The organism is Rhizobium sp. No.120 (assembly GCF_054558365.1).
Window position 1 is genome coordinate 328,550 of sequence record NZ_BAAJNQ010000003.1, and the last position, 56,353, is coordinate 384,902.

Sequence of the window (56,353 nt, forward strand, 5' to 3'; positions counted from 1 at the left end):
GATTAATTTTCTGACCCATTATGCGGCCTCCCCTTGAGCTTCCACTTCACGAACGACGATCGTCAGGTGCGCAAACGGACGCTCGATGCGAGATGCGCGGCCACGACCACGAGCGTGGAAACGCTTCATGACGATCGACTTGCCGACGTAAGCTTCCGCAACGACCAGCGAGTCAACGTCGAGATCGTGGTTGTTTTCTGCATTGGCGATCGCAGATTCGAGCGTCTTCTTCACAGCGCCAGCGATACGCTTGCGCGAGAATTCCAGCTCTGCGAGCGCGCGGTCAACCTTCTTGCCGCGGATCGAAGCCGCGACCAGGTTGAGCTTCTGCGGGCTGACGCGGAGCGTGCGCGCAACTGCCTGCGCCTCGTTGTCCTTCAGCCGGCGTTCGGTTTTTGCCTTGCCCATTGTTACTTCCTCTTCGCCTTCTTGTCCGCACCGTGACCATAATAGGTACGGGTCGGGGCGAACTCGCCGAACTTGTGTCCGACCATGTCTTCATTGACGCTGACCGGAATGTGCTTGCTGCCGTTGTAGACGCCGAAGGTGAGACCAACGAACTGCGGCATGATGGTGGAGCGACGGCTCCACATCTTGATTACTTCGTTACGTCCGCCTTCACGCACCTTCTCAGCCTTCTTGAGAAGATAGCCGTCAACAAACGGACCTTTCCATACTGAACGAGCCACTTGAGACTTCCTCTCTTACTTCTTGCGCTGATGGCGCGAGCGCATAATCATCTTGTCGGTCGACTTGTTCGACCGCGTACGCTTGCCCTTGGTCGGCTTGCCCCATGGGGTCACCGGATGGCGACCACCGGAGGTGCGGCCTTCACCACCGCCGTGCGGATGGTCGACCGGGTTCATGACAACGCCGCGGTTATGCGGCTTCTTGCCACGCCAACGCGAACGACCGGCCTTACCGTCGTTGATGTTGCCGTGATCCGGGTTCGAAACCGCACCGATCGTTGCAAGGCAGGTGCCGTGCACGAGGCGCTGTTCGCCCGAATTCAGGCGAAGGATCGCCATGCCCTGGTCGCGGCCGACGAGCTGAGCGTAGGAACCGGCGGAGCGAGCGATCTGACCGCCCTTGCCCGGCTTCATTTCCACATTGTGGATGATGGAGCCGACCGGAATGAACTGAAGCGGCATGGTATTGCCCGGCTTCACGTCCACTGCCTTTTCCGAAGCGATGACTTTGTCGCCCGAAGCAAGGCGCTGCGGAGCAATGATGTAGGCCAGTTCGCCGTCCGTGTACTTCACCAGAGCGATGTAAGCGGTACGGTTCGGATCGTATTCGATACGCTCGACGGTTGCCTCGACGTCGAACTTGCGACGCTTGAAGTCGACCAGACGATAGCTGCGCTTGTGACCACCGCCCTGGAAACGGACGGTGATGCGGCCGGTGTTGTTACGACCACCCTTGGAGGTTAGGCCTTCGGTCAACGACTTGACCGGCTTGCCCTTGTAGAGCGAGGAGCGATCGACAATGACCAGCTGACGCTGGCTCGGGGTCGTCGGATTGAATGTTTTCAATGCCATTTTCTTATTCCTCAGAGACCGGTGGAGACGTCGATCGACTGGCCTTCGGCGAGCGTCACAACAGCCTTCTTCACGTCCTTCTGCTTGCCGACGAGACCTTTGAATCGCTTGGTCTTGCCGAGGCGCAGCAGAGTGTTAACGGCCGTCACCTTGACGCCGAAGAGCGCTTCGACGGCAGCCTTGATTTCCGGCTTCGTCGCGGTCTTCGCAACGTTGAAAACAACCTGGTTATTGTCCGAAAGCAGCGTGGACTTTTCGGTGATCGCCGGAGAAACGATCACATCATAATGGCGAAGATCCGTCACTTGAAACGCTCCTCTAGAGCTTCAACTGCAGCCTTGGACAGCACGAGCTTGCCGCGGCGCAGGATGTCGTAAACGTTGATGCCCTGAACCGGCAGAACATCGATGTTCGGGATGTTCTGGGCTGCGAGCTTGAAGTTGCTGTCGAGTTCAGCACCGCCGATGAACAGAGCGTTCGTCAGGCCGAGCGTCTCGAAAGCGCCAGCGAGTGCCTTGGTCTTGGCTTCGGTAGCGACGAGATTGTCGATGACGATCACGTCTTCAGCCTTGAACTTGGCCGAGAGAGCATGACGCAGGCCGAGGGCGCGAACCTTCTTCGGCAGATCATGCTCGTGGCTGCGAGCGACCGGGCCGTGAGCCTTACCACCGCCGCGGAACTGCGGAGCGCGAGCCGAATGGTGACGAGCGCGACCCGTACCCTTCTGCTTGTACATCTTGGCGCCAGTGCGCGCTACGTCTGCGCGGCCCTTGGCCTGATGCGTGCCCTGCTGCTTCTTGGCAAGCTGCCAGCGAACGACGCGAGCGAGAATGTCTTCACGCGGCTCGAGGCCGAAAATCGCATCAGAAAGGGAAACCTTCCCGGCGTCTTTGCCCTCAAGGGTCTTGACGTTGAATTCCATTGGTTTGGCTCCCTTACTTCGCTGCCGACTTGACGGCGTCGCGCACGATGATCCAGGCGCCCTTGGAGCCGGGAACCGCACCCTTGACCAGGATCAGACCGCGATCTTCGTCGGTCGATACCACTTCAAGGTTCTGCGTCGTGACGCGAGTCTGGCCCATGTGACCAGCCATCTTCTTGTTCTTGAACACCTTGCCCGGGTCCTGGCGCGAACCGGTCGAACCGTGCGAGCGGTGCGAAACCGACACACCGTGCGTGGCGCGCAGACCGCCGAAGCCGTGGCGCTTGATGGCGCCGGCAAAGCCCTTACCGATCGTCGTGCCGGTCACGTCGACGAGCTGACCCGCCGTGAAGTGACCTGCGTTGAGCTCAGTGCCAACTTCAAGCAGATTGTCCTCCGTGACACGGAATTCTGCGAGCTTGGCCTTTGGCTCCACGCTTGCAACGGCGAAATGGCCGCGAAGAGCCTTCGTCGTGTTCTTAACTTTAGCCTGGCCGGCACCCAGCTGAACTGCAGTGTAGCCATTCTTTTCAACTGTGCGCTGGGCTACGACCTGGCAGCCTTCCATACGCAATACGGTAACCGGGACATGCTCGCCGGCGTCGTTGTAGACGCGGGTCATTCCCACCTTTTGTGCAATCACACCTGAACGCATCGGTTCAATCCTTCTCACTCAGCTCGAGGACCGGAGGCCTTAGAGCTTGATCTCAACATCGACACCGGCGGCGAGATCGAGCTTCATCAGCGCGTCTACCGTCTGCGGGGTCGGGTCAACGATGTCGAGGAGGCGCTTATGCGTGCGCATCTCGAACTGCTCGCGGCTCTTCTTGTCGATGTGCGGGGACCGGTTTACCGTAAACTTCTCGATACGAGTCGGAAGCGGAACGGGGCCCCGGACGCTTGCACCGGTGCGCTTCGCCGTCGACACGATCTCGCGCGTGGAAGCATCGAGAATCCGGTGATCGAACGCCTTCAGGCGAATGCGGATATTTTGGCCGTTCATTCGACGTTATCCTTGTGTTTGTTATCTCGCGTGCCTTTCGAAAAGGCACGGTTTGTTCTGTTTCCTAAGGCGGACCACCGGTTTCAAAGATCGAGAGGGACGCCGACTGCGGCATCCCTATCCACTCTTTAGGCCTTTCAGCCCACCTTATTGTTAATTTCATTGGCCGCTTCGTCATCCGAAGCAGCGCGCAAATCGCGCTCGCGCGCCATTTGCAACATTTCTATGTCATAAGCAAGCGGCTAGTGCCGCTTGCATCATAATAATGTCATCGAATCGGCCATTCGGATGGAGTGGCCGTCTTCGAATTACTCGACGATGCTTGCGACGATGCCAGCGCCGACGGTACGGCCGCCTTCGCGGATCGCGAAGCGAAGCTTTTCTTCCATCGCGATCGGAACGATCAGCTCGACGTCAACCGTGACGTTGTCGCCTGGCATAACCATTTCCGTGCCTTCCGGAAGCGTCACGATGCCCGTCACGTCCGTCGTACGGAAGTAGAACTGCGGACGGTAGTTCGTGAAGAACGGCGTATGACGGCCGCCTTCTTCCTTCGTCAGGATGTAGGCTTCGGCCTTGAACTTCTTGTGCGGCTTCACAGAACCCGGCTTGCACAGGATCTGACCACGCTCGACACCGTCACGGTTCACACCGCGGATCAGCGCACCGATGTTGTCGCCAGCCTGGCCCTGGTCGAGCAGCTTGCGGAACATTTCAACGCCGGTAACCGTCGTCTTCGACGTCGGACGGATGCCGACGATTTCGACTTCTTCACCAACCTTGATGATACCGCGCTCGACGCGGCCCGTCACAACCGTACCACGGCCAGAGATCGAGAACACGTCTTCGATCGGCATCAGGAACGGCTGGTCGATCGGACGCTCAGGCGTCGGGATGTAGGCGTCAACCTGAGCCATCAGCTCGCGGATCGCGTCTTCGCCGATCTTCTTGTCCGAATCTTCAAGAGCAGCAAGCGCCGAACCCTTGACAACCGGGATGTCGTCGCCCGGGAAGTCGTAGGACGACAGAAGTTCGCGAACTTCAAGCTCGACGAGCTCGAGAAGCTCAGCGTCGTCAACCTGGTCGACCTTGTTCAGGAACACCACGATCGCCGGAACGCCAACCTGGCGGGCGAGCAGGATGTGCTCGCGCGTCTGCGGCATCGGGCCGTCAGCAGCCGAGCAAACCAGGATCGCGCCGTCCATCTGGGCGGCACCCGTGATCATGTTCTTCACATAGTCGGCGTGGCCGGGGCAGTCAACGTGCGCATAGTGACGGTTCGGCGTCTCGTATTCAACGTGGGCCGTCGAGATCGTGATGCCACGCGCCTTCTCTTCCGGAGCCGCGTCGATTTGGTCATACGCCTTGAACTCGCCGAAGTACTTCGTGATCGCTGCCGTCAACGACGTCTTGCCGTGGTCAACGTGACCGATCGTCCCGATGTTAACGTGCGGCTTATTGCGCTCAAACTTACTCTTTGCCATTTTCGGCTCTCCGTTTTCGTGTCCCCTGAGGGATCAATTCTTGTTATCGGTCAATTGGTATTCCGGTCACTTCTGACCGGAATACTTTGCCTGGATTTCCTGTGCGACGTTCGACGGAACCGGCGCGTAATGATCGAAGGTCATCGTGTACTGTGCACGGCCCTGAGACATCGAGCGCAGGTTATCGACGTACTTGAACATGTTCGCCAGCGGGACGTTCGCGCTGATGACGACGGCGATACCGCGGCTCTCCTGGCCCTGGATCTGGCCACGGCGAGAGTTCAGGTCACCGATAACGTCGCCGACGTAGTCTTCCGGCGTTACGACTTCGACCTTCATCATCGGCTCGAGGAGCTGAGCGCCGGCTTCGCGAGCTGCTTCACGGAAGCAAGCGCGAGCAGCAATTTCGAAGGCCAGAACCGACGAGTCGACGTCGTGGAAGGCACCGTCGATGAGCGTCGCCTTGACGCCGAGCATCGGGAAGCCTGCCAGCGGGCCCGAAGACAGAACACTTTCGATACCCTTCTGAACGCCCGGAATGTATTCCTTCGGAACAGCACCGCCGACGATCTTGGATTCGAACTTGAAGTCTTCGCCTTCCGGGTTCGGCTCGAATACGAGCTTGACGCGTGCGAACTGACCGGTACCACCGGTCTGCTTCTTGTGCGTGTAGTCCTTTTCCGTCAGGCGCGTGATGGTTTCGCGGTAGGCAACCTGCGGAGCGCCCACGTTTGCTTCAACCTTGAACTCACGACGCATGCGGTCGACGATGATGTCGAGGTGCAGTTCGCCCATGCCGGCGATGATCGTCTGACCGGATTCCTGGTCGGTCTTGACGCGGAACGACGGGTCTTCTGCAGCCAGGCGGTTGAGCGCGAGGCCCATCTTTTCCTGGTCGCCCTTGGACTTCGGCTCGATCGCGATCTGGATGACCGGCTCCGGGAACTCCATGCGCTCGAGGATAACTGGCTTCAGCGGATCGCAGAGCGTGTCACCCGTCGTGGTTTCCTTGAGGCCGGCGAGAGCGACGATGTCGCCAGCATAGGCTTCTTCGATGTCTTCACGCGAGTTGGAGTGCATCTGCAGCATACGGCCGACGCGCTCGCGCTTATCCTTGACCGTATTCATGACCGAAACGCCCTTCTCCAGCTTGCCGGAGTAGATACGAGCGAAGGTGAGCGAGCCAACGAACGGGTCGTTCATGATCTTGAACGCGAGCATGGAAAGCGGCTCGTTGTCGTCGGCGTGACGCTCGATCTCGGCTTCCGTCTTGGCATCGATGCCCTTGATCGCCGGAATGTCGAGCGGCGACGGCAGGTAATCGACAACGGCGTCGAGGAGCGGCTGAACACCCTTGTTCTTGAATGCGGTGCCGCAGAACATCGGATGGAACTTAACGTCGATCGTGCCACGACGGACGAGCGCGCGGATCTGATCGTTATCGGGCAGATTGCCTTCGAGGTAGGCTTCCATCGCGGCTTCGTCGATCTCGACAACGGTCTCGATCAGCTTCTCGCGATATTCTTCAGCCTTGGCCTTCATGTCTTCCGGGATCTCGACGACGTCCCACTGGGCGCCGAGCGATTCATCACGCCACACGAGGGCATTCATCTCAACGAGATCGATAACACCCTTGAAGTCGCTTTCAGCGCCGATCGGCAGCTGCATGACAACTGCGGTCGCGCCGAGGCGGGTCTTGATCATCTCGACCGAGCGATAGAAGTCAGCGCCGGTCTTGTCCATCTTGTTGCAGAAGATCATGCGCGGAACATGATACTTCTCAGCCTGGCGCCAGACGGTTTCCGTCTGCGGCTCAACGCCGGCGTTAGCATCGAGCAGCGCGATGGCACCGTCGAGAACGCGCAGCGAACGCTCGACTTCGATGGTGAAGTCAACGTGGCCGGGAGTGTCGATGATGTTGAAGCGGCGGGTCTTGCCGTCACGGCCCTTCCAGAAGGTCGTGGTAGCAGCAGAGGTGATCGTGATGCCACGCTCCTGCTCCTGCTCCATCCAGTCCATCGTGGCAGCGCCATCGTGGACTTCGCCGATCTTGTGCGACTTACCGGTGTAGTAAAGAATACGCTCGGTCGTCGTGGTCTTGCCGGCGTCGATATGCGCCATGATACCGAAATTACGGTAGTCTTCGATTTTATATGCGCGAGCCATTGTGGACTGCCTTTCCGAAACCGTTCGGGATTACCAGCGATAATGCGAGAACGCACGGTTGGCGTCAGCCATCTTGTGCGTGTCTTCGCGCTTCTTGACGGCAGCGCCGCGGTTGTTGGAGGCATCGAGAAGTTCGCCGCACAGACGGTCGATCATCGTGGTCTCGTTACGCTTGCGAGCAGCGGTAATCAGCCAGCGGATAGCCAGAGCCTGGCGACGCTCAGGACGCACATCGACCGGAACCTGGTACGTAGCACCACCAACGCGGCGCGAGCGGACTTCAACGTGCGGAGCAATGTTATCCAAAGCCTGATGGAACACGCCGAGCGGCTCCTGCTTTGCCTTGCCCTGCACGGCGTCAAACGCGCCATATACGATGTTTTCTGCTACGGACTTCTTGCCGTCCAGCATGATGGCATTCATGAACTTGGTAACGACCAGATCGCCGAACTTCGGGTCCGGATTGATCTCGCGCTTTTCTGCTCTATGACGTCGGGACATGTAACTTCTCGTCTCTCAACTGTTGCGACGCTCAACCACGCGGAGAACCTCGCGCAGCGCCGGATTATCTAAAAATCCGAATTACTTCGGACGCTTTGCACCGTACTTCGAACGGCGCTGCTTGCGGTTCTTGACACCCTGGGTATCGAGAACGCCGCGAATGATGTGGTAGCGAACACCCGGAAGGTCCTTAACGCGGCCGCCACGGATCATGACGACAGAGTGTTCCTGAAGGTTGTGACCTTCACCGGGGATGTAACCAATGACTTCGAAGCCGTTGGTCAGGCGGATCTTTGCGACCTTACGCAGAGCCGAGTTCGGCTTCTTCGGCGTCGTGGTGTAGACGCGGGTGCAAACGCCGCGCTTCTGCGGGTTCTCCTGAAGAGCGGGAACCTTGTTACGCTTTACCTGCGCCTGGCGAGGCTTGCGGATCAGCTGGTTTACGGTAGGCATTCAACCATCCCTTGTAAATCTATCTCGACACCCTTGCGGGCATGACTTTCGCCGTCACCGGCACGACACACGTTCGTCTCAATGCGCAAAACGTGGCCCGATCCGCTCTCGCAGATGGACCACAGAAAAGCAGAGGACACCGAAGGTGGCGTCGTGCGAGCAGCATTCGTGTCTTCAACGTGCGTTTAGAACCTTGTTTGAGGTGAACTCCAGGGCGCGTCGCCCCGAATAGCCATGCCTCACATGGGTTCCGATGGCGGCGGTACTACTGGTTTCCCGCCGGTTCGTCAAGGCCGGTTAAGAAATTATCTTTGTCATAAAGCCCGGAAACCCCGGCCAAACCAGCCATTTGACGCATTGGATACGGAAATGGAGCTACTTCGGCAAGATGGACTTTGGTATTTCGGCAAAATCCCTATAAGGAATCACGGAAGGCATTTCCATCCGACCGACCCGCGCGATGAAAAGGAATCGCCGGGTCGATTCGATATTCCCGAAGGAAGATCCATGATTACTGCGCCAGACAACGACAACAATTCCGACGGCCCCATGGTCTTCATCATCATCGGCAAGGGCTACGAGACCGATGGCGGCGAAGGCATCGACCTGCACGTCATGCTGAAAGCGCCCGACGACGATACCGCCGTGCGTGAGGCGCTGAACGCTCTTGCCGAAGAGGGTTTCATCGAAGCAGACCTCGACCAGATCGGCCTGCTGACGGATATACCGGACGAAGAGCCTCATGCATCCGCCTATCAGGGGGCGCTCGAAGGCGAAGTGGCGATCATCCGCTTCCGCTGACAGGACGGCCGCCAGCGGAAGCAGCCTCCCTCGCCTCATCGATTTTAGCACCGCACAAAAAGAAACCGCCCGGATCGCTCCGGGCGGTTTTGATTTTTGTCAATTCAGACCAGCTTATTCGGCCGGGCTGTTTTCGCTGGCGAGATCCTGCAGCATCGGCGTTGCGACGCCGGCATCCGTACCCTTGCGGCGCTCTTCGAGGATGAGCTCGTCGCGGGCCGTAGCGATACGGCGGATCTGCGTCATGGTGCCGCCGGTACCGGCCGGGATGAGACGGCCGACGATGACGTTTTCCTTCAGACCCTGCAGACCGTCGGTCTTGCCGGCGATTGCAGCCTCGGTGAGCACCTTCGTCGTTTCCTGGAAGGATGCAGCCGAGATGAAGGACGGCGTCTGCAGCGATGCCTTGGTGATGCCGAGCAGAACCGGATCGCCATAAGCAGGCTTCTTGCCTTCTTCGATAAGGCGGTCGTTGGCGTCTTCCAGCTCGATACGGTCGACGTTGTCGCCGACGATGTACTGGCTGTCGCCCGCATCGGTGATCTCCACCTTCTGCAGCATCTGACGGACAATCACTTCGATGTGCTTGTCGTTGATGACAACGCCCTGCAAGCGGTAGACTTCCTGGATTTCGTTGACCAGGTAGGAAGCCAGAGCCTCCACGCCCTTGATCGCCAGGATGTCGTGCGGAGCCGGGTTACCGTCGAGGATGTAATCACCTTTTTCGATATAGTCGCCTTCCTGAAGGTGGAAGGGCTTGCCCTTCGGGATCAGGTATTCAACCGGCTCGACACCGTCTTCCGCCGGCTCGATGATGACGCGACGCTTGTTCTTGTAATCGCGACCGAGGCGGATCGTACCATCAATCTCTGCGATGATGGCGTGGTCCTTCGGACGACGAGCTTCGAACAGTTCGGCAACGCGCGGCAGACCGCCGGTGATGTCCTTGGTTTTGGCGCTTTCCAGCGGCGAACGGGCGAGAACATCACCCTGCGACACCTTCGTGCCCGGCTCCACCGATAGGATCGCATCGACCGAGAGCAGGAAGCGGGCTTCGCCACCACGCGAAAGCTTGGCGACATTGCCGCTGGCGTCCTTGATGACAATTGCGGGTTTCAGATCGGAGCCGCGCGGCGTCGAGCGCCAGTCGATAACCTGACGCTTGGTGATGCCGGTGGATTCGTCCGTCGCTTCGAGGACCGAAAGACCGTCGACGACGTCTTCGAAGTGAACCGTACCGGCCACTTCCGTCATCATCGGACGGGTATAGGGGTCCCACTCTGCCAGACGCTGACCGCGCTTCACCTTGTCGCCGTCGTCGACATACAGCTTCGAGCCGTAGGCAACGCGCTGCGAGGAGCGTTCGACACCACGTTCGTCCAGGATCTGGACCGTCATGTTGCGGCCCATGGCAACGAGGTTGCCATCGGAGTTGCGCAGCATGTTGCGGTTCTTGATCTGAACGGTGCCCTCGTAGGAGGCTTCCAGGAACGACTGGTCGACCACGGTCGCCGTGCCGCCCAAGTGGAAGGTACGCATGGTCAGCTGCGTGCCCGGCTCGCCGATCGACTGTGCGGCGATGACGCCGACAGCTTCGCCGATGTTGACAGGCGTACCGCGAGCAAGGTCGCGGCCATAGCAGACCGAGCACACGCCCGTCTGGATTTCGCAGGTCAATGCCGAACGGATACGGATCGACTGGATACCAGCCTTTTCGATCTCGATGACATCCGGTTCCAGGATCATCTTGCCGGCGTCGACAATGCGCTCACCCGTGACCGGATGATCGATGTCGTCCAGGGCCGTACGGCCGAGGATGCGGGCGCCGAGCGAGGCGACGACCTGACCGGCATCGACGATGGCGGTCATGGTGAGGCCATTTTCGGTACCGCAATCGATATGCGTGACGATGCAATCCTGCGCGACGTCGACGAGACGACGGGTCAGGTAACCGGAGTTCGCGGTCTTCAAGGCGGTGTCGGCCAGACCCTTACGGGCGCCGTGGGTCGAGTTGAAGTACTCGTTAACGGTGAGACCTTCCTTGAAGTTCGAGATGATCGGCGTCTCGATGATTTCGCCCGACGGCTTGGCCATGAGGCCTCGCATGCCGCCCAGCTGGCGCATCTGGTTCGGCGAACCACGAGCACCAGAATGGCTCATCATGTAGATCGAGTTCATCGGCTTCTGACGACCGGTCTTTTCGTCGAATTCGACGGCCTTAATGCGGGCCATCATTTCTTCGGCGACCTTTTCGGTGGCCTTGCCCCAAGCGTCGACAACCTTGTTGTACTTTTCGCCCTGGGTGATCAGACCGTCGTTATACTGCTGCTCGTATTCCTTCACGAGCGCTTCGGTATCGCCGACGATCTTAACCTTGGTATCCGGAATGACCATGTCGTCCTTGCCGAACGAAATGCCGGCGCGGCAGGCATGGGAGAAGCCGAGCTGCATGATACGGTCGCAGAAAATGACCGTGTCCTTCTGGCCGCAATGGCGGTAGACCGTGTCGATCATCTTGGAGATGTTCTTCTTGGTCATTTCCTGGTTGCAGATGTCGAAGGTCACCTTGCCATGCTTGGGCAGGAGTTCGCCGATCAGTAGGCGACCGGGGGTCGTCTCATAGATCTTCGAATAGGGCTTGCCATCTTCGCCGACCGACTTGAAGCGGCCACGGATCTTCGAATGCAGCGTCACGACCTTGTTTTCAAGCGCGTGATGCAGCTCGCCCAGATCCGAGAAGGCCATGCCTTCGCCCGGCTCATTCTGGTTCATGATCGACAGATAGTAGAGGCCGAGAACCATGTCCTGCGAGGGAACGATGATCGGCGCGCCGTTTGCCGGGTGCAGAATGTTGTTGGTCGACATCATCAGCACGCGGGCTTCCAGCTGGGCTTCCAGCGAGAGCGGCACGTGAACAGCCATCTGGTCACCGTCGAAGTCGGCGTTGAAGGCCGTGCAGACGAGCGGATGCAGCTGGATTGCCTTGCCTTCGACCAGCGTGGGTTCGAAGGCCTGGATGCCCAGGCGGTGCAGCGTCGGAGCGCGGTTCAAGAGAACCGGATGCTCGCGGATGACCTCGTCGAGGATATCCCAGACTTCCGGCTTTTCCTTTTCAACCAGCTTCTTGGCCTGCTTGACGGTCGAGGAATAACCCTTTGCGTCGAGACGGGCATAGATGAACGGCTTGAACAGCTCGAGCGCCATCTTCTTCGGCAGGCCGCACTGATGCAGCTTCAGTTCCGGACCGGTCACGATGACCGAACGGCCGGAATAGTCGACGCGCTTGCCGAGCAGGTTCTGGCGGAAGCGGCCCTGCTTGCCCTTGAGCATGTCGGACAGCGACTTCAGCGGACGCTTGTTGGCGCCGGTGATGACGCGGCCGCGGCGGCCGTTGTCGAACAGCGCATCGACAGATTCCTGCAGCATGCGCTTTTCGTTGCGGATGATGATGCCCGGAGCGCGCAATTCGATGAGGCGCTTCAGACGGTTGTTACGGTTGATGACGCGGCGATACAGATCGTTCAGATCCGAAGTCGCGAAGCGGCCGCCATCGAGCGGAACGAGCGGGCGCAGGTCCGGCGGGATGACCGGGACGACCTTCATGATCATCCATTCCGGACGGTTGCCGGACTCCATGAAGTTCTCGACGATCTTCAGTCGCTTCATCAGCTTCTTCTGCTTGAGATCCGACGTCGTGTCGGCAAGCTCGGAACGCAGGTCGCCGGCGATCTTTTCGAGGTTCATGCTGGCCAGCATCTCGTAGATCGCTTCAGCGCCGATCATGGCGGTGAACTGGTCTTCGCCATATTCGTCGACGGCGAGCATATACTCTTCTTCCGTCAGGAGCTGGTGCTCCTTAAGCGCGGTGAGACCCGGCTCGGTGACGATGTAGTTTTCGAAGTAGAGAACGCGCTCCACATCCTTCAGCGTCATATCGAGCAGCGTCGAAATGCGCGAAGGCAGCGACTTCAGGAACCAGATGTGGGCAACGGGAGCGGCGAGCTCGATATGGCCCATGCGCTCACGGCGAACGCGCGACAGCGTGACTTCGACGCCGCACTTTTCGCAGATGATGCCCTTGTACTTCATACGCTTGTACTTGCCGCACAAGCATTCGTAGTCCTTGATCGGTCCGAAGATTCGTGCGCAGAAAAGACCATCGCGTTCCGGCTTGAACGTACGATAGTTAATCGTTTCCGGCTTCTTGATCTCGCCATAAGACCAGGAAAGAATCTTCTCCGGCGACGCAATCGAAATCCGGATGGAATCGAAATTCTGCGCAGGCACCTGCGGATTGAAAAGATTCATGACCTCTTGGTTCATGCCTATCTCCTTTAGGGGCGAAACGCCCTCGAATTGCGAACAGTACCGGCAAATCCCGGGAGCCGGACTGACGCTTTAAAACCGCCTTGCGGCGCCATGCATCCGAAGGGACGCCAGCGGCGCTGCAATATTCCAAGCGGTGCGCGCTGACCGACAGCGCGCACCCGCAGGCTATTACTCGGCTGCGTCCGGAAGCTGGCTTGCCGTCTGCAGATCGTCGACCTTGGAGTTTTCCAGTTCGACGCTGAGGCCCAGCGAGCGCATTTCCTTGACAAGAACGTTGAAGCTTTCCGGAATGCCTGCCTCGAAGGTGTCGTCGCCACGAACGATGGCTTCGTAGACCTTTGTACGGCCGGCCACGTCGTCCGACTTGACCGTAAGCATTTCCTGCAGCGTGTAGGCTGCACCGTAGGCTTCGAGCGCCCAGACTTCCATTTCGCCGAAGCGCTGACCGCCGAACTGCGCCTTACCGCCCAGCGGCTGCTGGGTGACGAGCGAGTACGGACCGATCGAACGGGCGTGGATCTTGTCGTCGACAAGGTGGTTCAGCTTCAACATGTAGATGTAGCCAACCGTGACCTGGCGGTCGAACTGCTCGCCGGTACGCCCGTCGTACAGCGTCGACTGGCCGGTTTCCTTGAGACCTGCCATTGCCAGCATCTTGTTGACGTCAGCTTCGCCAGCACCGTCGAAGACCGGGGTCGCGATGGACACGCCACGCTTCCACTGATCGGCCAGACGCAGCACCGATGCATCGTCGTACTCATGAACGTCGTCGCTCTTCGGACCGTCGCCGACGACCAGATCGATCGTCTTGCGCAGCGGCTCGATGTTGCCGCTTGCCTTGTAGGCTTCGATCAGTTCACCGATCTGCCGACCCATGCCGGCGCAAGCCCAGCCAAGGTGCGTTTCGAGAATCTGACCGACGTTCATGCGCGAGGGAACGCCGAGCGGGTTCAGCACGATATCGACATGCGTACCGTCTTCCAGGAACGGCATGTCCTCGACCGGAACAATACGCGAGACCACGCCCTTGTTCCCGTGACGGCCTGCCATCTTGTCACCCGGCTGGATCTTGCGCTTCACAGCGACGAAGACTTTGACCATCTTCATGACGCCCGGAGGCATTTCGTCGCCACGCTGGACCTTTTCGACCTTATCCATGAAGCGCTGTTCGAGGCGCGACTTGGATTCGTCGTACTGGCCACGCAGGGCTTCGAGCTCGCTCTGGACCTTTTCGTCCTCGACGGCGAACATCCACCACTGCGAACGCGGATACTCGGAAACGACGGCGTTCGACAGTTCCGTGCCCTTCTTGAAGCCCTTCGGACCAGCAAGAGCAACCTGACCACGCAGCATCTCGACCAGGCGGCCGTAGACGTTACGATCGAGGATCGCCTGTTCGTCGTCACGGTCCTTGGCAAGGCGTTCGATCTCTTCGCGCTCGATCGCCATGGCACGTTCGTCCTTTTCGACGCCGTGACGGTTGAAGACGCGAACTTCGACGACCGTACCGTAGGTGCCGGGCGGCATGCGCATCGAGGTATCGCGAACATCCGATGCCTTTTCACCGAAGATGGCGCGCAGGAGCTTTTCTTCCGGCGTCATCGGGCTTTCGCCCTTCGGCGTGATCTTGCCGACGAGAATATCGCCCGGCTGAACTTCGGCACCGATGTAAACGATGCCGGCTTCGTCCAGGTTCTTCAGCGCTTCTTCCGAAACGTTCGGAATATCGCGGGTGATTTCTTCCGGACCGAGCTTGGTGTCGCGCGCCATCACTTCGAATTCTTCGATGTGAATGGAGGTGAACACGTCGTCGGCAACGATACGCTCGGAGAGCAGGATCGAGTCTTCGTAGTTGTAGCCGTTCCACGGCATGAACGCGACGAGCACGTTACGGCCGAGAGCCAGATCGCCGAGATCGGTCGACGGACCGTCTGCCAAGATGTCGCCCTTGTTGACCACGTCACCGACGGTGACCAGCGGACGCTGGTTGACGCAGGTGTTCTGGTTCGAACGCTGGAACTTCATCAGGCGGTAGATATCGACGCCGGACTTCGACGGATCGAGGTCTTCGGTGGCGCGGATAACGATACGCGTTGCGTCGACCTGGTCGACCACGCCGCCGCGGCGCGCGCCGATAGCGGCACCGGAGTCACGCGCGACGACCGGCTCCATGCCGGTGCCGACGAACGGGGCTTCGGCACGCAGAAGCGGCACGGCCTGACGCTGCATGTTCGAGCCCATGAGAGCGCGGTTGGCGTCGTCGTTTTCCAGGAACGGGATCAAAGCGGCAGCGACCGAAACCAGCTGCTTCGGCGAGACGTCCATCAGGTTGATGTTGTCGCGCGGAGCGAGCATGACTTCGCCGGCATGACGGCAAACGACGAATTCCTCAATGAAGGAGCCGTCGGCGTCGAGCTCGGCGTTCGCCTGAGCAACGTAGTACTTCGCCTCTTCCATGGCGGAGAGGTAGAGCACGTCGTTGGTCACCTTACCGTCGATGATGCGGCGATAAGGGCTTTCGATGAAGCCGTACTTGTTGACGCGGGCAAAGGTCGCCAGCGAGTTGATGAGGCCGATGTTCGGACCTTCCGGCGTTTCGATCGGGCAAATACGACCGTAGTGCGTCGGATGAACGTCGCGGACTTCGAAGCCGGCGCGCTCGCGGGTCAGGCCGCCCGGGCCAAGAGCCGAAAGACGGCGCTTGTGGGTGATTTCCGAAAGCGGGTTCACCTGGTCCATGAACTGCGACAGCTGCGAAGAGCCGAAGAATTCGCGGACAGCAGCGGCAGCCGGCTTTGCGTTGATCAGATCCTGCGGCATAACTGTGTCGATTTCGATCGAGGACATGCGTTCCTTGATCGCACGTTCCATACGCAGCAGACCCAGACGATACTGGTTTTCCATCAGCTCGCCGACGGAACGGACACGGCGGTTACCGAGGTTGTCGATATCGTCGATCTCGCCCTTACCGTCGCGCAGCTCGACGAGCATCTTGACCACGGCCAGAATGTCGTCCTTGCGAAGGATACGGACGGTGTCTTCGACGTCGAGGTCGAGGCGCATGTTCATCTTCACGCGGCCGACGGCGGAGAGATCGTAACGCTCCGCATCGAAGAACAGCGAGTTGAACATGGCTTCTGCCGATTCCATGGTCGGCGGTTCACCCGGACGCATGACGCGGTAGATATCGAACAGAGCGTCCTGGCGGTTTTCGTTCTTGTCGGCGGACAGCGTGTTGCGGATGTAGGCGCCGACATTGATATGGTCGATGCCCAGGATCGGGATCTCGTCGAAGCCGGCCTTCAGGATGACAGGCAGCGTCTTCTCGTCGATTTCGTCGCCAGCTTCGAGATAGATCTCACCGGTCTGGAAGTTGACGATGTCTTCTGCCAGGAACAGACCGTACAGCTCTTCGTCCGTCGCCTTCAGAGCCTTGAGGCCCTTGTCCTGCAGCTGACGCAGCAGGCGCGGGGTAAGCTTCTTGCCGCCTTCGACAACGACTTCGCCGGTGTCGGCGTCGATCATGTCGGAAACGGTCTTGGCGCCCTTCAGGGTTTCGGGCTTGAAGGGAATACGCCAGCCATCGCCGTCGCGCTGGTAGAGCGACTTCGTATAGAAAGTCGACAGGATGTCCTCGCCATCCATGCCGAGCGCCATCAGCAGCGATGTCACCGGAATCTTGCGGCGGCGGTCGATACGAGCGTAGACGATGTCCTTGGCGTCGAATTCGATATCAAGCCAGGAACCGCGATATGGGATGACGCGAGCAGCAAAAAGCAGCTTGCCGGAAGAATGGCTCTTGCCCTTGTCGTGATCGAAGAAGACGCCCGGCGAACGGTGCATCTGCGACACGATTACGCGCTCGGTGCCGTTCACGATGAACGTACCATTGTTCGTCATGAGCGGCATGTCGCCCATGTAGACGCTCTGTTCCTTGATGTCCTTGATGGACTTCGCGCCAGTATCCTCGTCGATATCGAACACGATCAGACGGAGGGTCACCTTCAGCGGCGCGGCGTAGGTCAGGTCGCGCTGGCGGCACTCATCGACGTCGAACTTCGGCGGTTCGAATTCATAGGAAACGAACTCCAGCATGGACGCGCCGGAGAAATCAGTGATCGGGAAAACCGACTTGAAGACAGCCTGAAGACCTTCGTCCGGGCGGCCGCCCTTGGGTTCTTCGACCATGAGAAACTGATCGTAGGACGCTTTTTGAACCTCGATGAGGTTCGGCATCTCTGCGACTTCGGGAATCTTACCAAAAAACTTGCGTACGCGCCTGCGACCGTTGAACGAAAGGGTCTGAGCCATCGTCGCTCCTTTAAAATCCTGCACCCGGGCCTGCAACGGATGGGAATCGCTGGCCAGGCGACCCCATCAATCAATGAGTAGTTCAATCTCGTCTATCTAACCGAAAACCGCTCAGCCGGATTGCGTCGCGGTTCGGTTTGAGACCATCCTCTTGAAGAACCCATTACCCAAAAGCCGTTTTGCCCGCGGCTTTTGGGTAATTCGTTCAGAAAAACGGCAAATGGGAGGTAGCAAGAAGCCACCTCCCAAAGCAGTCTTAAGCTTACTTAACGTCGACCTTAGCGCCGGCGTCTTCGAGCTTCTTCTTGATGTCAGCAGCTTCAGCCTTGGAAACGCCTTCCTTGACAGCCTTCGGAGCGGCTTCAACGAGGTCCTTGGCTTCCTTAAGGCCGAGGCCGGTGATGCCGCGGACTTCCTTGATGACGTTGATCTTGTTCGCGCCGGCATCAGCGAGGATGACGTCGAACTCGGTCTTTTCTTCTTCAGCAGCTGCAGCAGCGCCGCCAGCACCACCGGCAACGGCAGCAACAGCTACCGGAGCAGCGGCGGAAACGCCCCACTTTTCTTCGAGAAGCTTCGACAGTTCTGCGGCTTCGAGAACGGTCAGCGAGGAGAGGTCTTCAACGATCTTTGCGAGATCAGCCATTTTAGTAGTTCCTTTTGTTCGGTTCGAACTGGTTGGTTATGAACAGCGAAAAACCGCCTTACGCGGCTTCGTCCTTCTTGGCGTAGGCCGAGAACACGCGAGCAAGCTGGCTTGCCGGCGCTGCAACAACACCTGCGATGCGGGTAGCCGGAGTCTGGATCATGCCCAGCAGCTTCGCGCGCAGCTCGTCCAGCGAAGGCAGGGTCGCGAGCGACTTGACACCTTCGGCGTTGAGCGTTGTTGTTCCCATGGCGCCGCCCAGAACAACGATCTTATCGTTGGTCTTGGCGAAATCCACGACGACCTTCGGAGCGGTAATCGGGTCATTGCTGTATGCGATCAGCGTCTGACCGGTGAAGAGATTTGAAATCCCTTCCGCATCCGTGCCCTGAAGAGCAATTTTGGCCAGGCGGTTCTTCGCGACTTTGACGGTGCCGCCAGCAGCGCGCATCTTGGAACGAAAATCGTTCATCTGAGCGACTGTAGCACCAGCATAGTGGGCCACGACGACCGAGCCCGAAGCCTTGAAGACTTCGTTCAGTTCCGTGACGAATTCGCGTTTTTCCGCTCTTTCCACTGCTTTTCTCCAGTTGACAGGACCGGATTAACGGGCCTGCCGGGTTGCCTTTTGCCTCCTGGGATCAATGAGATCCCAAGCGACGCTTGAGGATCCTGTCCCCTCGCGCTCGAGCCTGACGGCTCCAAGGCACAAGGCATCCAAGGCTCGAACCGAGTTCATCGAAGCAAAGCTTCTTCAAAATTCGGGTCTTACCCGTCTCATGCAGGCTTGAGTGATTAAGGGATAACCACCTGCAATCTCGGACAGGAATTCCGGATTTCTCCGGAAATCCCGGCCCCGAAAGGCCGGGAATTCTAAACGCCGGGCATAAAGCCCGGCATAATCATTAGGCGCTCGGCGCCGTAACCGTCGACGGCTCGATCTTGACGCCCGGACCCATGGTCGAGGAGATCGCTACGCGCTTGACGTAGTTGCCCTTGGCGCCAGCCGGCTTCGCCTTGATGACGGCGTCGGCGAAAGCGCGGATGTTTTCTTCCAGAGCCTTGGCGTCGAAGGAAGCCTTGCCGATACCGGCATGGACGATACCAGCCTTCTCGACGCGGAACTCGACAGCGCCGCCCTTGGAAGCTTCAACAGCACCCTTGACGTCCATCGTGACGGTGCCGACCTTCGGGTTCGGCATCATGCCGCGCGGGCCGAGAACCTTACCGAGACGGCCGACGAGCGGCATCATGTCCGGGGTGGCGATGCAGCGATCGAAATCGATCTTGCCGCCCTGAACGATTTCAACCAGGTCTTCCGCACCGACGATGTCAGCGCCGGCAGCCTTGGCTTCGTCAGCCTTGGCGCCGCGAGCGAAGACGGCAACGCGAACCGTACGGCCGGTGCCGTTTGGCAGGTTGACGACGCCACGAACCATCTGGTCGGCGTGACGCGGATCAACGCCAAGGTTCATCGAGATTTCGACGGTTTCGTCGAACTTGGCGACGGCACGTTCCTTGACCATGTTGATGGCCAGATCCAGAGCATAGAGCTTGGTCGGATCAACGCCTTCACGAATCTTCTGAATACGCTTTGCTACCATGGTCTTAGCCCACCACTTCCAGGCCCATCGCGCGGGCAGAGCCCTCGATCATGGCCATTGCGCCCTCGATATCGGCGGCGTTCAGATCCTTCATCTTGGCTTCGGCGATTGCCTTGACCTGAGCCTTGGTCAGGGTGCCAGCCTTGGCGCCCTTGCCCGGGGTCTTCGAGCCGGACTGGATCTTTGCTTCCTTCTTCAGGAAGTAGCTGACCGGCGGCTGCTTCATTGCGAAGGTGAAGGACTTGTCCTGGTAGTAGGTGATGACGACCGGGATCGGCATACCCTTTTCCATTTCCTGCGTGGCGGCATTGAACGCCTTGCAGAATTCCATGATGTTAATGCCACGCTGACCAAGCGCAGGGCCGATCGGCGGCGACGGATTCGCCGAGCCGGCCTTGACCTGCAGCTTGAGCTGGCCTGCAACTTTCTTAGCCATTTCTCTCTGCCTTTCTACATGACCGGTTGCCCGGCCGACTAATGCCGGATCGCTCCGGCGGCTGCGGTTGCGTGGTGCGGATCACCAGGCCCGGCTAAGACCCTACCCTTCCACGCGGATTGCGGCTTGGCCGCGAGATATAAGCAAGCATTTGCTTATATCCAAACTCGAACGAAAGGCCAGCCGCCAGGCCAACCTTTCGTAGAAATCACAATCAGACCTTCTCGACCTGGCTGTATTCCAGCTCGACCGGCGTAGCGCGGCCGAAAATCGACACTTCCACCTTCAGGCGCGAACGCTCTTCGTCCACATCCTGAACCGTGCCGTTGAACGAAGCGAACGGACCATCGGAAACACGGACCTGCTCGCCGATTTCGAAGGATACGGAAGCCTTCGGCCGTTCGACACCTTCCTGGACCTGACCGAGAATACGCTCGGCTTCATAATCCGGAATCGGAACGGGCTTATTGTCGGAGCCGAGGAAACCAGTGACCTTCGGCGTATTCTTGATCAGGTGGTAAGCTTCATCCGTCAGGTTGGCGCGCACAAGCACGTAACCTGGGAAGAACTTACGCTCGCTGTCGACCTTGCGGCCGCGACGAACCTCAACAACCTTTTCGGTCGGCACAAGGATCTTCTCGAACAGATGCTCGAGACCCTTCTGCCTGGCCTTCTCCTCAATGGATTCAGCCACCTTCTTTTCGAAATTAGAATAAGCGTGGACGATGTACCAACGTGCCGCCATGTTCATCTCCACCCGATATCAGTTGCCGGTATTCAGCACGTAGCTGAGAATCCAGCCAATAAGCTGGTCGGCAGCAAAGAAAAACAGCGAGGCGAAAACGACCATGACGAGCACCATCACCGTCGAGATCATCGTCTCGCGACGCGAGGGCCAAGTGATTTTCGACGTCTCGGAGCGCACCTGCCGCAGAAACGCTAGTGGATTCGTTTTGGATGCCATTGACTGCCCACGCAATTACGGCGCGTAAAGCTGAAACTATCAGCCCCACGCACCGCGTGTCTGTTGAACCCTACATAAACACCGATTCCCAATTTAACAAGAGGCAATACGGCGCTTTCTAAAATTTGCCGACAATCCGGCATAACCCTCAACCAGAGAAGCTGCGAAACAACGCGCCAGTCAAATCAAGGAAAATGGCAGGGGCAGCAGGGCTCGAACCTACGACCTGCGGTTTTGGAGACCGCCGCTCTACCAACTGAGCTATACCCCTTCTTCCTTCGAATATTCACTTCAAGCGGTGGACCGCTCGAGCAGTTCGAAGACTTGGCGCTCCCTTTAAGGCGGGACGAAACGATTGGCAAGAGCGTTTTTTGCTTTTTCCCAATCGGACCTGCAACTTCACATGGGACATGCCCGAGCGGATAGATCTGCCGGACAGGCAAAGCCGCCGCGAACGCTACGGAAAGGATGCCCCTCACCCTCGTTACTCTCCGGGAGAACCTTTCGGCTTGCGCTTGAGAAATTTCGGTCGGAGGCGACGCATGAAATTGTCCGCGGAGCGAATCACATTGGTCAGGGAGATCAGCTTGTCTATTTCGGCATCGGTATTGCCGAGCCGCTCCGACAAAACTTCGGCCGCGGCCAAGGCAATCTCGGCCGGAGGCACCTCCGTGAAGCGCTGGGCAAGGCTGATATAGGGGTTCAGCGCGACCCCGCCATGGATGGTGATCTTTCCCAGGCGGGCAAAGAGACGAAGAAAGGTCTGCTCGAAGCTCCAGTCATGGGCGGAAACCACCCTCCACTTCTGGCTGCGCCTGGCCGAGAAGCCGGCAAGCACGATCGCGCCGGGCAGTTTCAGATCGCTGAGCCAAAGCGCCATGGCAAAGCCGCTCGTCGGCGTCTTGCCTTCCGTATAGAAATCCGAACAGAAGCCAACGAGGTCGAGGTGGCCGGTCGGCGCGCCCTGGAAGTCGGCGGCCGGATTGAGCTTCTCTTCCAGGCCAAGGCGTATGTTCATGATGCCGAGGAAATCTTCCTTCGGAAAGAATTTGACCACCTCGCCCACTTCGCCGCGATAAACAATGTTGGCGCCGCGCGGCTGGCCACGCGAGATTAGCAGGGAACGCCCATGGAACGGGCGATCCAGAACCTTGTAGACCTTGTTGAAGAAGACGAAGAGCGCGGTCTCAGGAAACTGCGCCTGCAGGCTTGCGATATTGACCGCGTCGCTATTGGCCACCAGCACGATATGCGAGAAACCCGCCAGCACCCTGCGCCATTCGTCGGCGCCATTCAGGCCGGCTGCGGACGCCGCAGCCGGAAGGCCGACATCAATGGCACCTGACGCTCTTTGGTCCAATTCCTTCATTTCTGTTGGACGTGCAGCATCCGGTCGCGCATGGCGAACCATTCCTCGGCGTAATCGTCGTTGCGATATTCATCGAAATAGGGGCCGCCATCGGTGAAATGCACCAGCTTGGCATCGTCGCGGTAATCATATTCGTTGACGAGATAGTTCCAGACGACCGGCACCTCGCCGATCTGATCGTCGTTCTCCAGCCACTTGAACTGATGAAGCTGAAGGCCCGTCGCCGTATTGACGAAATCCTTCGACAAAGCCGTGCACTTGGCATTGTTGAACAGGATCATGCTCGACCAGTTCTTCTTTTCATACTTCGTCTGCGTCTGACCGAGGAACTTGGTTTCGATCTTCGGCTGATAGTCGTGCTTGACGCACATGGCGGCATAGCGATCGTCACGCAGCGCCCAAAGCTCGGCAATATCGGCGCGGGCGAGCATGTCGCAATCCATGAAGATGCTCCAGCCCTGGTAATCGCTGAGGTAAGGCACGAGGAAGCGCGAGAAGGAAAACTCGGTCGACTGCAGCGGGTTGCGTTCGCGCGTGAAGATGCCCTCGAGATTGTTGAGCACGATCGGCGAGAACACCACCGGAATAGACGAGCGTTCGATGATGCTCTGAGTCAGGACGTGGTACGCCACGACCTCCTTGGAATCGAACCCGACAAAAATACGTGCAACATTATCCTTCATGATACCTCCGAAACGGCTGGTCTGTTTTGAATCAGCCGGCAAATTATCTTTCGCCGTGACGCAAGCAAGGCTCAATTCATCTCATGAAGCCTATCGGCTGCGGGATGAGGGTTCAACACATGTGCCCGAATACGCCGCACGACGCGCTGCAATCTACGGGAGATGCCGCGAACCTGATCCTACTTAAAGAAACGGGGATATTTGTCGAGTGTTTGCGGAAGCATTTTTGGTTATGCTGCGTAACAAATGGAGAGATTTCCGCTTGCCCCTCTCCCGAGCGCGCTAGAGAGCAGCGCCCGGGGTATTTCTCAGGCTTTACGCCTCAGACCTTCACATATTTCCGCCAGTCGTGCTCTTCCTTGAAGCCCAGGACCTCGCGGATCTTGCGATTGGACATCAGGCCCTCATATTCGCCGATCTCGCGCGTGAACGGGACGTTCGGAAAGTGCTTGGCGGCCAGCTCTCGCGATGGGGTATTGGCCGATACCGTGTCATTGGCGGCATTGAACACCTGGAAGCCGAGGCCGCTCTTCTCGATGCAGAGATGGACGATCTGGCCGAGGTCGCGGGCGTCGATATAGCTCCAGGCGATGCGCTTGCGGATTTCACTGTTGGCGAAGAACTCGGGGAACCGCTCATATTCATGCGGCTCGATGACATTGCCAATGCGCAGCGCATAGATGTCGATGCCGAAACGCTCGGCGAAAGCCCGAGCGGTCTTCTCATTCACGACCTTGGACAGACCGTAGGAATCCATCGGGTTGACATCATAGTCCTCTTCCAGCGGGAACTGATGGAAGTCGCGATGGCCTTCAGCGAAGCAGACGCCATAGGTCGTCTCGCTGGAAGCGATGATGATCTTCTTCACGCCGAGCTTCGCAGCCGCCTCGATGACATTGTAGGTACTCATCGTGTTGATGCGGAAGGTTTCATTGTCCGGCTTGATCAGGATGCGCGGAATGGCTGCGAAATGCACGACGGCGTCGAAAGGCTGCACGCCCTTGCCCTGATCGAGATCCGGAAAATCCCGGTGCATCGTCAGGACATTATAGACCTGTCCCGCATCGGTGACATCAGCCTGCAGATTGGTGACGCCCGGGCTGTTCAGCGGCACGAGATCGACATTGTGGACCTCATAGCCGGCATTCACCAGCCACGGAACCGTGTGGCGCCCCGCCTTGCCGCTGCCGCCGGTGAACAAAATACGTTTCTTCATGAAATCTCCTCCTTGGAAAATCGAGCGATAAATAGGCCCTTGCTTCCGTTTCGCAAGACACGGCTTGGTGAGCTGACGCTTTCCCGCCAAAATAATGGGGACGACTCAGTAAAGCATATGCCGCGTCGCGAAAACGACTGAAGGAGATGAGTGGGATGCGGCCGGTCACGCTGGTCGATTATGATCCGCAATGGCCCCTTCTCTTCAAAAGCAGAAGTAAGGCCATCGGCCGGATTCTCGGTCGCCCCGCCGAGTTCCATCATATCGGCAGCACCGCCATTGCTGGGTTATGTGCTAAGCCCAAGCTCGATATCGATGCGGTCCTCTTCTCGGAAGATGCCAGGCGCGATGCGACGGAGCGCCTGAAGGAAGACGGATATCGCTTTCATGGCGATCCGCATGATGCCGGACGTTGGGCCTTCACCAAGGATGAGACGCCTTGCGGCACGCGACTTTATCTTTGCCTGCCTGACAACGAGGCGCATCGGGAGCGCCTCCTCTTTCGCGACTATCTGCGCACCCATCCCGATAGTGCTGCCAAATATGCGACCCTGAAACGGCGCTTGGCCGAAGAGGCCGGTGGCGATTGGGACCACTATACCGGCGGCAAGAGCGATTTCGTTGCGGATGTCGTGCGCCGCGCGAAGGCCGAATTCGGATAGACGAAATATGTCACCGACTGGTGATAGCCATTCTGGGACTAATCGAGCAGGTACTTCAGTACAATATCCGCGCTCTGCTTGAGGGAAGATGGCTTGTGTCGAGAATCTCAAGGCCAGATGCCTGGGCTTCGCGGCGCAGATAGGCCGCCCAATTCATCATGTTCGCGTCAGCAAGTTCCGGCTGGCCTCGCTCAGCGGACAAGCGATGTGTCCTCGTTGCATCATCGCAATCGACCAATATGAGGCGATAGACATCGATCCTGGCAGCCACGGCAGCTTCGATGACGAAGGATGGGCGCATCTGCCCCTCGAAAAGAACGCCCCTGCCCTTCTGCGTTTGCGGCACAAGCCGTTCCAGCCATTCGATGGTCTTGTCGCGTTGCCAAGCCTCGGGCGAACCATGATCCCTGACCATCGCGTCAAGTGATGGTACGCCGATGCTGTCGAAATGATAGACGGTTAACCTTCGCGCATAGTCCCTGGCTATTGCCTCCGCGATAGCAGTCTTTCCCGAACCAGAAGCGCCGGTCAGAATGATCAAGCTCATGCACCATCTCCCAATGCAAGAAGGCCCCGCTGTTTCCAGCGGGGCCTTCTTATAAGGGAATAATCCTGGGATTACTCGACGATGCTTGCGACGATGCCAGCGCCGACGGTACGGCCGCCTTCGCGGATCGCGAAGCGAAGCTTTTCTTCCATCGCGATCGGAACGATCAGCTCGACGTCAACCGTGACGTTGTCGCCTGGCATAACCATTTCCGTGCCTTCCGGAAGCGTCACGATGCCCGTCACGTCCGTCGTACGGAAGTAGAACTGCGGACGGTAGTTCGTGAAGAACGGCGTATGACGGCCGCCTTCTTCCTTCGTCAGGATGTAGGCTTCGGCCTTGAACTTCTTGTGCGGCTTCACAGAACCCGGCTTGCACAGGATCTGACCACGCTCGACACCGTCACGGTTCACACCGCGGATCAGCGCACCGATGTTGTCGCCAGCCTGGCCCTGGTCGAGCAGCTTGCGGAACATTTCAACGCCGGTAACCGTCGTCTTCGACGTCGGACGGATGCCGACGATTTCGACTTCTTCACCAACCTTGATGATACCGCGCTCGACGCGGCCCGTCACAACCGTACCACGGCCAGAGATCGAGAACACGTCTTCGATCGGCATCAGGAACGGCTGGTCGATCGGACGCTCAGGCGTCGGGATGTAGGCGTCAACCTGAGCCATCAGCTCGCGGATCGCGTCTTCGCCGATCTTCTTGTCCGAATCTTCAAGAGCAGCAAGCGCCGAACCCTTGACAACCGGGATGTCGTCGCCCGGGAAGTCGTAGGACGACAGAAGTTCGCGAACTTCAAGCTCGACGAGCTCGAGAAGCTCAGCGTCGTCAACCTGGTCGACCTTGTTCAGGAACACCACGATCGCCGGAACGCCAACCTGGCGGGCGAGCAGGATGTGCTCGCGCGTCTGCGGCATCGGGCCGTCAGCAGCCGAGCAAACCAGGATCGCGCCGTCCATCTGGGCGGCACCCGTGATCATGTTCTTCACATAGTCGGCGTGGCCGGGGCAGTCAACGTGCGCATAGTGACGGTTCGGCGTCTCGTATTCAACGTGGGCCGTCGAGATCGTGATGCCACGCGCCTTCTCTTCCGGAGCCGCGTCGATTTGGTCATACGCCTTGAACTCGCCGAAGTACTTCGTGATCGCTGCCGTCAACGACGTCTTGCCGTGGTCAACGTGACCGATCGTCCCGATGTTAACGTGCGGCTTATTGCGCTCAAACTTACTCTTTGCCATTTGAATGCTTCCTGTGAACGTAATGAGTGACCCCGGCGAACCGGTTTAGTGCCGCCGTTTAAGGCTTTCGTTGCGTTTGCGCAAGACTTAATTGCAGGCCCTACTCCCGGCAAAGTCCGGCCGATGGCGTATGATCCGCAGCCCTCGGCATTCCTTCGCCGCGCAAGCTTCGCCAGCCGATCCGGTAAGGTGTAAAAGCATTTGCCGGTTCAAGCGCTTAGATAGGAACGCTGAGGAGGAATTCCAGATGTTCCGCCTTAGAGCCTCGGAGATCTGGCCATTGCACAGCAAAACGCGCCCTCGCCCATCGGCGGGAGCGCGCAACTATCGGACGCAATCATGGCTCATTGCTTATTGGCTGCCATCCGGCGGTGAGCGCATTGCCAACCGCCGGACGAAAGACGATCAATCGAGAAGATCGGCAGGTACCTTGCCGCCATTGTCCGCAAGCTTCTTCAGAAGAGCTTTGTGAAGGAACATGTTCATCTTGGCGGAATCGCCCGTATCGCCGGTATAGCCAAGCTCCTGCGCCAGTTCCTTGCGCTCGGAAAGGCTCGCATCCATGCCAAGTGCCTTCATGAGGTCGACGATCGAATGTTTCCAGTCCAGCTTCTGGCCACTTTTCTTGACAGCAGCATCGAGGATCGAAGCGATATCCACCGGCGCGGACGGCGCGCTGGTCGCAGGCGAGGTTGCTGCCGTCGTCGCTGAAGGAGCTGGCGTCGGCGCAGGCGCCGGATTGTCAGTTGCGGCGGTGGTCGACGGTGCCGGAGCTGCCTCGGCAGCCTTTGCCTCTCCCCAGATTGCCCCCTTGATCTTGTCGAAGATACCCATTTGCGCTCTCCCGTTTCGGTTGCCTGAGCAATATGTATCGCTCGCGCAAATATAAGCAACCCTTCATGTCAAATATGCAAAGATGGTGTCGATACGCGCCGGCGAGGCACGTGGTGATCGAAGCGACTATCAGGACACCGACAAGCATGGCAAGCACAACACCCTCTCCGCGCGGCGAAGAACGAGTGAAGATACTAACAAATTGAAATTCTTGGAGCGGGTAGCGGGAATCGAACCCGCGTATTCAGCTTGGAAGGCTGCTGCTCTACCATTGAGCTATACCCGCGGGATGGTCAAGATCCGGCTCGGAATGGTGGAGGGAGTTGGATTTGAACCAACGTAGGCTGAGCCAACGGATTTACAGTCCGTCCCCTTTAACCACTCGGGCATCCCTCCAGTTTTCCGACTGGATCTTGCGGCCAAGCTTGTCAGACGTTGGCGTCGCCGCCGTCATCTGCGCCGCGTATATGACCGGACGATTTCCGTCTGTCAACACAAGGAATTGCCAAAAATGACGAAAAAATTTCAGCCTGTGGGAAAAGCCCGGCACTGAAAGAGGCTAGGCGCTCGGGAAGGCGGTGGTTATAAAGCCGCATGAGCAAAGACAAATCATCCGGCCGTCAGGGCCAAGATAGCACCGCCGGCGATCGCTCGGCCAAGGACACTCATTATGCAACGCTGCGCCGTGCGCATCGCGATGCCAAGCGCGAGCGTGGCGAAATCCCGACGCCCACACCGCAGAAGCGTAAGAAGGCTGGCGCTGACGATTGGAAGCCGCCGGCGCTCGCACCCGATCAGGTCTTTCTCTATGGCCTGCATACGGTTCGCGCGGCGCTGAGCAATCCACAACGCAAGAATGTCAAGCTCTCCACGACGCAGAATGCCCTGGTGCGGCTGGAGGTTGGCCCGGCAGATCAACTCGGCATCCCCGTCGAGATCGTTTCGCCGCAGGACATCGACAAGGTGCTTGGCCCGGAAGCGATTCACCAAGGCGTCATGCTGGAAACGCGCCCCCTGCCCGTGCGCCGCCTCGAGGCATTGAAGGACAGCCCGTTACTCCTCGTTCTCGATCAGGTGACGGACCCGCACAATGTCGGCGCCATCATGCGGTCGGCCGTCGCCTTCGATGCGGGGGCGGTGATCACCACGCAGCGCCACAGCCCGACCGAATCAGGCGTAATGGCAAAATCGGCCTCGGGCGCGCTCGAGCTCATACCTTATATACAGATCACCAATCTTGCCGATGCGCTCGAAGAACTGCACCGTCTCGGCTTCACGACCATCGGGCTCGATTCGGAAGGTCCGGCACCGCTGGAAGGCACCTTCAGCGGAGATAAAATCGCCCTCGTGCTCGGCTCCGAGGGCAAGGGCCTGCGCCAGAAGACACGGGAAACGGTGAGTGCGCTCGCGCGGCTCGACATGCCGGGCGCCATCAAATCGCTGAATGTCTCGAATGCAGCCGCGATCGCGCTATATGCGACGCGGTCCTATCTCAAATCATAGTGGCGCCTTTGGCGGCCGCAGCATGTTGGGAGAATTTGCTTTGATCCGTCTTCTTGGTCCTGCGGCAGTTGCCGCCGCCCTCGCCTTGACAATGATCCAGCCGGCACGCGCCGCCGATGACGAAATGATCCAGGCGCAAGCCGGCGTCTGGTTGGTTGCGCCGGAAAACGGCTCCAAGGGCTGCCGCCTTACCTTCGGGACGAATACGGTGTCCGGCGGCTACGATATTACGGGGGCGGATGCGTGCGCAACGCCGCTTCCAGCGCTCGCCGCAGCCAAGATCTGGAATTTCACCGATGACGGGTCGCTGACGATCGCGGACAGTGGAGGAAAACCTCTCATGCGCTTCCAGCAAGAGGAAGGCTCGCCATGGGAAAGCGATGGCGGCGATCGGACCTGGCTGCTGCCGGCGCTCGGCGATGTCGATCACGTGCCGACCACCGAAAGCCTTGCCGGCGCCTGGCGCATCCAGACGCCGGACGGCAAGCCTGTCTGCGATATCACGCTCACCACCGAGAAGGATCAGGATGGCACCGCCAAGATGTCATCGGGCGGCAACTGCGCCGGCGAAGTGGGCGATCTCAAGCTTTCCCTGTGGGCGACAGAAGGGTTCGGGCTTGTCATGCTAGGCAATGACGGCTCGTCTCTGTCCTTCGATATGAAGCCCGACGGCAGTTTCCAGAAGTCCGAGGAAGAGGAAGGCGAGCCGCTGGTGCTGGTCCGCAAATAGGCCGGCTGAAGCATATCGAAGCACGCTCACTGCGAGCGCTAAATCAAGCACGCAATACTCATCGTACGATCATCGGCGCCAGGTGCCAGGCCGATTGGCGCCAAAGCACCCTCTCGGTAACCGGGCAGCCGTCCTGTATCTTCGCCCAGGAGGTGACATTGAGGTTCATCTCGCATTGCGCGAGGTAGCTCCGCCCTCCGACGGTCATACAGGCGATCTCGCCGACCGCATGCTGCTTTCCATCCGCATTTTTACAGTAGCAGTTTTCGCCAGCCAACGCTGATGCACCTGTAAACGCCGTGATCATGACAAGCGGTAATCCCAAGGCCGCATGCCGCGATATCTCGCGCATGAACGTATCCTCCCCACCATTTATGGATGAAGTGTATGCCGATTTCCGACGTTGTAAATGCGTCTACAATCCCGAGCAGGCGGGCGAATGGATGCATGAAGAACCGGGCGGCGATTTGATGCGCTCGCCGAGACCTATCGGCAGGTTCAATGAACCATAGGGTCGGCTTCGTCGAAGAACGACCGGATGCCGTCGCGCGCAATCGTTGCAAGGAACTCGTCGAATGCCTCGCGGTCGGTCGCGAAGGGCTCTTCCCATTCGATCAGGTCTTCCTCCGGCGTGATGACCTCCATCCGCCAGTCGGCATTGGTGCCGGCCGGGCGAAAGATATCGACCAGGACGGTCACGCCATCGTCGGTGAATTCACCCGAAAGCTCGGAGTGTTCGAGTTTAGGCTTCTTGGGCTTGCTGGGCATAGGGTTCCAGGCACACGAATATAGGAGTGATGGCTGCTGCGCGTGTTCGGTATTCGCGCGCGACTACATATTATGTCGCTGCTGCCGGTTTTCCATACCGGAGATAAGATGATCGACGATATACAGGAAAAATGGTGCCCCCGGCAGGGTTCGAACCCGCGACCCCCTGATTACAAATCAGGTGCTCTACCAACTGAGCTACAAGGGCGTATGGGCATGCCAAATAACAGACTTTGAAATCCTGTAAAGAGAAAATCGGCCGATCGGCGTCAAAGCTGGGGATCGACCGATTCACCAGTTCGCGCGAAACGTCTTGTCGCGACAAGGGAATAACATTACGAAGAATCGCTATTCAGAGGACGTTGCATGTCGCGCAATCTTCAATCCGTCTGTTTTCTCGCCTCCACCGCGCCAGAGGCCCAAGCGGCGCAAGAGGAGCTTATCGGTCTCTACGGCCAGACATCGCAGGAAGATGCGGATATCATCGTGGCTCTCGGCGGTGACGGCTTCATGCTGCAGACGCTGCACAAGACGATGAACACCGGCAAACGCGTCTATGGCATGAATCGCGGCTCCATCGGCTTCCTGATGAATGACTACCGCACGGACGGCTTGGCCGAGCGCATCGAAGCGGCCGTCGAAAACGCATTTCACCCCTTGCAGATGACAACACGCAATGCCGACGGCAGCTCCTGCGTCGCGCTCGCCATCAATGAAGTGTCATTGTTTCGCCAATCCTATCAGACGGCAAAGCTGAAAGTGGAGATCGACGGGCGGGTTCGCCTGCCGGAACTGATCTGCGACGGGCTGATGGTGACAACGCCTGCTGGCTCCACCGCCTACAATCTTTCCGCCCACGGCCCGATCCTGCCGCTGGAAGCACCCTTGCTTGCCATGACGCCCGTCAGCGCCTTCCGCCCCCGCCGCTGGCGCGGCGCCCTGCTTCCGAACAAGGTGACGGTCGACATCACCGTGCTCGAAGCGGAGAAGCGTCCGGTCAACGCCGCTGCCGACAATACCGAAGTCAAATCGGTTCTCGGCATTCAGATCCGCCAGAGCGAAGATACGACGGCTCGCATTCTCTCCGATCCGGACAGGTCATGGTCGGATAGGATTCTGGCGGAACAGTTTTCGGATTGAGTGAGCTATCAGGCCCCAAAGGCAATGCACCATGAAAAAAGCCCCGTCTCCGGGGCTTTTTTCATGCTCGAGCGGATGCGTCTTATTCGACGTCGTCGATGACGGCATCTGCAGCACCGCTGATGCGATGCGCAAGTGCCGCTTCCATGAACTCGTTGAGATCACCGTCCAGAACGTCGCTCGGCGCCGTGCTGGAAACGCCGGTACGCAGATCCTTGACCAGCTGGTAGGGCTGCAGAACGTAGGAGCGGATCTGGTGACCCCAGCCGATATCCGTCTTCGAAGCGGCTTCGGCATTAGCAGCCTCTTCCCGCTTCATCAATTCGGCCTCGTACATGCGGGCGCGCAGCATGTCCCACGCCTTGGCGCGGTTCTTATGCTGCGAGCGCTCCTGCTGGCACTGCACGACGATCCCTGTGGGAATGTGCGTGATGCGCACGGCCGAATCGGTCGTGTTGACGTGCTGACCACCAGCGCCCGATGAGCGGTAGGTATCGATGCGGCAGTCGCTTTCGTTGATCTCGATCTGGATCGAGTCGTCGACGACCGGGTAGACCCAGATCGACGAGAATGACGTATGACGGCGCGCATTGCTGTCATAGGGCGAGATACGCACCAGGCGATGCACGCCCGATTCGGTCTTCAGCCAACCATAGGCATTGTGGCCCTTGACAAGCAGCGTTGCAGATTTGATGCCCGCTTCTTCGCCGTCATGAACTTCCAGCAGCTCGACCTTGAAGCGCTGGCGTTCGGCCCAACGGGTGTACATGCGCAGAAGCATATTCGCCCAGTCCTGGCTCTCGGTGCCGCCTGCGCCGGAGTGGACTTCGAGGTACGTATCATTGCCGTCGGCCTCGCCCGAAAGCATGGCTTCCACCTGCCGGCGCGCGGCTTCCGCTTTCAGGCCCTTGAGCGCTTCTTCAGCCTCGCGGACGACATCGGCGTCGCCTTCTTCCTCGCCAAGCTCGATCAGCTCGACATTGTCGGCAAGCTGCTGCTCCAGCGCGCGCACGCCACTGATGCCATCATCAAGCTGCTGGCGCTCGCGCATCAGCTTCTGCGCTTCAGCGGCGTCATTCCAGAGGGTCGGATCCTCTGACTTATTGTTCAACCAGTCCAGTCGTCTTATCGCCTGGTCCCAGTCAAAGATGCCTCCTCAGCAGGGTGATAGCCTGCTTGGTTTCATCGACTACTTTCTCGATTTCGGCTCGCATAGTCCCACTTCTTCATTTCACCGCTCGTTGCGAACGGCCATCCAATTCAAAGAGTGCAGGTGACATAGATATACATGCCGCTGCTGTAAAGCCCCGCGGCATGATGATCAAATAGGCCAGTTTCAGAAAAGACCGCCCGCTCCGGAGGTAACAGCCTGGTTCGCCTGAGGCGAGGTGCGCAGGATTTCCTCTGGCGCCACCTGCGCTGCGGCATCCCCGCCGCCGATGACCTGCAGGCTGGTAGCCGGACCCGTGCCGGGCTTGAAGGCTTCCATGATGGCATTCGGCTCGCCGGGCTGGGCGGCCATGCCGGTCGCGCGGTTGACGGCAACCATCGTCATGCCGGCGGGCACCTGGAATTTCTCCGGCGGCTCGTTCTTGGTCGCAGCCTGCATGAACTCGTTGAAGATCGGCGCGGCAAGCGCACCGCCGGTACCGCCGCGTCCGAGCGTAGCCGGGGTGTCGTAACCGATGTAAAGGCCGGCAACGAGGCTCGGTGTGTAACCCACGAACCAGGCATCCTTCTCATCATTGGTAGTGCCGGTCTTGCCAGCGACATCGGTATTGAGCTTGATTTTGCCGGCTGCCGTGCCGCGGATGATGACGCCCTGCATCATCGACGTGACCTGATAGGCCGTCATCGGATCGAGCACCTGTTCGCGGTTGTCGGCGATGACAGGCTCCTCCTGATTCTGCCAGGCGCTGACGTTGCAACTGTCACAGACGCGCTCTTCGTGCTTGAAGATGGTCTTGCCATAGCGGTCCTGAATACGGTCGATCAGCGTCGGTTTGATCTGCTTGCCGCCATTGGCCATGACCGAATAGGCCGAAACCATGCGCAGCACCGTCGTTTCGCCGGCACCGAGGGACATGGCGAGCACCGGGTTCATATGGTCGTAGATACCAAAACGCTCGGCATATTCGGCAACCAGAGGCATGCCCATATCGGAAGCAAGACGCACAGTCATCAGGTTGCGCGAGTGTTCGATGGCGAAACGAAGCGTATGGACGCCACCGCCCTCGCCTTCGTAGTTCGTCGGCTTCCACACATCGCCATTGCTGAGCGTGATTTGCAAGGGATCATCGAGAATGACCGAGGCCGGCGTATAGCCATTGTCCATAGCGGCCGCGTAGACGAAAGGCTTGAACGACGAACCGGGCTGGCGTTTCGCCTGCGTTGCGCGATTGAACTCGGACTGAGCGTAGGAAAAGCCGCCGACCATGGCGAGAACGCGGCCGGTATGCGGATCCATGACGACGAGACCGCCCTGCACCTTCGGCGGCTGACGCAGACGATAGCTGCTAGAATCCGTGCTACCGGTTTTCTGCACGTAAATCACGTCACCCGGGCTCAGGACACCGCTGGGTGATTTGGCTGACTTGCCGCCAGCCGAGCGATAGGCCCAGCGCATGTCGGCGGGAGCAATCGTACCGCGCTTGCGCTCTGTCGACACCTTACCCGCGGCATCGACACGCGGCTGCAAGCCGATATCGACACCCTGATCCGATACGGAAAGCACGACGGCGACCTGCCATTCCGGCACGTCGCTCAGGCTTGGTACCTTGGCGAGTTCGACGCCCCAATCCTGCGAAGTGGCGATCTGCTTGATCGGGCCGCGATAGCCGCGGCGCTCGTCATAATCCAGCAGACCATCCTGAAGGGCCTTGCGGGCTTCGAGCTGCATCTGCGGGTCGAGCGACGTACGAACGGAAAGGCCGCCCTCATAGAGGGTCTTTTCGCCATATTGGTCGATCAGCTGACGACGAACTTCCTCAGCGAAATAATCGGAAGCAAAGAGCGACGGGCCGCTCTTCGGCGGCACGACGCCGAGCGGCTGCTTCTTCGCTTCTTCGCCGTCGCTCTGGCTGACATAGCCGTTCTCGACCATGCGGTCGATCACCCAGTTGCGGCGGGTGAGTGCTGCTTCGGCGCGGCGGAAGGGATTGTAGTTCGACGGGCCTTTCGGAAGCGATGCGAGATAGGCCGACTCGGCGATGGTCAGCTCGTTGACCGACTTATCGAAATAGGTGAGCGCTGCGCCGGCGATGCCGTAGGAATTCAGGCCGAAATAGATTTCGTTCAGGTAAAGCTCGAGGATCTTGTCCTTGCTGTAGGCCTGTTCGATGCGGAAGGAAAGGATCGCTTCCTTGATCTTGCGGTCGAACGTCTGGTCGGCCGAGAGCAGGAAGTTCTTGGCGACCTGCTGCGTGATGGTGGACGCACCGACAAAGCGACGGCCGGAACCGATATTCTGCAGGTTCACAGCTACGGCGCGGATAAGGCCGCCGACATCGACACCGGGATGATTGTAGAAATTCTTGTCTTCCGCTGAAAGGAAAGCCGCCTTGACGCGATCGGGAATAGCTTGGATCGGCACAAAAAGCCGGTTCTCGCGTGAATATTCCTTCATCAGCGCGCCGTTGCCGGCGTGAATGCGCGTCGTTACCGGCGGCGCGTATTTGGCAAGCACCTCGTAATCGGGCAGTTCCTTCGAGACCACGCTCAGATAGATAGCAGCCGCAGCCGCCACACCCAGAAACAGGAGGCAGCCGAGGCCAAAGAAATATCCAATCAGTCTGATCATCTGATACTACCGGTGCTTGTTCTTCATGCGGCACGTGCGCGAGATCATCGCATAATCACGGGCGTTTTGCACGCTCGCGGCGTGAATGCAAGACGGCAATGGGGCAAAGCCGTGCTTCATACGCGAGCAAATGATACTTCGCTGTAACGGCGGGAATGTGAGCAAAATAGGGCTCGTCGCCGGTATTCCAATTTCATCCAGTTCTAAAGTGCATCGCTGTTACATGGAAGCCACGGCGGGTCGTCCCCATGGGAGCCGTCATCCGCCGTTTGCGATAATCGATACGCGATACCGCTTTACGGCTTCCGCCAGCCGGTCGACGACCTTCTGCCGCCAGTCGGGATCGAGCAACAGCTTCTCATCCTCCTTATTGGAGAGAAAGCCGAGCTCAAGCAGGATCGAGGGCACGTCCGGCGCAGTCAGGACCTGGAAACCAGCATGGCGATGTGGATTGTTGATCATGGCGATCTGACCGTTGAACGAAGACAATACGTCCTGCGCCAGGGAAATGGAGAAGGCCTGCGTCTCGCGGCGCGTCAGATCCATCAGAATATCGTTGACAGCGGCAGGTTGTGCCTGCCTTTCGGCACCAGCAATCTGATCGGAATTGTTTTCACGATCAGCCACCTCTCCGGCGAGGCGGTCCGACGCCTTGTCCGAGATGGTGTAGACGGTCGCGCCGCGAATATCCTTCTGCTTCAGCGTGTCGGCATGCAGCGAGATGAAGAGCGACGCATGATTTTGCCGAGCTATCGTCACGCGCTCCGACAGCGTCAGGTACTGATCCTTATCGCGCGTCAGGAAAGCCTTGATGCCAGGCAGGGCATTCAACTTGTCGGCTAGGATTTTGGCGAAGGCGAGCGTGATATCTTTTTCCTGGGTGGTGCCGTCCGTGCCGGTCGCACCCGCATCGATACCGCCGTGGCCGGCATCGACAGCCACAAGGAACGTATTCGGATCGGTCTTTTGCGTCGGCTCGACAGGACCGACATCCTTGGCGGTGTCGTCGCTCATCCAGCTTTGCTTTTTCACCAGTTCCGCGAATTGTTCGGCCGGCAGCATCTCGGCATCCAGCACGAGGCGCTGCCCCTTGCCGCTCTCATCGGCCTGAACCTTGGCCGTGACCAGCTTTACCGGCTTCTTTGCCGTCAGCACGATGCGCGCGCTGTCCGCATCCATGGTGCCGTAGCGAATGTCCTTGAAAAGACCAGTCGGCTTGAGACTGCCGGCCGGGAAGCCGAATGCAGTTGATGGGAGATCGACGACGACGCGGACGGGATTGTCAAGATAGTGAACGGTGAAGGTGGGAGCCCGATCCATATCGATGACAATACGGGTGCGGGCATCGTCACCGGCAATGCGGGCGCCATAGGCGAGCACGGAATCATCCGCCGCCGCTATAGGCGCAAATGCCGAAACCAAAACGAGAATTACCAGAGCGAAGGCCGCTGACGCAAATCGCAAAGCCCTCACGCCAATCTCCGCCACATGCCGCAATCCCTTTACCAAGTGCCCAACGCGCCCCATATTGGTTTCGACGTTGTTTTTGAAGTCCCAATAACGGAAACCAGGTTTGACCTGATGGCTGCATCGATGATGCCCGGGAGACGAATCGACAAGATACCCTCCCCGTCTCCTCATCATCCGACGAATCCATCAATATTATGGCATACTTGGCTTTTCCCTTGCTATTGTGACAGATAAAACATACAACGCATATTAGGGTAGAAGTGTTGACGGGATAGAGTCGTCGCGAAGGCAGCCGCCTCGAGTACCAGGCGCCAATAAGCGGCATTCATCCGCCGTCTGCAGTACTTCTGCTCGAAACAGTGGATATCTGAATTTCCGGCTTCAAACGGGAAATTCATCGGTGGAGAGCCACCAAACGCTCTTTAGAGAGCACATTCATCGGACTCATTTGTGGGTCTAAGGCATAGTAGATCTCGCTTGGTTACGGATGTCACCGCAGCAGCTTTTTCAAAAAGTCAACAGACCCCAGGGAACTGATGCCCCGGCTGCCGTCTGGATGCTGTCATCGCCGAACCAATCGCGACTTTCATTATCCGGTGCAGCAATTGCGGATCATATCCGGCCTGTCCCTGCGACAGGCAGGCCCCCATCCGATTGTCTGCGCCGAGGAGCACAGCTTTCATGGCAGACAAAATGCTTATCGATGCGTCTCACGAGGAAGAGACGCGGGTCGTTGTCGTTCGCGGGAACCGCATAGAAGAGTTTGACTTCGAGTCCCAGCACAAGAAGCAAATCCGCGGCAACATCTATCTTGCAAAAGTAACGCGGGTAGAACCTTCGCTTCAGGCCGCTTTCGTTGACTACGGCGGCAACCGGCACGGCTTCCTGGCCTTCGCCGAAATCCATCCCGATTACTACCAGATCCCGCTGGCCGACCGGCAGGCGCTTCTGAAGGCTGAGGCTGAAGAGCATCGCCGCGACGACGATGTCGAGCATGTCGAAACGGCGCTCGATCTTTCGCAGCAGGAACAACCCGATATCGGTATCGTCCCGACGCAGGGTGAAGAAGCCGTAGTGCCGGCCGCAATCGCGGAAGAGGCGCCCGCCCCGGAGGCTGTCGAAGCCGCCGAAGAGGCCCCCGCCAAGAAGGCAAAACCGCGCCGCAGCCGCAAGAAGGCTTCAGCCGAAGAAGCACCCGCCCCTGAAGCGACGGCCGCCATCGATGCGCCGAGCGATGAAGAAGAGGGACCGTCGGGTGAAATGGCTGCGATGGTCGAAACCGATTCGATCTCGGAAGACGTTGCCACCTCCAAGCGTCGCCGCGATGACGACGACGATGACGACGATCATGACCATGAAGAGGAAGTGATCGAATCCGTCGGCGCCGAAGACGCGATGGAAGAAGTCCCCGATCGCGCCCAGCGCAAGCCGCGCAAGCAGTACCGCATTCAGGAAGTCATCAAGCGCCGCCAGATCCTGCTGGTGCAGGTTGCCAAGGAAGAGCGCGGCAACAAGGGTGCAGCACTCACAACCTATCTCTCGCTCGCAGGCCGCTACTCGGTCCTGATGCCGAACACGGCGCGCGGCGGCGGTATCTCCCGCAAGATCACCAATCCGCAGGACCGCAAGCGCCTGAAGGAAATCGCCAAGATGCTCGAAGTGCCCCAGGGCATGGGCGTCATTCTGCGCACCGCCGGTGCCAACCGCACCAAAGTCGAGGTCAAGCGCGATTTCGAATATCTGATGCGCCTTTGGGAAAACGTTCGCACGCTGACGCTGGCTTCGACCGCGCCGTGCCTCGTCTATGAAGAAGGCAGCCTGATCAAGCGCTCGATCCGCGACCTTTACAACAAGGATATCGGCGAGATCATCGTTGCCGGCGAAGAAGGCTATCGTGAAGCCAAGGACTTCATGAAGATGCTGATGCCGAGCCACGCCAAGGTGGTTCAGCCCTATCGCGACATTCACCCGATCTTCTCGCGCTCCGGCATCGAGGCGCAGCTTGACCGTATGCTGCAGCCGCAGGTGACGCTGCGTTCCGGCGGCTATCTGATCATGAATCAGACGGAAGCGCTGGTTTCGATCGACGTCAACTCCGGTCGCTCGACCCGCGAACATTCGATCGAAGACACCGCGCTCCAGACGAACCTGGAAGCGGCTGAGGAAATCGCACGCCAGCTGCGCCTGCGCGACCTTGCCGGCCTGATCGTCATCGACTTCATCGACATGGAAGAGAAGCGCAACAACCGCGCCGTCGAGAAAAAGCTGAAGGAATGCCTTAAGAACGATCGCGCCCGCATCCAGGTCGGCCGGATCTCGCATTTCGGCCTTCTGGAAATGTCGCGCCAACGCATCCGCGCTTCGGTTCTTGAAAGCACGACGCAGATCTGCTCGCATTGCGGCGGCACGGGTCACGTCCGCTCGCAGTCTTCCGTTGCCCTGCACGTCCTGCGTGGCATAGAGGAATATCTGCTCAAGAACACAACGCATGACATTACCGTGCGCACGACGCCTGATATCGCGCTCTATCTGCTCAACCATAAGCGCCAGACGATCATCGATTATGAAAGCCGCTTCGGCGTTGCGATCGTCATCGATGCCGACAATGCTGTTGGCACGCAGCACTTCGCGATCGACCGCGGCGAGCCGGTCGCCAATCCGGTGAAGATCGAAAGCCTGTTCAACTTCGCAGCCATTCCGGATGATGATGACGACGATATCGTCATCGAAGCCGATGAGGATGAAGACGAAGAGCTGGAAGAAAAGGCTGCAAGCACCGAGCAGCAGCCTGCAGCCCGCTCCGAAGGCAATGATGGCAACCGCAAGCGCAAGCGCCGGCGCCGTCGTCGTGGCCGCGGCAACGATACGCAAGCCGCTCCTGCCTTCGAAGATGGCTCCCTGGCCAATGTCGCCGAAGATGGAGACGAAGGCGACGATGACGAGACTGATGCCGGCGCAGACAACGCCGCGTCCGGCGGCAATGACGATGACGCGCAGCAAAAGCGCAAGCGCCGTCGTCGCGGCAAGCGTGGCGGCCGACGCAATCGCGAAAACGAAGGAAACGAGCAGACCGCTGCAGGCGACGAAGCCAATTCCGGCGAAACTGATGAGAATGATGCCGAAGACGGCGACGAAGCAACCGTAACGGTGGCCGAGATCGCGGTCGCCGAAGGCGAAGCTGCCGTCGAGGCGCAGCCCGCCATGGCAGCGGTCGAAACCGCGGCCGCCGTCACCGAAGACGTCAAGCCCGCCAAGGGCCGCGGCCGTCGCAAGACAAAGGCGATCGAAGCATTGCCGGTCGAGACGCCCGTGGTCGACGAAGCGCCGGCAGCGGATGTCGAAATCGAAGCGGTCGCCGAGACCACCGAAGCTTTGGACAATTCGGCAGAAGGGGCAGCACCCGAAGCAACTGAGGAAGCAGTCAAGCCGGCCCGCGCCAATCGCGAATCCAACGTCTCCTCCTCCGCCCCGGTGGTGAAATCCACCCGCGCCAATGAAGGTGGCGAGAGCGACGGAGAGCCGGCCAAGCCGAAAAAGGCAGGCTGGTGGCAGCGCCGCGGCTTCTTTTAAGAAGATCAATTCGCGATAAGTTCAGAATCCGGCTGTGGCGACACGGCCGGATTTTCTGTTTCCGTTGCACGTCTTATTCGTCGGTCATGCCGAAACACCAAACTGATCGAGAGTTAAAGCGCATACGGTTCCCCGACTTACGAAAACACTTCCGCAAGCTCGCTCAAACCATTGATTGCGGATTCTATTTCAGCCAAGTCGCCATGCGTTCGGTGGCTTTCTCGATCTCTGCATTCGAGCCGGCATAGGAGAAACGCATCGCGCGATGTCCTTCCACGGGATCGAAATCAAGGCCAGGCGTGGCGGCAACATTGATTTCGGCCAGCATCTTGCGGGCGAAAGCCATACTGTCATTTGTGAAGCGGCTGACATCGACATAGGCATAGAAGGCGCCATCCATCGGCGAAGCAATACGGAAGCCGATTTCCGGCAGCCGGCGCATGAGGAAATCGCGGTTGCGGCCATAGCTCTTACGATAGACATCCAGTTCGGCGCCTGCGCCGAGCGCCGCCTCGGCGGCGATCTGCGACAGTTCCGGCGCGGAGATATAAAGGCTCTGAGCCACACGTTCGATAGGGCGAACGAGCCGCTCCGGCAGGACCATCCAGCCAATGCGCCAGCCGGTCATGCAATAATATTTCGAGAAGGAATTGATGACGATCGCCTCGTCCGTCAGCTCCAGTGCGCTCGCCTCCTCGCCGACAAAGGTCAGCCCGTGGTAGATCTCATCGGAGATGAAGGCGATGGAACGATCCGCGCAATAATCAGCCAGCGCCTTCAAGGCCGCCCTGCCCGTCACCGTGCCTGTGGGATTGGCGGGGCTTGCCAGCAGTACTCCCTTCAAGCGCTTCCCACTTTCAGACTGTGCTGCCTCAAGGCTCTCGGGCGTGAGCGTAAACTGCGTTTCCTCCGTGACCGGCACTTCGACGACATCAAGGCCGAGTGCCGCAAGAATGTTGCGGTAAGCCGGATAGCCCGGCCGGGCGATGGCGACGCAGTCGCCGGCGTCGAACAAGGTCAGGAACGCTAGATTGAAGCCGGCCGACGATCCGGTCGTGATCGCAATGCGCTTCGGATCGATGCTGAGGCCGTGGCGTACCTGGTAATGGGCAGAAAGCGCCTGCCGCAGGGCCAGAGTGCCGAGGGCATCCGTGTAACCGATGCGGCCATGGCCCAGAGCTGCGCGCGCCGCCTCCAACGCCGCTTGGGGCGCGGGATGAGATGGCTGCCCAACCGCCATGGAAATGACGGAATGCCCAGCCTGGCGACGCCGTGTCGCTTCCGCCAGCACATCCATAGCATGAAAGGGTTCGACATCGCTGCGCTTAGATAGGGAAAACACGGTCAATTCTCTCTCGGATCGGATTGGCAAGCGACATTTGCCGCAATATCGGCTCGTTCACAATCCTGCGATTGCGGCGTTGTCGTGAAAATTCCTGTTTCTGGAAGTAAGGACGCACCGTAAATTGTCGATGCCTATTTGCGGATGTTAACCCGACGATGTTATTGCGCATCCGAGAATGACGTCTCCGCCCAGATCCAAACGAGGACCCAATGACCTTTTCTCTCAAAAGCCTGCTGACGGTTTCGGCGATTGCCCTGACAGCGTCCTTCGCCACAATCCAGCCGGCCGCCGCGCTGGACGACCTGCAGAAGAAGGAAATCGGGGATTTCATCAAGGAGTATCTCGTCGAGCACCCGGAGGTGCTGCTGGATGCACAGGCCGCGCTCGAAAAGAAGCAGGACGAAGCCCGGGTCGCACAGTCGTCGCAGGTGATCACACAGAACAAGGATGCGATCTTCAACTCCAAGAATGATATCGCCATCGGCAATCCGAAGGGCGATATCACCGTTGTCGAGTTCTTCGACTATAACTGCACCTATTGCCGGCATGCGCTTGGCGACATGGACAAGCTCCTGCAGCAGGACAAGAATGTCCGTTTCGTGCTGAAGGAGTTTCCGATCCTCGGGGAGGATTCGGTTGCCGCCTCCCGGGTTTCCAGCGCATTCCGCCTGCTCGCGCCGGAAAAATATGCCGAGTTCCATCACAAGCTACTGGGCAGCGACGGCCGCGCTTCCGAGGACACGGCCATCGATGTCGCCACCTCGCTTGGCGTCAGCGAAGCGGCCATCCGCGCCGAAATGGCAAAAGCGCCGAATACCGCCATGATCAAGGCGACCTACCAGCTTGCTACCGATCTCGGCGTCAACGGCACCCCCGCCTATGTCATCGGCAACGAGATGATTTCCGGCGCGGTCGGCCTCGATGCCATCAAGGAGAAGATCGCCAACGTTCGCAGTTGCGGCAAGACGAGCTGCTGAGCGGCGCAAAAATGCCAAAATCGCGGCGTTTCCACATCTAGAGGCACGCAACCTTCGCACCGGGGCTTTCCTATAGGGCCTCGGGAGTCTATAGGTTGCGCTGCACTTTGACGGAACCACTGATGGCGCAAACTATTTTCGTCCTTAACGGACCCAATTTAAATGCTCTCGGCAAGCGCGAGCCGGGCATCTATGGCGGCAAGACGCTTAAGGATATCGAAGCCGACTGCAAGTCCGTCGGTGAAAGCCTGGGCTTCGTTGTCGACTTCCGGCAGAGCAATCACGAAGGCGTGCTGGTGGACTGGATCCATGAAGCCGGCGACAAGGCCGTCGGTGTCGCGATCAATCCCGGCGCCTACGGTCACACGTCGATCGCCTTACACGATGCGATCCGCGCTATCTCCATTCCCGTCGTGGAGGTTCATATCTCCAATATCCACGCACGCGAAGAATTCCGACACAAATCGATGATCGCACCCGCCGCAAAGGGCATGATCTGCGGTTTCGGACCTCATAGCTACATCCTGGCGCTTCAAGCGCTGAAATCCATCACCCAATAACAAAAATACAGGGCAAGAAATCCAATGGCTGAAAAGAAATCGGGTATCGACCAGGCGCTGATTCGCGATCTCGCCAATATTCTCAACGACACGGATCTCACCGAGATCGAAGTCGAACAGGAAGATTTGCGCATCCGCGTATCACGCGCTGGCACGACGCAATATGTTCAGGCGCCGATTGCCGCCCCGGCCGCTTATGCCGCTCCTGCCGCCGTTACGGCAGCACCGGCCGCCGCCGCTCCGGCAAGCAACGCACGCAATCCCGACAACGTCGTCAGCGCGCCCATGGTCGGCACTGCTTACCTGGCGTCGGCACCAGGCTCTGCTGCCTTCATCCAGGTCGGCGCAACCGTCAAGGAAGGTCAGACGCTGCTCATCATCGAAGCCATGAAGACGATGAACCAGATCCCCGCCCCGAAGTCCGGTACGGTGACTGAAATCCTCGTTCAGGACGGCCGTCCGGTCGAGTATGGCGAAGCCCTGGTCGTCATCGAGTAAGGTCGGCCCATGCCCATTATTTCGAAGATTCTCATAGCCAATCGCGGAGAGATCGCTCTGCGCGTGCTGCGCGCCTGCAAGGAGCTCGGCATTGCGACTGTTGCGGTGCATTCGACCGCTGATGGCGACGCGATGCATGTGCGCCTGGCGGATGAAAGCGTTTGCATCGGCCCGCCGCCGTCGCGCGATAGCTATCTCAACATCCACCAGATTGTTGCCGCTTGTGAAATCACCGGCGCCGACGCCGTGCATCCCGGCTATGGCTTCCTATCGGAGAATGCCAAGTTCGCCGATATTCTCGAGGCGCACGGCATTACCTTTATCGGTCCGACGGCGGAACATATCCGCATCATGGGCGACAAGATCACCGCCAAGACCACGGCGCAGCAGCTCGGCATTCCGGTTGTTCCCGGTTCCGACGGCGAAGTGAAAACCGAGGCGGATGCGCTGAAGACGGCGCGCGAGATCGGCTATCCGGTTCTCATCAAGGCAACCGCCGGCGGCGGCGGTCGCGGCATGAAGGTTGCCCGCACTGAAGACGACCTTATCGAGGCTTGGTCGACGGCACGCACGGAAGCTGCGGCCGCTTTCGGCAACGAATCCGTCTATATGGAAAAGTACCTCGGCAAGCCGCGCCATATCGAAATCCAGGTTTTCGGTGATGGCGAAGGCAATGCGATCCATCTCGGCGAACGCGATTGCTCGTTGCAGCGCCGCCACCAGAAGGTCTGGGAAGAGGCCAACTCGCCAGCACTCAACGTCGAACAGCGCATGAAGATCGGCCAAATCTGCGCCGACGCGATGAAGAAACTGAAATATCGCGGCGCCGGCACCATCGAGTTCCTCTATGAGAACGGCGAGTTCTATTTCATCGAAATGAATACTCGTCTGCAGGTGGAACATCCGGTGACCGAAGCCATCACCGGCATCGACCTCGTTCATGAGCAGATCCGCGTCGCCTCCGGCGGCGGCCTTTCGGTCACGCAGGACGAGGTGCATTTCCAAGGCCATGCAATCGAATGCCGCATCAATGCCGAGGACGCACGTACCTTCGTCCCCTCGCCCGGCACGATCACGCATTTCCATGCGCCAGGCGGCCTCGGCGTGCGCATCGATTCCGGTGCCTATCAGGGCTACAGGATCCCCCCCTACTACGACAGCCTCATCGGCAAGCTCATCGTTCACGGGCGCACCCGCGTCGAATGCATGATGCGCCTGCGCCGCGCGCTGGACGAATTCGTGGTGGATGGTATCAAAACCACCCTGCCGCTCTTCCAGGATCTGGTTTCCAACCAGGATATCGCCAACGGCGATTACGATATCCATTGGCTGGAAAACTACCTGGCAAACACATCGGCCTAGCCAATGCCCGGAGCGCGCGGCAGACATCCCGGCATTACCCCGGAGATCCTGTTGCGCGCCTATTCCATCGGACTTTTCCCGATGGCCGAATCGGCGGATGACCCGGAAATCTTCTGGGTCGAGCCGGAATTGCGGGGCATCATTCCTCTCGATACGTTTCACGTCTCCAAAAGCCTCGCCAAGAAAATCCGTCAACACCCCTTCGACATCCGTTTCGATAGCGATTTTGAGGCGGTCATCGCGGCCTGCGGCGAACAGACGAGCGATCGCCCCAGCACCTGGATCAACGAGACGATCCGTTCGCTCTACGCTACCCTGCACCATATCGGCCATGCTCATTCTGTCGAAGCCTGGGAAGGTGACCGGCTGGTCGGCGGTCTCTATGGCGTCTCACTGGGATCTGCCTTCTTCGGTGAGAGCATGTTTTCTCGCCGCACCGATGCTTCCAAGATCTGTCTCGTCTATCTGGTGGAGCGCCTGCGCGAACGCGGCTTCACCCTGCTCGACACGCAATTCACCACCGAGCACCTGAAGACATTCGGCGCCATCGACGTACCGAAGGATGCCTATGCAAGAATGCTGGAGAAGGCGATGGAATCGCCTAATCTCAGCTTCTCCCACGGTGGAAATCTGCCCGAAACGAATTGATTCCGAAACGGACTGCCCTAAGTTCGGCACAACAGCCGAGGGTAGAATCGTGAAGAATCATATTGCAATTTTCTTTATCGCCGCGCTGAGCATCGCGACGGAGGCCAGCGCCAAATCATTCCACGACATGTTCGGAGCCGAGCCGCCGGTGGGCGACGAAGGCGCCGTGCTTAAAACGCTGGATTTTCAGCAGGGCGCAATCAAAATCCCCACCGCCAATGCCACGCTGAATGTTTCTGACCAGTTCTACTATCTCAATCCGCAGGATTCGAAGAAGGTGCTGGTCGAGCTCTGGGGCAATCCGGAGAGTTCGGTCGGTAATCCGCTGGGCATGATCTTCCCGGCCAAATACCCGCCGACCGACCCACATTCATGGGGTTCCGTTATCGATTATGACGGCAGCGGTTATGTTTCCGATGAGGATGCCGCATCGACCGATTATGACGATCTGCTGAAGAAGATCCAGGACGCGATCAAGGAAGCGAACCCTGAACGCGAACGGCAGGGTTTCGATCCGATCACAATGGTCGGCTGGGCAGAGCCACCGCATTACGATAAGGCGACCCATGCCCTCCACTGGGCGCGCGATCTGATTTTCGGCAAAGGTTCCAATGCCGGTCACACACTGAACTATTCTGTGCGCGTGCTGGGACGCGAGGGCGTCACTGAGCTCGATTTCGTCGCCGGACTGGATCAGCTGCAGGAAATCAACGCCGCTATCCCCAACGTCATCAACACCGTGCAGTATGACAACGGCAAGCGCTATGCCGACTTCACCAATGGCGACAAGATCGCTGCCTACAGCATGGCGGGCATGATCGCTGCCGGTGCGAGCGTAAAGGTTGCGGCAAAGCTTGGCCTGCTTGCGGTCGTTCTCGGCTTCTTCAAAAGTTTTGGCGTCGCCCTTCTGGCATTGAAGAAAGGCCTCATCGTCGTGCTGGCGGGTGTCGTAGCGGCCGGCCGCAAGATCCTGAGTCTGTTCCGCCGAAAAGAAAATAGTGACGCCTGAAGCAATCCACGCCTGAAGTTTTTTGCGACTTCAAATCCTGATTGTGGTCTGCTATCCCTGCTGACGAAGAGTTTGGCGCATAGAGGTTCCACTTTGCCGTCGTAAATACCGGTCTCATCCAAATCACCCAATGCATCGGGTTGGCGCAGCGCCATCCGATGCATGTTTATGTCCATCGGGTGATGGCCTGAGACCGGTTTGGCATTGTCAAAACGCGCCTAATACAGCGGCCTGTCTCAGCTCTTCAGTCGTCCCGCAACATCGCCACACCGTGCCCCGACGGGCTTGTCTCACTGCCACTTGGTGGACTTCCATACGGAAGACCAAGACGGTATGTGCAATATTCTTCAGGTCCGGTGGACCCTTATGCCCAAAACATCGCCTCAACCATGGATCGCCTGCAGTGGCTGTGGATCTCCAAAACCCTTCAGATCGAGCGGCAAGATCAGGCTCAACGCCAATGGCAAGCGACTCGATGCCTGGCTCGTCTACAAGTGCATCGATTGCGACAAGACATGGAACCGAACGCTCTTCGAGCGCCGGACCGTTCACGACCTCGCCCCTTCCACGCTCGAGGCACTGCAGCGCAGCGATCCGAACTGGGTGCGCGCGCAGGAATTCGATCTCGACGGGTTGAGGCGGAAAGCCAAACGTATTGAGGAGCCGCCCGATGTCTCAATCCTGAAAGAGGCTATAGGTGTGGCAAGCGGCTGGACTTTGCTTGATATCGGAATATCAGCCCAATTCCCGATAAACCTGCGTCTTGATCGGCTGCTTGCCTCGGAGTTGGTAATCTCGCGCTCGCGGCTTCAGGCCCTTCGTGATCGAGGCAAATTGAAAGCCTATCCGGAGCGCAACGACTTGTTGCGCCACAAGATCAAAGATGGCGTGCGGATCGTACTTGACTTATCGGAGGTGGCTGATCGTCTGGCGATAGGTGAAGCGGCGGCCAATACCGACTGAGAATGAAACTATGCCCGCAGGAGAAAGGCTTCTGCGGGCTACATAATCCTGCTGTGAATGTCTCGAAACCTATTACTTCGCGCCGGCAGTATCCGGCGCCGGAACGTCGGACTTCTGCTTGCACTCTTTCAGCCAGACGTCATAGATCGGATGCTCGACGGCGTTGAGGCCGGGGCTGTCGGCGAACATCCAGCCTGTGAAGATGCGGCGGATGCGACGGTCGAGAGTGATCTCGTCCACCTCGACGAAACCGTCCACCTTCTGTTGCTCGGTATCGTCTCGCGAATAGCAGGCGCGCGGTGTCACCTGCAGTGCGCCAAACTGCACGGTTTCGTTGACATAGACGTCGAAGGTGGTGATGCGGCCGGTGATCTTGTCGAGGCCGGAAAAAACGGCAACCGGATTGGCGATGCGGGCAGCCTCGGCAATGGGGGCTGCCATGATGCCGGCGAAGAGGGTCATTCCCGCTGCAGCCATTGCACGCAAAGAAGCGCTCCGCGTGAAAACCATCATATTCGCCACTCTCCGCTTGGTCTCGGTCAAAGCGCCGAGCAAAAGCCGGCCTATGTCGCGCCTAAAGCCCAATTGTGGCCAAAGGACGAGCCGGCTTCTCCGCTCAGTTGCCCGGGGTCCAGGCGTCGTAGTCGCCGGTCACGCGTGGACGCTCGCCGGCAACAGCGAGAGAGCCCGGCGGGCGGTAAGCCTGCGGCGAGCCCGTGGGATTGGCACGATGTTCCTTCTGCCATTCCTTGGTGACGTAGTTTTCCTTGGACGGAGGCACATCGGTGCGATGATGCATCCAGCCGTGCCAACCCGGCGGAATGGCCGAAGCTTCGGCATAGCCCTTATAGATCACCCAGCGCTTGGGAAGACCGTAGGAAGACATGCCGCCTTCGTAATAGACGTTGCCGAATTCATCCTCGCCGACACGCTTGCCAAACCGCCAGGTCGCGAAGCGCGTTCCCAGAGTTTGGCTGTTCCACCAGGTGAAGGTCTGTACGATGAAATTCCACATGTCTTTTCCTCGATACCCGCTGAGGGGCGAGCGATACCAGAATTTGATAGTTTGCTTATGCCGCCCCTAGGCGTGCTTGTCCAGTGATTCCAGCGGGCAAAAGGCTTCATTTCAATAGCATCTTGAAGCCTAAATGCGTCGGCTTAAAACCCAGCCTTTCATAGAAGCGGTGCGCGTCCTTGCGGGCATTATTCGATGTCAGCTGAATCATCCGCATCCCGCGGCTTTTTGCCTCGTCGATGCAGAAATTGATCATAGCGGCGCCAATCCCCTGCCCGCGCATATCGGCTCGCGTCTGCACCGCTTCGATGATCATGGCAGAACCGCCCCGCCCGGTCAGCGTCGTCGTGATCATCGTCTGGAACGTGCCGACCACTTCGCCGGCCAGTTCGGCGACATACAGCGTCTGGTTCGGCGATGCCGCGATGGCGCGAAACGCACGGAGATAGTCGTCATAGGCGGAGGGATCGGTCGTATCGCCGTGACCGCCCATAGCGTCGGCGGCGAAGAGATCGATCAACGAAGGAAGGTCGGATTCTTTCGCTTCGCGGATAAGTAGTTCTTGTGAGGCCAATGTATCATACCTACGTCTTTGTTCCGTAGAGGAACTTAAAGGCAATCATGTCGACTAGTGAAACGTATAGGATCGAATACGATAATTCTGCGTTGGGTTCCGAGGCAGCAGCACATATATTTTTTACGGTATTGCTTGTTTTTATAGCCTTTCTTACAAGAGGCCACATCATCACAAGCATCGCGTGGATATCACTTGCTCTGATGACCGCGTACGTCGCTGTCAAGGCATTGCTAAAGCTTATCTTTCAGGCGCGAAAAGCGATTTTGATCATATCGCCGAAAGGCATAAAGGATGCTCGATTGAGCTCAGATTTTGTCCCTTGGGACGACATCGAGAAAATAGACGTTCCCACGCCACGCCGAAGCCTGGGCAAGATGTTGGGCATCATACTCCTGGGCTTTTTCTTGCTCGTCGTTACGATAATTCTATCCGAAAGTGCGGTTATCCCTATCGAGGCGTTCGATTGGAGCCGACCAGACCACCATGTGTGGTTGCTATTGGCCCCAGGCCATCGCATTACGGGGCAACTACGCAGCTCAAAGCACCTCGTCCGACAAGTGACCGGGAATATGCAGCACGTTTGCATCGCGGTTTCGGATCTGACCTACCAAAAGCCAGAGCTTCTCAAGCTAATGGTCAAATTCCATGCACGCTATAAAAAAGCATAGAAAACTGAAGAGGCGGCCTAACCAACAAAGGCCGCGCTAGTGACCCAAAAGAACGGCACGCGGGCCAAAGGCAGCCGGCTGTTACGTAGTCAGCGGCTTCTCGAATATCAGCGCAGGAATGCCCGACTGCCCGTTGCCGCAGTTTTCCGTGCGACCGACCTCGACAAAGCCATGGGCTTGGTAAAAGGCGATCGCAGGCGCGTTCTGCGGATCGACCTCGAGGCGCATGATCTCCGCATCCGGGAAGCAGGTTTCCAGTTCGGCGAAGATATCGCGGCCGATACCCTGCCGCTGATGTTTCGGGCTGACATAGAGCATGTAGAGCATGACTGTTTTCGTCATCTCTTTGGACATGGCGGCATAGCCCATGCCGCCGATTGTCCTGCCGTCGTCGGCTACCAGGAACTCGGAATTCTTGTTCGCTAACCGCGCCTTAAGCGAAGCCGGCGAATGCCAAGAGGCGTGCAGCTCGCTGACCTTTTCCGGGCCATAAATCCCGTCATAGGTCGCATGCCAGGTTTCGCCGAGCAGAGCACGGACCTTTTCCAGGTCCTGCTCGCTGGCGGTGCGGACGAAGAACACCGCTTATTCCTCTTCGATGCCGAGCTTGGCCTTGACCAGCGCCTGGACGGCCTGCGGGTTGGCCTTGCCGCCGGTCGACTTCATCACCTGGCCGACAAACCAGCCGGCGAGTGTCGGCTTGGCCTTGACCTTGGCGACCTGATCCGGATTGGCAGCGATGATCTCGTCGACGGCCTTTTCGATCGCACCGGTATCGGTGACCTGCTTCATGCCACGCGCTTCGACGATCTCGGCGGGATCGCCGCCTTCGTTGAGCACGATTTCGAACAGATCCTTGGCGATCTTGCCGGAGATGGTTTCGGCCTTGATGAGATCGATGATCGCGCCGAGCTGGGCGGGCGAAACCGGAGTCTCTTCAATGTCTTTGCCGGTTCTGTTCAGAGCGCCCAGCAAGTCGTTGATGACCCAGTTTGCCGCCATCTTGCCGTCGCGGCCGACGGCAACCGCTTCGAAATAATCGGCAATCGCCTTTTCCGAGACAAGAATGGAGGCGTCGTAGATCGAGAGGCCAAGCTCGCGGACGAAACGCTCCTTCTTGTCGTCGGGCAGCTCCGGCAGGTGCTCGGCAAGATCCGCGACGAAGGCATCGTCGAATTCGAGCGGCAGCAGATCCGGATCGGGGAAATAGCGGTAGTCATGCGCATCTTCCTTCGTGCGCAGCGACCGCGTCTCGCCCTTGTTCGGATCGAACAGGCGGGTTTCCTGATCGATGGTGCCGCCATCCTCCAGAATACCGATCTGACGGCGCGCTTCATATTCGATCGCCTGACCGATAAAGCGGATGGAGTTGACGTTCTTGATTTCGCAGCGCGTGCCGAATTTGCCGCCCGGACGGCGGACCGAGACGTTAACGTCGGCGCGCATGGAGCCTTCGTCCATGTTGCCATCGCAGGTGCCGAGATAGCGCACGATCGAGCGTAGCTTGGTCATGTAAGCCTTCGCCTCGTCCGCCGAGCGGATATCCGGCTTGGAGACGATTTCCATCAGCGCGACGCCGGAGCGGTTGAGATCGACATAGGACATGGTCGCGTGCTGATCGTGCATCGACTTGCCGGCATCCTGTTCCAGATGCAGGCGTTCGATGCCGATCTCGATATCCTCGAACTGACCCTGACGGTCCGGACCGAGGGAGATGACGATCTTGCCCTCGCCGACGATCGGGTCCTTGAATTGCGAGATTTGATAGCCCTGCGGCAGATCCGGATAGAAGTAGTTCTTGCGGTCAAAGATCGAACGCTTGTTGATCTGCGCCTTCAAGCCGAGGCCGGTGCGCACGGCCTGCTTCACGCATTCTTCGTTGATGACGGGCAGCATGCCGGGCATGGCGGCATCGACCAGCGACACGTTGGAATTCTGCGGCTTGCCGAACTCCGTCGAGGCGCCGGAGAAGAGCTTGGACTTGCTCAGCACCTGGGCGTGGACTTCCATCCCGATAACGACTTCCCAATCACCGGTGGCACCGGGAATGAAGCGTTTCGGATCTGGCGTACGGACGTCGACAATGGTCATGGGAAGCTCTTGTATAATGCTGTTTTCTGCTTTGGTGAGGTAGAGCAATTGGCGTGATGGCGCAAGGCTTTCGGCATCGGCTCCGCGCTATATGCCCGGGCCGTAGGCGCCGTCGCTCTCCTCGACCAGCGATTTCGAAAGCCCGACTGTAGGAACATCGCTGTCGAGCTTGGGGGAGTAGACGATCGATAGCCAGCGGATCTCGTAGCCGCGCGCCCTGAAGAAGGCGATAGCATCGGTGTTGCCCGCATGGCTCTGCAGGGAGACCTTTTCCAGCCCCTGCTCACGCACATCCTGCTCGATCCGCGCAAGCAAAGCCGAGCCGAGGCCGCGCCGCGCGAAATCCGGATCGATCCAGAAATCGGAGATCGCCTCGTCCAGCGCCTCGCGCGCCGCCCATCCCACAGCCTCGCCGTTCAGCTCTATGACAGTGATCGTCAGCCAGAGATCGCGGGTGAAATTGGTAAAGGCTTCGCTCGCGCTTTCCAGCAGTTCACCCGTGCCGCCGATAGCACTCATCGCCTTCTGCCAGGAGCGTAGGCCGATGCTTGCCAGCACGGCCTTTTCACCTTCATGCGCGTTGCGAATATGGATCATCGAGCCCCCGCTATTTGCGACCAGTAAAGCACCGGCCAAAGGCTTTTGCCAGCAGCGAGATTCGCCGGCAGGACCGATAGCGGGAAAGCCCTTTCGGGTTGAATTTGACATTGGGGCGCAACCTGCCTTAGAAAGGGTGCATCAACGGAGTTTTGATGTCTAACTTTTGTCAGTGCCGTTAAAGGCCCCGCTCGCAAGTTTTCTTGCGTGCCGGGCCTGAAAAACGAAGCCCCGACTTCCCTAAGGGAAGGCTCGGATTGGTTTTGTGCGCCCTTTGGCGCTATACGGATTCTGACAACAATGGACATTTCCCGCGCCGAACAGCGCATTCTCCACCTGCTCGCCCAGGGCGGGCGCATTGAAATCGAACGCAGCGACAACAAGAAGATCGAGACCGTCTACTGCTTCACGCGCGACGGCTGGGTCTATCCCGATTTCGGTATCGACCTCTTCCGCCGGCTGAAGCGCCTGAAGGCGATAAAGTCCACCGACGGTCATCCCTATCGCATCAGCGAAAAGGCATTGCGACTGGTGAGGGCGCAGCTGAACAATCGATAGAACAAGCCTGAGAGCCGCCCCCCGTTGGGCGGCCCTCGCCGATCGATATGAGAGCGCGGCGATCAGAACGTCCTGATGATGTCAGTCACGTGGTCGCCCCGACGATCGCTCTCAGCCTGCACCGCATCGCGCCTTTCATTCAATGCGGCGATTTGATCCTCGCTGTCAGCTAGAGCCTTCAAATAGCGCTTCTTCAAATCGCTGTTGTCAGGCACGGCGCCGAGATTTTGTCTTATCCGCTCCTGCTCATTGACGGTTTTCTCGATTTCACTGTCTAGTCTCGCTAGTTCGTTCTGGATCGCTACCTGTCTTTTGCGCGCATCGGCGAGATTTGCGAGCTTGTCGGTGAGCCCCTTATCATGCGTCGAAGCCGACCAGCCGAGCAGCATGTCCGGCTCTGCATCGACCAGAGCATAGCTGTTGCTTTGAAGTTGCTCGTCGATTGCGGTCAACGTCTTCTCCGCGCCTGCCGGCACCACGGCCTTGAGCCGTTGGTGCGTTGCCGTCTTGCCGGAGCTTTCAGCCGAGGAAAACGACCAGCCGTCTCGGATCGGATGTTCGATGACGACGGTCCTTTCGCCGTCCAGCGCGCCGGACACGGTGTATGTCGTTGTCTGGCGATATCTGACAGTGGCATTCATCACCCCATCGGCAACCGTCAAAGAGGCAATCTCCTCGGTCGGCGTCTGCTGCTCGCTGATCGAGACTTTCCGATCGGTTGCGAAGCTGGCGAGGCGCGTATCGTCCTTGGGCAGCGCGGACAATTGGGAATCACCGACGTAACCGATTTTGCTGTCATATAGCGTCAAAATGCCTGGCGGCATGCTGATGCCGGTGGTGTTCCTGAGCATCACGGCGGCGATGGGATTGCGGGAGGAGCTGCCGGCCCGATACATGTCCACCATATCGGCATCCACCTCCGCATCCATGATCGGCACCGATAACGTGTCGCCATTGGCCAGGTTGTAAGTGCCGGGGAGTGCAAACGTGGCAGAGATGTCGCTTTCGGTTGCCGTGGCGGGATCGGCTGTGGCCGTTTGCATGGGGGCTGCCGGTTTTTCCAGCTCGTCAGCCACGTATGCCTTTCTGCTGACGCCGCCCATCATCGCTTTTGCAGGGGCAGGTGCGGCTCGCTCCTCGACATTGGCCGGCAGACGCTGCCGATTGGACAGATCCCCGCTATCGGCATCAGGAACCATATTCGAAGCCGTGTTGACCGGCACCTCCTGCCGCTCTCTCCAATAGAGCTGGTGCAGGCCCTGCTTCAGTGTCACCGGCTCGGCCGAAGTCAATGTCAGCTTCACGTCCTTCCAGTCCTCACCGCTGGCATTTTCCAGCACCGTCCATGCCTGCAGGCGCGCCTTGTTCTTTTCGTCGATCACGACCTTGTAAGCCGTTTTCCAGATCGGTGACGGCACGACATAGGTCAGGCCGATGGCGCCGCTGTCCTTCACGCCGTTCACCTTAATATCGATCGCGCGGGTGCGATCGTTCTTGCCGCGGGCAATGGCTGCCGTCGCCTGGGCGAGCTTTGCTCTTACGTCGGGGTCATCAAACCGGACGGAGGCATCTTCACCAAGTGTCAACGTCTCCACCGCTCCATCCTTGTCGATGACAGTCAGCAGGTAAGTCGGGGCCTTCTCGTCGGCCATTCTCGTCTCAATGCCAAGAATGCTTCCCTCGACGGTCTTTCCGCCGCTGCTGACCGACACTTTGGCACCCTGCATCGATGTCAGAAGCGACGGCGCGGATGAAAGCGCTTCGGGCGTGAAGGGCAGGCCCTTGAAAGTCTCCTGCAACGGCTGAGGGCCGGCCAACGACAGGCTGGCCACTGAGCCTGCGGACCCATTCACCACAAGGCTCTTGAGGATATCGTCGACCTGATCGAGCGGCACCTCGATCCGCACCACACCGTCGCCATCGACCTCAGTCGATCGGGAAACCTCGGCCAGGCCACCCGAGGACAGGGTAATGGCTCGGATGACCCCATTATCGGCGGCCAACGACATCGCAGGAAATGCGACACTGAGGAGCAGGATCGCGGAGACTTGCTTGAGCATGAAGAGACCTTCCGATTCGGTTGCAGAGGACGAGACCAAGCGGCCTTCTGCAATTTATGATCGTATTTCGGTCCAAAATATGATGGCGCGCGGGCGGAATATCGGCACATGAAAAAAGGCCATCCGGATTTCGGATGGCCTTCTCAGAATTGGCGTCAGATATCGCGAAGCTTGACGAGATCGTCCGTCAAGCTGCTCGTCTCCTTGCAGTGCTTACCACCACTTCGCCGGCGTGAACTTGCCGGCCGCCTGTTCGATGACGTGGGCGGTCCTGAAGAGGGTTTCTTCTTCGAATGGCTTGCCGATGAGCTGCAGGCCGAGCGGCAGGCCCTTCGGGTCGAGGCCGGCGGGAACCGCGATACCGGGCAGGCCGGCCATGTTGACCGTCACGGTGAAGATGTCGTTCAGGTACATCTTTACCGGATCGGAAGCGAGGTTTTCGTCGGCGATGCCGAAGGCCGAGGACGGCGTGGCAGGCGTCAGGATCGCGTCGACGCCGGCGTTGAAGACGAGCTCGAAGTCGCGCTTGATCAGCGTGCGGACCTTCTGGGCGCGCAGGTAATAGGCGTCATAATACCCGGCCGACAGGACATAGGTGCCGATCATGATGCGGCGCTTCACTTCCTGGCCGAAGCCGGCAGCGCGCGTCTTCTCGTACATGTCGACGATATTGTCACCGTCAACCCGCAGGCCGTAACGGACGCCATCATAACGGGCGAGGTTCGA

The 56,353-nt window shown here is 58.7% G+C and carries 55 protein-coding genes and 4 tRNA genes (2 of these 59 cut by a window edge); 15 read left to right on the forward strand and 44 right to left on the reverse strand.

Annotated features, from left to right (window positions below):
* The 12 genes from rpsC to rpsL form a co-directional block, all read right to left on the reverse strand.
* Positions 1–19: the beginning of a 30S ribosomal protein S3 gene (rpsC, locus tag ACYJRZ_RS12340; RefSeq protein WP_004118393.1), read on the reverse strand. It extends 707 nt beyond the left edge of the window; the window shows 19 of its 726 coding nt (coding positions 1–19); its start codon is at positions 17–19; its stop codon lies off the left edge, out of view.
* The gene (gene rplV / locus ACYJRZ_RS12345; RefSeq protein WP_004118391.1) at positions 19–408 is read right to left on the reverse strand and encodes a 50S ribosomal protein L22; all 390 of its coding nucleotides are present in this window, start codon (positions 406–408) and stop codon (positions 19–21) included. Before rplV ends, rpsC begins: the two co-directional genes overlap by 1 nt.
* Before the next feature lie 2 nt (positions 409–410).
* Positions 411–689: a 30S ribosomal protein S19 gene (gene rpsS, locus ACYJRZ_RS12350; protein WP_037199970.1), complete on the reverse strand. Its 279-nt coding sequence runs from the start codon at positions 687–689 to the stop codon at positions 411–413.
* Positions 690–704: 15 nt separating this feature from the next.
* Positions 705–1,541 carry a 50S ribosomal protein L2 gene (gene rplB, locus ACYJRZ_RS12355; protein WP_015339601.1) on the reverse strand — a complete coding sequence of 279 codons (837 nt, stop codon included), beginning with the start codon at positions 1,539–1,541 and terminating at the stop codon, positions 705–707.
* Between the two features lie 11 nt (positions 1,542–1,552).
* Entirely contained in the window at positions 1,553–1,846 is a 294-nt protein-coding gene (locus ACYJRZ_RS12360; protein WP_015339600.1) for a 50S ribosomal protein L23, read from the reverse strand.
* On the reverse strand, positions 1,843–2,463 hold the full coding sequence (gene rplD, locus ACYJRZ_RS12365; protein WP_015339599.1) for a 50S ribosomal protein L4: 621 nt from the start codon (positions 2,461–2,463) through the stop codon (positions 1,843–1,845). The genes ACYJRZ_RS12360 and rplD overlap by 4 nt, the downstream gene beginning before the upstream one ends.
* Before the next feature lie 13 nt (positions 2,464–2,476).
* A complete protein-coding gene (gene rplC / locus ACYJRZ_RS12370; protein ID WP_069611897.1) occupies positions 2,477–3,118 on the reverse strand; it encodes a 50S ribosomal protein L3 in 642 nt (213 codons plus the stop codon).
* 39 nt (positions 3,119–3,157) lie between these two features.
* The gene (rpsJ, locus tag ACYJRZ_RS12375; protein ID WP_003547547.1) at positions 3,158–3,466 is read right to left on the reverse strand and encodes a 30S ribosomal protein S10; all 309 of its coding nucleotides are present in this window, start codon (positions 3,464–3,466) and stop codon (positions 3,158–3,160) included.
* Positions 3,467–3,774: 308 nt separating this feature from the next.
* Positions 3,775–4,950, reverse strand: a complete 1,176-nt coding sequence (gene tuf, locus ACYJRZ_RS12380) for an elongation factor Tu (RefSeq protein WP_152094262.1) — start codon at positions 4,948–4,950, stop codon at positions 3,775–3,777.
* Positions 4,951–5,016: 66 nt separating this feature from the next.
* Positions 5,017–7,116, reverse strand: coding sequence for an elongation factor G (fusA, locus tag ACYJRZ_RS12385; protein WP_095434666.1), 2,100 nt, complete (start codon positions 7,114–7,116; stop codon positions 5,017–5,019).
* A 30-nt stretch (positions 7,117–7,146) separates the two neighbouring features.
* Positions 7,147–7,617, reverse strand: coding sequence for a 30S ribosomal protein S7 (gene rpsG / locus ACYJRZ_RS12390; protein WP_069614847.1), 471 nt, complete (start codon positions 7,615–7,617; stop codon positions 7,147–7,149).
* Between the two features lie 81 nt (positions 7,618–7,698).
* On the reverse strand, positions 7,699–8,070 hold the full coding sequence (rpsL, locus tag ACYJRZ_RS12395) for a 30S ribosomal protein S12 (protein WP_003507760.1): 372 nt from the start codon (positions 8,068–8,070) through the stop codon (positions 7,699–7,701).
* A gap of 507 nt (positions 8,071–8,577) precedes the next feature.
* Between rpsL and ACYJRZ_RS12400 the strand changes: the two genes are divergently transcribed.
* A complete protein-coding gene (locus ACYJRZ_RS12400) occupies positions 8,578–8,871 on the forward strand; it encodes a hypothetical protein (RefSeq protein ID WP_004123433.1) in 294 nt (97 codons plus the stop codon).
* Positions 8,872–8,985: 114 nt separating this feature from the next.
* Here the strand turns inward: ACYJRZ_RS12400 and rpoC are convergent, their stop codons facing one another.
* The 12 genes from rpoC to ACYJRZ_RS12460 form a co-directional block, all read right to left on the reverse strand.
* A complete protein-coding gene (gene rpoC / locus ACYJRZ_RS12405) occupies positions 8,986–13,194 on the reverse strand; it encodes a DNA-directed RNA polymerase subunit beta' (protein WP_459459204.1) in 4,209 nt (1,402 codons plus the stop codon).
* Positions 13,195–13,368: 174 nt separating this feature from the next.
* Positions 13,369–17,511, reverse strand: a complete 4,143-nt coding sequence (gene rpoB / locus ACYJRZ_RS12410; RefSeq protein WP_459459205.1) for a DNA-directed RNA polymerase subunit beta — start codon at positions 17,509–17,511, stop codon at positions 13,369–13,371.
* A gap of 262 nt (positions 17,512–17,773) precedes the next feature.
* A complete protein-coding gene (gene rplL / locus ACYJRZ_RS12415; RefSeq protein WP_069614844.1) occupies positions 17,774–18,157 on the reverse strand; it encodes a 50S ribosomal protein L7/L12 in 384 nt (127 codons plus the stop codon).
* 58 nt (positions 18,158–18,215) lie between these two features.
* Complete coding sequence (rplJ, locus tag ACYJRZ_RS12420; RefSeq protein ID WP_047637052.1) at positions 18,216–18,734, reverse strand: 50S ribosomal protein L10; 519 nt, start codon at positions 18,732–18,734, stop codon at positions 18,216–18,218.
* A gap of 328 nt (positions 18,735–19,062) precedes the next feature.
* Complete coding sequence (gene rplA / locus ACYJRZ_RS12425; protein ID WP_095434660.1) at positions 19,063–19,761, reverse strand: 50S ribosomal protein L1; 699 nt, start codon at positions 19,759–19,761, stop codon at positions 19,063–19,065.
* 4 nt (positions 19,762–19,765) lie between these two features.
* Positions 19,766–20,197 (reverse strand): 50S ribosomal protein L11, encoded by a 432-nt coding sequence (gene rplK / locus ACYJRZ_RS12430; RefSeq protein WP_047637054.1) that lies wholly within the window; start codon positions 20,195–20,197, stop codon positions 19,766–19,768.
* A 214-nt stretch (positions 20,198–20,411) separates the two neighbouring features.
* Positions 20,412–20,942, reverse strand: a complete 531-nt coding sequence (gene nusG / locus ACYJRZ_RS12435) for a transcription termination/antitermination protein NusG (RefSeq protein ID WP_004123460.1) — start codon at positions 20,940–20,942, stop codon at positions 20,412–20,414.
* 18 nt (positions 20,943–20,960) lie between these two features.
* Positions 20,961–21,161: a preprotein translocase subunit SecE gene (gene secE / locus ACYJRZ_RS12440; protein ID WP_069614841.1), complete on the reverse strand. Its 201-nt coding sequence runs from the start codon at positions 21,159–21,161 to the stop codon at positions 20,961–20,963.
* Positions 21,162–21,356: 195 nt separating this feature from the next.
* Positions 21,357–21,432, reverse strand: a tRNA-Trp gene (locus ACYJRZ_RS12445).
* 213 nt (positions 21,433–21,645) lie between these two features.
* Positions 21,646–22,530: a 3-deoxy-manno-octulosonate cytidylyltransferase gene (locus ACYJRZ_RS12450; protein WP_459459206.1), complete on the reverse strand. Its 885-nt coding sequence runs from the start codon at positions 22,528–22,530 to the stop codon at positions 21,646–21,648.
* A complete protein-coding gene (locus ACYJRZ_RS12455; RefSeq protein WP_112337473.1) occupies positions 22,527–23,213 on the reverse strand; it encodes a glycosyltransferase family protein in 687 nt (228 codons plus the stop codon). The genes ACYJRZ_RS12450 and ACYJRZ_RS12455 overlap by 4 nt, the downstream gene beginning before the upstream one ends.
* A gap of 322 nt (positions 23,214–23,535) precedes the next feature.
* Complete coding sequence (locus ACYJRZ_RS12460) at positions 23,536–24,429, reverse strand: NAD-dependent epimerase/dehydratase family protein (RefSeq protein WP_459459207.1); 894 nt, start codon at positions 24,427–24,429, stop codon at positions 23,536–23,538.
* 155 nt (positions 24,430–24,584) lie between these two features.
* Between ACYJRZ_RS12460 and ACYJRZ_RS12465 the strand changes: the two genes are divergently transcribed.
* Complete coding sequence (locus tag ACYJRZ_RS12465; protein WP_459459208.1) at positions 24,585–25,091, forward strand: GrpB family protein; 507 nt, start codon at positions 24,585–24,587, stop codon at positions 25,089–25,091.
* A gap of 55 nt (positions 25,092–25,146) precedes the next feature.
* Here the strand turns inward: ACYJRZ_RS12465 and ACYJRZ_RS12470 are convergent, their stop codons facing one another.
* The 5 genes from ACYJRZ_RS12470 to ACYJRZ_RS12490 all read right to left on the reverse strand — a co-directional run bounded on the left by ACYJRZ_RS12470 (position 25,147) and on the right by ACYJRZ_RS12490 (position 28,115).
* Positions 25,147–25,638 carry an AAA family ATPase gene (locus tag ACYJRZ_RS12470; protein WP_459459209.1) on the reverse strand — a complete coding sequence of 164 codons (492 nt, stop codon included), beginning with the start codon at positions 25,636–25,638 and terminating at the stop codon, positions 25,147–25,149.
* A gap of 71 nt (positions 25,639–25,709) precedes the next feature.
* A complete protein-coding gene (gene tuf, locus ACYJRZ_RS12475) occupies positions 25,710–26,885 on the reverse strand; it encodes an elongation factor Tu (protein WP_152094262.1) in 1,176 nt (391 codons plus the stop codon).
* Between the two features lie 405 nt (positions 26,886–27,290).
* Entirely contained in the window at positions 27,291–27,719 is a 429-nt protein-coding gene (locus tag ACYJRZ_RS12480; RefSeq protein WP_069614914.1) for a DUF3597 domain-containing protein, read from the reverse strand.
* A 212-nt stretch (positions 27,720–27,931) separates the two neighbouring features.
* Positions 27,932–28,005, reverse strand: a tRNA-Gly gene (locus tag ACYJRZ_RS12485).
* Positions 28,006–28,030: 25 nt separating this feature from the next.
* Positions 28,031–28,115, reverse strand: a tRNA-Tyr gene (locus ACYJRZ_RS12490).
* 198 nt (positions 28,116–28,313) lie between these two features.
* Between ACYJRZ_RS12490 and rlmB the strand changes: the two genes are divergently transcribed.
* Positions 28,314–29,222 (forward strand): 23S rRNA (guanosine(2251)-2'-O)-methyltransferase RlmB, encoded by a 909-nt coding sequence (gene rlmB, locus ACYJRZ_RS12495; protein WP_459459210.1) that lies wholly within the window; start codon positions 28,314–28,316, stop codon positions 29,220–29,222.
* A gap of 40 nt (positions 29,223–29,262) precedes the next feature.
* Positions 29,263–29,952, forward strand: a complete 690-nt coding sequence (locus ACYJRZ_RS12500) for an AprI/Inh family metalloprotease inhibitor (RefSeq protein WP_459459211.1) — start codon at positions 29,263–29,265, stop codon at positions 29,950–29,952.
* 58 nt (positions 29,953–30,010) lie between these two features.
* On the opposite strand, the gene ACYJRZ_RS12505 is transcribed toward ACYJRZ_RS12500, so the two are convergent.
* The 3 genes from ACYJRZ_RS12505 to ACYJRZ_RS12515 form a co-directional block, all read right to left on the reverse strand.
* Positions 30,011–30,304, reverse strand: a complete 294-nt coding sequence (locus ACYJRZ_RS12505; protein ID WP_459459212.1) for a hypothetical protein — start codon at positions 30,302–30,304, stop codon at positions 30,011–30,013.
* A gap of 146 nt (positions 30,305–30,450) precedes the next feature.
* Positions 30,451–30,720, reverse strand: coding sequence for a hypothetical protein (locus ACYJRZ_RS12510; protein WP_069614918.1), 270 nt, complete (start codon positions 30,718–30,720; stop codon positions 30,451–30,453).
* A gap of 132 nt (positions 30,721–30,852) precedes the next feature.
* Positions 30,853–30,928: transfer RNA gene (locus ACYJRZ_RS12515), tRNA-Thr, on the reverse strand.
* Positions 30,929–31,086: 158 nt separating this feature from the next.
* Between ACYJRZ_RS12515 and ACYJRZ_RS12520 the strand changes: the two genes are divergently transcribed.
* Positions 31,087–31,860, forward strand: a complete 774-nt coding sequence (locus ACYJRZ_RS12520) for an NAD kinase (RefSeq protein WP_459459213.1) — start codon at positions 31,087–31,089, stop codon at positions 31,858–31,860.
* Positions 31,861–31,942: 82 nt separating this feature from the next.
* On the opposite strand, the gene prfB is transcribed toward ACYJRZ_RS12520, so the two are convergent.
* From prfB to ACYJRZ_RS12535, 3 genes are all read right to left on the reverse strand, one after another.
* Positions 31,943–33,074, reverse strand: a protein-coding gene (gene prfB / locus ACYJRZ_RS12525) for a peptide chain release factor 2 (protein ID WP_112723143.1) whose coding sequence is annotated in 2 segments (ribosomal slippage) — positions 31,943–33,004 and positions 33,006–33,074 — 1,131 coding nt in all. Because the reading frame shifts where the segments join, the coding sequence is not laid out codon by codon here.
* A 122-nt stretch (positions 33,075–33,196) separates the two neighbouring features.
* Positions 33,197–35,659: a penicillin-binding protein 1A gene (locus tag ACYJRZ_RS12530; RefSeq protein WP_459459214.1), complete on the reverse strand. Its 2,463-nt coding sequence runs from the start codon at positions 35,657–35,659 to the stop codon at positions 33,197–33,199.
* Positions 35,660–35,917: 258 nt separating this feature from the next.
* A complete protein-coding gene (locus ACYJRZ_RS12535; protein WP_459459215.1) occupies positions 35,918–37,132 on the reverse strand; it encodes an N-acetylmuramoyl-L-alanine amidase in 1,215 nt (404 codons plus the stop codon).
* 678 nt (positions 37,133–37,810) lie between these two features.
* On the opposite strand from ACYJRZ_RS12535, the gene ACYJRZ_RS12540 reads away from it, so the two are divergent.
* Positions 37,811–40,699 carry an Rne/Rng family ribonuclease gene (locus ACYJRZ_RS12540; protein WP_459459216.1) on the forward strand — a complete coding sequence of 963 codons (2,889 nt, stop codon included), beginning with the start codon at positions 37,811–37,813 and terminating at the stop codon, positions 40,697–40,699.
* 184 nt (positions 40,700–40,883) lie between these two features.
* Here ACYJRZ_RS12540 and ACYJRZ_RS12545 read toward each other — a convergent pair whose 3' ends face one another.
* The gene (locus ACYJRZ_RS12545) at positions 40,884–42,041 is read right to left on the reverse strand and encodes a pyridoxal phosphate-dependent aminotransferase (protein WP_459459217.1); all 1,158 of its coding nucleotides are present in this window, start codon (positions 42,039–42,041) and stop codon (positions 40,884–40,886) included.
* 212 nt (positions 42,042–42,253) lie between these two features.
* On the opposite strand from ACYJRZ_RS12545, the gene ACYJRZ_RS12550 reads away from it, so the two are divergent.
* From ACYJRZ_RS12550 to ACYJRZ_RS12580, 7 genes are all read left to right on the forward strand, one after another.
* Positions 42,254–43,021 carry a DsbA family protein gene (locus tag ACYJRZ_RS12550; RefSeq protein ID WP_459459218.1) on the forward strand — a complete coding sequence of 256 codons (768 nt, stop codon included), beginning with the start codon at positions 42,254–42,256 and terminating at the stop codon, positions 43,019–43,021.
* A gap of 122 nt (positions 43,022–43,143) precedes the next feature.
* Positions 43,144–43,581, forward strand: coding sequence for a type II 3-dehydroquinate dehydratase (gene aroQ, locus ACYJRZ_RS12555; protein WP_015339571.1), 438 nt, complete (start codon positions 43,144–43,146; stop codon positions 43,579–43,581).
* Positions 43,582–43,605: 24 nt separating this feature from the next.
* The gene (gene accB, locus ACYJRZ_RS12560) at positions 43,606–44,079 is read left to right on the forward strand and encodes an acetyl-CoA carboxylase biotin carboxyl carrier protein (protein WP_459459219.1); all 474 of its coding nucleotides are present in this window, start codon (positions 43,606–43,608) and stop codon (positions 44,077–44,079) included.
* 9 nt (positions 44,080–44,088) lie between these two features.
* Complete coding sequence (gene accC, locus ACYJRZ_RS12565; protein WP_459459220.1) at positions 44,089–45,441, forward strand: acetyl-CoA carboxylase biotin carboxylase subunit; 1,353 nt, start codon at positions 44,089–44,091, stop codon at positions 45,439–45,441.
* A 3-nt stretch (positions 45,442–45,444) separates the two neighbouring features.
* On the forward strand, positions 45,445–46,089 hold the full coding sequence (gene aat, locus ACYJRZ_RS12570; protein ID WP_459459221.1) for a leucyl/phenylalanyl-tRNA--protein transferase: 645 nt from the start codon (positions 45,445–45,447) through the stop codon (positions 46,087–46,089).
* 61 nt (positions 46,090–46,150) lie between these two features.
* Positions 46,151–47,098: a DUF2167 domain-containing protein gene (locus tag ACYJRZ_RS12575; protein WP_459459599.1), complete on the forward strand. Its 948-nt coding sequence runs from the start codon at positions 46,151–46,153 to the stop codon at positions 47,096–47,098.
* Between the two features lie 366 nt (positions 47,099–47,464).
* A complete protein-coding gene (locus tag ACYJRZ_RS12580) occupies positions 47,465–48,061 on the forward strand; it encodes a DUF1062 domain-containing protein (RefSeq protein WP_459459222.1) in 597 nt (198 codons plus the stop codon).
* Positions 48,062–48,133: 72 nt separating this feature from the next.
* On the opposite strand, the gene ACYJRZ_RS12585 is transcribed toward ACYJRZ_RS12580, so the two are convergent.
* The 3 genes from ACYJRZ_RS12585 to ACYJRZ_RS12595 form a co-directional block, all read right to left on the reverse strand.
* Positions 48,134–48,574 (reverse strand): DUF2155 domain-containing protein, encoded by a 441-nt coding sequence (locus tag ACYJRZ_RS12585; protein ID WP_459459223.1) that lies wholly within the window; start codon positions 48,572–48,574, stop codon positions 48,134–48,136.
* Positions 48,575–48,677: 103 nt separating this feature from the next.
* Positions 48,678–49,076, reverse strand: a complete 399-nt coding sequence (locus tag ACYJRZ_RS12590) for an NADH:ubiquinone oxidoreductase subunit NDUFA12 (RefSeq protein WP_459459224.1) — start codon at positions 49,074–49,076, stop codon at positions 48,678–48,680.
* A 106-nt stretch (positions 49,077–49,182) separates the two neighbouring features.
* Positions 49,183–49,695 carry an N-acetyltransferase family protein gene (locus tag ACYJRZ_RS12595; protein ID WP_459459225.1) on the reverse strand — a complete coding sequence of 171 codons (513 nt, stop codon included), beginning with the start codon at positions 49,693–49,695 and terminating at the stop codon, positions 49,183–49,185.
* A gap of 2 nt (positions 49,696–49,697) precedes the next feature.
* Here ACYJRZ_RS12595 and ACYJRZ_RS12600 point away from each other — a divergent pair, with 2 nt between their 5' ends.
* Positions 49,698–50,321, forward strand: coding sequence for a hypothetical protein (locus ACYJRZ_RS12600; RefSeq protein ID WP_459459226.1), 624 nt, complete (start codon positions 49,698–49,700; stop codon positions 50,319–50,321).
* Between the two features lie 81 nt (positions 50,322–50,402).
* Here ACYJRZ_RS12600 and ACYJRZ_RS12605 read toward each other — a convergent pair whose 3' ends face one another.
* The 3 genes from ACYJRZ_RS12605 to ACYJRZ_RS12615 form a co-directional block, all read right to left on the reverse strand.
* Complete coding sequence (locus ACYJRZ_RS12605) at positions 50,403–50,903, reverse strand: N-acetyltransferase family protein (protein WP_459459227.1); 501 nt, start codon at positions 50,901–50,903, stop codon at positions 50,403–50,405.
* Positions 50,904–50,906: 3 nt separating this feature from the next.
* Positions 50,907–52,412, reverse strand: coding sequence for an Asp-tRNA(Asn)/Glu-tRNA(Gln) amidotransferase subunit GatB (gatB, locus tag ACYJRZ_RS12610; protein WP_459459228.1), 1,506 nt, complete (start codon positions 52,410–52,412; stop codon positions 50,907–50,909).
* An 87-nt stretch (positions 52,413–52,499) separates the two neighbouring features.
* A complete protein-coding gene (locus ACYJRZ_RS12615; protein ID WP_459459229.1) occupies positions 52,500–53,009 on the reverse strand; it encodes a GNAT family N-acetyltransferase in 510 nt (169 codons plus the stop codon).
* A gap of 300 nt (positions 53,010–53,309) precedes the next feature.
* Between ACYJRZ_RS12615 and ACYJRZ_RS12620 the strand changes: the two genes are divergently transcribed.
* Complete coding sequence (locus tag ACYJRZ_RS12620; protein ID WP_459459230.1) at positions 53,310–53,567, forward strand: YjhX family toxin; 258 nt, start codon at positions 53,310–53,312, stop codon at positions 53,565–53,567.
* 62 nt (positions 53,568–53,629) lie between these two features.
* On the opposite strand, the gene ACYJRZ_RS12625 is transcribed toward ACYJRZ_RS12620, so the two are convergent.
* Positions 53,630–55,627: a DUF4139 domain-containing protein gene (locus ACYJRZ_RS12625; protein ID WP_459459231.1), complete on the reverse strand. Its 1,998-nt coding sequence runs from the start codon at positions 55,625–55,627 to the stop codon at positions 53,630–53,632.
* Positions 55,628–55,840: 213 nt separating this feature from the next.
* On the reverse strand, positions 55,841–56,353 hold the final stretch of the coding sequence (gene gatA / locus ACYJRZ_RS12630; protein WP_459459232.1) for an Asp-tRNA(Asn)/Glu-tRNA(Gln) amidotransferase subunit GatA. Its footprint extends 969 nt past the window's final position; 513 of the gene's 1,482 nt are visible here — the last part of the coding sequence; its start codon lies off the right edge, out of view — the gene reads right to left on this strand; it ends in the stop codon at positions 55,841–55,843.

What these genes read in the sequence shown, in the direction of transcription:
- rplV (WP_004118391.1), bottom strand. Translation starts at nt 408, where the DNA reads ATGGGCAAGGCAAAAACCGAACGCCGGCTGAAGGACAACGAGGCGCAG.
- rplB (WP_015339601.1), bottom strand. Translation starts at nt 1,541, where the DNA reads ATGGCATTGAAAACATTCAATCCGACGACCCCGAGCCAGCGTCAGCTG.
- rplD (WP_015339599.1), bottom strand. Translation starts at nt 2,463, where the DNA reads ATGGAATTCAACGTCAAGACCCTTGAGGGCAAAGACGCCGGGAAGGTT.
- rplC (WP_069611897.1), bottom strand. Translation starts at nt 3,118, where the DNA reads ATGCGTTCAGGTGTGATTGCACAAAAGGTGGGAATGACCCGCGTCTAC.
- rpsJ (WP_003547547.1), bottom strand. Translation starts at nt 3,466, where the DNA reads ATGAACGGCCAAAATATCCGCATTCGCCTGAAGGCGTTCGATCACCGG.
- tuf (WP_152094262.1), bottom strand. Translation starts at nt 4,950, where the DNA reads ATGGCAAAGAGTAAGTTTGAGCGCAATAAGCCGCACGTTAACATCGGG.
- fusA (WP_095434666.1), bottom strand. Translation starts at nt 7,116, where the DNA reads ATGGCTCGCGCATATAAAATCGAAGACTACCGTAATTTCGGTATCATG.
- rpsG (WP_069614847.1), bottom strand. Translation starts at nt 7,617, where the DNA reads ATGTCCCGACGTCATAGAGCAGAAAAGCGCGAGATCAATCCGGACCCG.
- rpsL (WP_003507760.1), bottom strand. Translation starts at nt 8,070, where the DNA reads ATGCCTACCGTAAACCAGCTGATCCGCAAGCCTCGCCAGGCGCAGGTA.
- ACYJRZ_RS12400 (WP_004123433.1), top strand. Translation starts at nt 8,578, where the DNA reads ATGATTACTGCGCCAGACAACGACAACAATTCCGACGGCCCCATGGTC.
- rpoC (WP_459459204.1), bottom strand. Translation starts at nt 13,194, where the DNA reads ATGAACCAAGAGGTCATGAATCTTTTCAATCCGCAGGTGCCTGCGCAG.
- rpoB (WP_459459205.1), bottom strand. Translation starts at nt 17,511, where the DNA reads ATGGCTCAGACCCTTTCGTTCAACGGTCGCAGGCGCGTACGCAAGTTT.
- rplL (WP_069614844.1), bottom strand. Translation starts at nt 18,157, where the DNA reads ATGGCTGATCTCGCAAAGATCGTTGAAGACCTCTCCTCGCTGACCGTT.
- rplA (WP_095434660.1), bottom strand. Translation starts at nt 19,761, where the DNA reads ATGGTAGCAAAGCGTATTCAGAAGATTCGTGAAGGCGTTGATCCGACC.
- rplK (WP_047637054.1), bottom strand. Translation starts at nt 20,197, where the DNA reads ATGGCTAAGAAAGTTGCAGGCCAGCTCAAGCTGCAGGTCAAGGCCGGC.
- nusG (WP_004123460.1), bottom strand. Translation starts at nt 20,942, where the DNA reads ATGGCGGCACGTTGGTACATCGTCCACGCTTATTCTAATTTCGAAAAG.
- secE (WP_069614841.1), bottom strand. Translation starts at nt 21,161, where the DNA reads ATGGCATCCAAAACGAATCCACTAGCGTTTCTGCGGCAGGTGCGCTCC.
- ACYJRZ_RS12450 (WP_459459206.1), bottom strand. Translation starts at nt 22,530, where the DNA reads ATGAAGGAATTGGACCAAAGAGCGTCAGGTGCCATTGATGTCGGCCTT.
- ACYJRZ_RS12455 (WP_112337473.1), bottom strand. Translation starts at nt 23,213, where the DNA reads ATGAAGGATAATGTTGCACGTATTTTTGTCGGGTTCGATTCCAAGGAG.
- ACYJRZ_RS12460 (WP_459459207.1), bottom strand. Translation starts at nt 24,429, where the DNA reads ATGAAGAAACGTATTTTGTTCACCGGCGGCAGCGGCAAGGCGGGGCGC.
- ACYJRZ_RS12465 (WP_459459208.1), top strand. Translation starts at nt 24,585, where the DNA reads ATGCGGCCGGTCACGCTGGTCGATTATGATCCGCAATGGCCCCTTCTC.
- ACYJRZ_RS12470 (WP_459459209.1), bottom strand. Translation starts at nt 25,638, where the DNA reads ATGAGCTTGATCATTCTGACCGGCGCTTCTGGTTCGGGAAAGACTGCT.
- tuf (WP_152094262.1), bottom strand. Translation starts at nt 26,885, where the DNA reads ATGGCAAAGAGTAAGTTTGAGCGCAATAAGCCGCACGTTAACATCGGG.
- ACYJRZ_RS12480 (WP_069614914.1), bottom strand. Translation starts at nt 27,719, where the DNA reads ATGGGTATCTTCGACAAGATCAAGGGGGCAATCTGGGGAGAGGCAAAG.
- rlmB (WP_459459210.1), top strand. Translation starts at nt 28,314, where the DNA reads ATGAGCAAAGACAAATCATCCGGCCGTCAGGGCCAAGATAGCACCGCC.
- ACYJRZ_RS12505 (WP_459459212.1), bottom strand. Translation starts at nt 30,304, where the DNA reads ATGCGCGAGATATCGCGGCATGCGGCCTTGGGATTACCGCTTGTCATG.
- ACYJRZ_RS12510 (WP_069614918.1), bottom strand. Translation starts at nt 30,720, where the DNA reads ATGCCCAGCAAGCCCAAGAAGCCTAAACTCGAACACTCCGAGCTTTCG.
- ACYJRZ_RS12520 (WP_459459213.1), top strand. Translation starts at nt 31,087, where the DNA reads ATGTCGCGCAATCTTCAATCCGTCTGTTTTCTCGCCTCCACCGCGCCA.
- ACYJRZ_RS12530 (WP_459459214.1), bottom strand. Translation starts at nt 35,659, where the DNA reads ATGATCAGACTGATTGGATATTTCTTTGGCCTCGGCTGCCTCCTGTTT.
- ACYJRZ_RS12540 (WP_459459216.1), top strand. Translation starts at nt 37,811, where the DNA reads ATGGCAGACAAAATGCTTATCGATGCGTCTCACGAGGAAGAGACGCGG.
- ACYJRZ_RS12550 (WP_459459218.1), top strand. Translation starts at nt 42,254, where the DNA reads ATGACCTTTTCTCTCAAAAGCCTGCTGACGGTTTCGGCGATTGCCCTG.
- aroQ (WP_015339571.1), top strand. Translation starts at nt 43,144, where the DNA reads ATGGCGCAAACTATTTTCGTCCTTAACGGACCCAATTTAAATGCTCTC.
- accB (WP_459459219.1), top strand. Translation starts at nt 43,606, where the DNA reads ATGGCTGAAAAGAAATCGGGTATCGACCAGGCGCTGATTCGCGATCTC.
- accC (WP_459459220.1), top strand. Translation starts at nt 44,089, where the DNA reads ATGCCCATTATTTCGAAGATTCTCATAGCCAATCGCGGAGAGATCGCT.
- aat (WP_459459221.1), top strand. Translation starts at nt 45,445, where the DNA reads ATGCCCGGAGCGCGCGGCAGACATCCCGGCATTACCCCGGAGATCCTG.
- ACYJRZ_RS12580 (WP_459459222.1), top strand. Translation starts at nt 47,465, where the DNA reads ATGCCCAAAACATCGCCTCAACCATGGATCGCCTGCAGTGGCTGTGGA.
- ACYJRZ_RS12585 (WP_459459223.1), bottom strand. Translation starts at nt 48,574, where the DNA reads ATGATGGTTTTCACGCGGAGCGCTTCTTTGCGTGCAATGGCTGCAGCG.
- ACYJRZ_RS12590 (WP_459459224.1), bottom strand. Translation starts at nt 49,076, where the DNA reads ATGTGGAATTTCATCGTACAGACCTTCACCTGGTGGAACAGCCAAACT.
- ACYJRZ_RS12600 (WP_459459226.1), top strand. Translation starts at nt 49,698, where the DNA reads ATGTCGACTAGTGAAACGTATAGGATCGAATACGATAATTCTGCGTTG.
- gatB (WP_459459228.1), bottom strand. Translation starts at nt 52,412, where the DNA reads ATGACCATTGTCGACGTCCGTACGCCAGATCCGAAACGCTTCATTCCC.
- ACYJRZ_RS12615 (WP_459459229.1), bottom strand. Translation starts at nt 53,009, where the DNA reads ATGATCCATATTCGCAACGCGCATGAAGGTGAAAAGGCCGTGCTGGCA.
- ACYJRZ_RS12620 (WP_459459230.1), top strand. Translation starts at nt 53,310, where the DNA reads ATGGACATTTCCCGCGCCGAACAGCGCATTCTCCACCTGCTCGCCCAG.
- ACYJRZ_RS12625 (WP_459459231.1), bottom strand. Translation starts at nt 55,627, where the DNA reads ATGCTCAAGCAAGTCTCCGCGATCCTGCTCCTCAGTGTCGCATTTCCT.